52 protein-coding genes and 2 pseudogenes (1 of these 54 running past the window's edge) are annotated in these 57,671 nt (G+C 30.0%); 28 read left to right on the forward strand and 26 right to left on the reverse strand.

Translation table 11 applies throughout. The features are described 5' to 3' along the window. From AJ885_RS06680 to AJ885_RS06735, 12 genes and pseudogenes are all read left to right on the forward strand, one after another. A partial coding sequence (locus AJ885_RS06680) for a DUF2972 domain-containing protein (protein WP_070280926.1) occupies window positions 1-1,799 on the forward strand: 1,799 nt, incomplete at its 5' end. A 51-nt stretch (window positions 1,800-1,850) separates the two neighbouring features. Next, window positions 1,851-2,623: pseudogene (locus tag AJ885_RS06685) on the forward strand (class I SAM-dependent methyltransferase). A 52-nt stretch (window positions 2,624-2,675) separates the two neighbouring features. Next, window positions 2,676-3,437: a class I SAM-dependent methyltransferase gene (locus tag AJ885_RS06690; protein ID WP_070280928.1), complete on the forward strand. Its 762-nt coding sequence runs from the start codon at window positions 2,676-2,678 to the stop codon at window positions 3,435-3,437. Window positions 3,438-3,451: 14 nt separating this feature from the next. Beyond that, a complete protein-coding gene (locus tag AJ885_RS06695; RefSeq protein WP_070280930.1) occupies window positions 3,452-5,791 on the forward strand; it encodes a PEP-utilizing enzyme in 2,340 nt (779 codons plus the stop codon). Continuing rightward, window positions 5,782-6,384 (forward strand): gamma-glutamyl-CDP-amidate hydrolase, encoded by a 603-nt coding sequence (locus AJ885_RS06700; RefSeq protein ID WP_002855862.1) that lies wholly within the window; start codon window positions 5,782-5,784, stop codon window positions 6,382-6,384. The genes AJ885_RS06695 and AJ885_RS06700 overlap by 10 nt, the downstream gene beginning before the upstream one ends. A gap of 1 nt (window position 6,385) precedes the next feature. After that, entirely contained in the window at window positions 6,386-7,147 is a 762-nt protein-coding gene (locus AJ885_RS06705) for a CTP:phosphoglutamine cytidylyltransferase (protein WP_070280932.1), read from the forward strand. Beyond that, a complete protein-coding gene (locus AJ885_RS06710; protein ID WP_070280934.1) occupies window positions 7,137-7,649 on the forward strand; it encodes a cytidine diphosphoramidate kinase in 513 nt (170 codons plus the stop codon). Before AJ885_RS06705 ends, AJ885_RS06710 begins: the two co-directional genes overlap by 11 nt. Further along, complete coding sequence (locus AJ885_RS06715) at window positions 7,646-9,715, forward strand: capsular polysaccharide biosynthesis protein (RefSeq protein WP_070280936.1); 2,070 nt, start codon at window positions 7,646-7,648, stop codon at window positions 9,713-9,715. Before AJ885_RS06710 ends, AJ885_RS06715 begins: the two co-directional genes overlap by 4 nt. Next, window positions 9,712-10,896 carry a capsule polysaccharide modification protein KpsS gene (gene kpsS, locus AJ885_RS06720; RefSeq protein ID WP_070280938.1) on the forward strand — a complete coding sequence of 395 codons (1,185 nt, stop codon included), beginning with the start codon at window positions 9,712-9,714 and terminating at the stop codon, window positions 10,894-10,896. The genes AJ885_RS06715 and kpsS overlap by 4 nt, the downstream gene beginning before the upstream one ends. Before the next feature lie 73 nt (window positions 10,897-10,969). After that, the gene (locus AJ885_RS06725) at window positions 10,970-12,091 is read left to right on the forward strand and encodes a DUF829 domain-containing protein (RefSeq protein WP_070280939.1); all 1,122 of its coding nucleotides are present in this window, start codon (window positions 10,970-10,972) and stop codon (window positions 12,089-12,091) included. Beyond that, complete coding sequence (locus AJ885_RS06730; protein WP_070280941.1) at window positions 12,088-13,449, forward strand: cytochrome P450; 1,362 nt, start codon at window positions 12,088-12,090, stop codon at window positions 13,447-13,449. The genes AJ885_RS06725 and AJ885_RS06730 overlap by 4 nt, the downstream gene beginning before the upstream one ends. After that, entirely contained in the window at window positions 13,446-13,865 is a 420-nt protein-coding gene (locus tag AJ885_RS06735) for a hypothetical protein (protein ID WP_070280943.1), read from the forward strand. Before AJ885_RS06730 ends, AJ885_RS06735 begins: the two co-directional genes overlap by 4 nt. Here the strand turns inward: AJ885_RS06735 and acpS are convergent, their stop codons facing one another. Next, a complete protein-coding gene (gene acpS, locus AJ885_RS06740; RefSeq protein WP_002866684.1) occupies window positions 13,866-14,213 on the reverse strand; it encodes a holo-ACP synthase in 348 nt (115 codons plus the stop codon). Then, window positions 14,213-14,749, reverse strand: a complete 537-nt coding sequence (gene fliL / locus AJ885_RS06745; RefSeq protein ID WP_002855429.1) for a flagellar basal body-associated protein FliL — start codon at window positions 14,747-14,749, stop codon at window positions 14,213-14,215. The genes acpS and fliL overlap by 1 nt, the downstream gene beginning before the upstream one ends. Before the next feature lie 102 nt (window positions 14,750-14,851). On the opposite strand from fliL, the pseudogene pgmL reads away from it, so the two are divergent. Then, window positions 14,852-16,241, forward strand: a pseudogene (pgmL, locus tag AJ885_RS06750) (phosphoglucosamine mutase PgmL). 47 nt (window positions 16,242-16,288) lie between these two features. Next, the gene (locus tag AJ885_RS06755) at window positions 16,289-16,666 is read left to right on the forward strand and encodes a DUF1090 family protein (protein WP_070239527.1); all 378 of its coding nucleotides are present in this window, start codon (window positions 16,289-16,291) and stop codon (window positions 16,664-16,666) included. A 30-nt stretch (window positions 16,667-16,696) separates the two neighbouring features. Here the strand turns inward: AJ885_RS06755 and rsfS are convergent, their stop codons facing one another. Together rsfS and nadD are read right to left on the reverse strand one after the other, a co-directional pair. Continuing rightward, a complete protein-coding gene (gene rsfS / locus AJ885_RS10675; RefSeq protein ID WP_052804812.1) occupies window positions 16,697-17,023 on the reverse strand; it encodes a ribosome silencing factor in 327 nt (108 codons plus the stop codon). 27 nt (window positions 17,024-17,050) lie between these two features. Then, on the reverse strand, window positions 17,051-17,596 hold the full coding sequence (gene nadD / locus AJ885_RS10680) for a nicotinate (nicotinamide) nucleotide adenylyltransferase (protein WP_070209812.1): 546 nt from the start codon (window positions 17,594-17,596) through the stop codon (window positions 17,051-17,053). 59 nt (window positions 17,597-17,655) lie between these two features. On the opposite strand from nadD, the gene gap reads away from it, so the two are divergent. From gap to AJ885_RS06790, 5 genes are read left to right on the forward strand one after another with little or no spacing between them, the layout of a single operon-like run. Beyond that, window positions 17,656-18,654: a type I glyceraldehyde-3-phosphate dehydrogenase gene (gap, locus tag AJ885_RS06770; protein WP_002862070.1), complete on the forward strand. Its 999-nt coding sequence runs from the start codon at window positions 17,656-17,658 to the stop codon at window positions 18,652-18,654. A gap of 2 nt (window positions 18,655-18,656) precedes the next feature. After that, window positions 18,657-19,859, forward strand: a complete 1,203-nt coding sequence (locus tag AJ885_RS06775) for a phosphoglycerate kinase (protein WP_002866688.1) — start codon at window positions 18,657-18,659, stop codon at window positions 19,857-19,859. Then, entirely contained in the window at window positions 19,856-20,527 is a 672-nt protein-coding gene (locus tag AJ885_RS06780; protein ID WP_070280947.1) for a triose-phosphate isomerase, read from the forward strand. Before AJ885_RS06775 ends, AJ885_RS06780 begins: the two co-directional genes overlap by 4 nt. A 3-nt stretch (window positions 20,528-20,530) precedes the next feature. Then, on the forward strand, window positions 20,531-21,355 hold the full coding sequence (fabI, locus tag AJ885_RS06785; protein ID WP_070280948.1) for an enoyl-ACP reductase FabI: 825 nt from the start codon (window positions 20,531-20,533) through the stop codon (window positions 21,353-21,355). A 3-nt stretch (window positions 21,356-21,358) separates the two neighbouring features. Continuing rightward, a complete protein-coding gene (locus tag AJ885_RS06790) occupies window positions 21,359-22,852 on the forward strand; it encodes a hydrogenase small subunit (protein WP_070280950.1) in 1,494 nt (497 codons plus the stop codon). A 1-nt stretch (window position 22,853) separates the two neighbouring features. On the opposite strand, the gene feoB is transcribed toward AJ885_RS06790, so the two are convergent. The 7 genes from feoB to AJ885_RS06825 form a co-directional block, all read right to left on the reverse strand. Further along, complete coding sequence (gene feoB / locus AJ885_RS06795; RefSeq protein ID WP_070280951.1) at window positions 22,854-24,692, reverse strand: ferrous iron transport protein B; 1,839 nt, start codon at window positions 24,690-24,692, stop codon at window positions 22,854-22,856. After that, complete coding sequence (locus AJ885_RS06800; protein WP_002779147.1) at window positions 24,689-24,913, reverse strand: ferrous iron transport protein A; 225 nt, start codon at window positions 24,911-24,913, stop codon at window positions 24,689-24,691. The genes feoB and AJ885_RS06800 overlap by 4 nt, the downstream gene beginning before the upstream one ends. Before the next feature lie 81 nt (window positions 24,914-24,994). After that, on the reverse strand, window positions 24,995-26,335 hold the full coding sequence (locus AJ885_RS06805; protein ID WP_070280954.1) for an MmgE/PrpD family protein: 1,341 nt from the start codon (window positions 26,333-26,335) through the stop codon (window positions 24,995-24,997). 7 nt (window positions 26,336-26,342) lie between these two features. Then, window positions 26,343-27,710 carry an adenylosuccinate lyase gene (gene purB / locus AJ885_RS06810; protein WP_002862063.1) on the reverse strand — a complete coding sequence of 456 codons (1,368 nt, stop codon included), beginning with the start codon at window positions 27,708-27,710 and terminating at the stop codon, window positions 26,343-26,345. A gap of 9 nt (window positions 27,711-27,719) precedes the next feature. Further along, a complete protein-coding gene (locus AJ885_RS06815; protein WP_070280956.1) occupies window positions 27,720-28,883 on the reverse strand; it encodes a trans-sulfuration enzyme family protein in 1,164 nt (387 codons plus the stop codon). Between the two features lie 12 nt (window positions 28,884-28,895). Continuing rightward, on the reverse strand, window positions 28,896-30,335 hold the full coding sequence (gene dcuC / locus AJ885_RS06820) for a C4-dicarboxylate transporter DcuC (protein ID WP_070280958.1): 1,440 nt from the start codon (window positions 30,333-30,335) through the stop codon (window positions 28,896-28,898). 3 nt (window positions 30,336-30,338) lie between these two features. After that, complete coding sequence (locus tag AJ885_RS06825) at window positions 30,339-30,701, reverse strand: RidA family protein (protein WP_002870619.1); 363 nt, start codon at window positions 30,699-30,701, stop codon at window positions 30,339-30,341. 167 nt (window positions 30,702-30,868) lie between these two features. Here AJ885_RS06825 and AJ885_RS06830 point away from each other — a divergent pair, with 167 nt between their 5' ends. Further along, the gene (locus AJ885_RS06830; protein ID WP_070280960.1) at window positions 30,869-31,528 is read left to right on the forward strand and encodes a transcriptional regulator; all 660 of its coding nucleotides are present in this window, start codon (window positions 30,869-30,871) and stop codon (window positions 31,526-31,528) included. Here AJ885_RS06830 and AJ885_RS06835 read toward each other — a convergent pair. Both AJ885_RS06835 and AJ885_RS06840 read right to left on the reverse strand, forming a co-directional pair. Then, the gene (locus AJ885_RS06835) at window positions 31,525-31,995 is read right to left on the reverse strand and encodes a Cj1386 family hemin-binding protein (RefSeq protein WP_002862058.1); all 471 of its coding nucleotides are present in this window, start codon (window positions 31,993-31,995) and stop codon (window positions 31,525-31,527) included. The genes AJ885_RS06830 and AJ885_RS06835 overlap by 4 nt on opposite strands. Before the next feature lie 56 nt (window positions 31,996-32,051). Continuing rightward, window positions 32,052-33,476: a catalase gene (locus AJ885_RS06840; RefSeq protein WP_070280962.1), complete on the reverse strand. Its 1,425-nt coding sequence runs from the start codon at window positions 33,474-33,476 to the stop codon at window positions 32,052-32,054. 170 nt (window positions 33,477-33,646) lie between these two features. Here AJ885_RS06840 and AJ885_RS06845 point away from each other — a divergent pair, with 170 nt between their 5' ends. Genes AJ885_RS06845 through fldA form a run of 3 tightly spaced genes read left to right on the forward strand, consistent with a single transcriptional unit; the run spans window position 33,647 to window position 35,150 of the window. Continuing rightward, entirely contained in the window at window positions 33,647-33,961 is a 315-nt protein-coding gene (locus AJ885_RS06845; protein WP_002855637.1) for a DUF2325 domain-containing protein, read from the forward strand. Between the two features lie 2 nt (window positions 33,962-33,963). Beyond that, the gene (locus AJ885_RS06850; RefSeq protein WP_070233736.1) at window positions 33,964-34,659 is read left to right on the forward strand and encodes a hypothetical protein; all 696 of its coding nucleotides are present in this window, start codon (window positions 33,964-33,966) and stop codon (window positions 34,657-34,659) included. Then, window positions 34,659-35,150 (forward strand): flavodoxin FldA, encoded by a 492-nt coding sequence (fldA, locus tag AJ885_RS06855; RefSeq protein ID WP_070280964.1) that lies wholly within the window; start codon window positions 34,659-34,661, stop codon window positions 35,148-35,150. The genes AJ885_RS06850 and fldA overlap by 1 nt, the downstream gene beginning before the upstream one ends. A gap of 45 nt (window positions 35,151-35,195) precedes the next feature. On the opposite strand, the gene AJ885_RS06860 is transcribed toward fldA, so the two are convergent. Genes AJ885_RS06860 through selA form a run of 4 tightly spaced genes read right to left on the reverse strand, consistent with a single transcriptional unit; the run spans window position 35,196 to window position 39,615 of the window. After that, window positions 35,196-35,726, reverse strand: coding sequence for a hypothetical protein (locus tag AJ885_RS06860; RefSeq protein ID WP_002881500.1), 531 nt, complete (start codon window positions 35,724-35,726; stop codon window positions 35,196-35,198). A 5-nt stretch (window positions 35,727-35,731) separates the two neighbouring features. After that, a complete protein-coding gene (locus AJ885_RS06865; protein WP_002855861.1) occupies window positions 35,732-36,442 on the reverse strand; it encodes a thioredoxin fold domain-containing protein in 711 nt (236 codons plus the stop codon). A 48-nt stretch (window positions 36,443-36,490) separates the two neighbouring features. Next, window positions 36,491-38,296, reverse strand: a complete 1,806-nt coding sequence (selB, locus tag AJ885_RS06870; protein WP_002893949.1) for a selenocysteine-specific translation elongation factor — start codon at window positions 38,294-38,296, stop codon at window positions 36,491-36,493. Continuing rightward, a complete protein-coding gene (gene selA, locus AJ885_RS06875) occupies window positions 38,293-39,615 on the reverse strand; it encodes an L-seryl-tRNA(Sec) selenium transferase (RefSeq protein ID WP_002881498.1) in 1,323 nt (440 codons plus the stop codon). The genes selB and selA overlap by 4 nt, the downstream gene beginning before the upstream one ends. 77 nt (window positions 39,616-39,692) lie before the next feature. Here selA and AJ885_RS06880 point away from each other — a divergent pair, with 77 nt between their 5' ends. Then, window positions 39,693-41,354, forward strand: coding sequence for a 4Fe-4S dicluster domain-containing protein (locus AJ885_RS06880; RefSeq protein ID WP_070280966.1), 1,662 nt, complete (start codon window positions 39,693-39,695; stop codon window positions 41,352-41,354). Here AJ885_RS06880 and AJ885_RS06885 read toward each other — a convergent pair. Both AJ885_RS06885 and AJ885_RS06890 read right to left on the reverse strand, forming a co-directional pair. Continuing rightward, window positions 41,347-42,156, reverse strand: coding sequence for an alpha/beta hydrolase (locus AJ885_RS06885; RefSeq protein WP_070280968.1), 810 nt, complete (start codon window positions 42,154-42,156; stop codon window positions 41,347-41,349). The genes AJ885_RS06880 and AJ885_RS06885 overlap by 8 nt on opposite strands. After that, window positions 42,153-43,448, reverse strand: a complete 1,296-nt coding sequence (locus tag AJ885_RS06890; protein ID WP_002881494.1) for an MFS transporter — start codon at window positions 43,446-43,448, stop codon at window positions 42,153-42,155. The genes AJ885_RS06885 and AJ885_RS06890 overlap by 4 nt, the downstream gene beginning before the upstream one ends. 166 nt (window positions 43,449-43,614) lie before the next feature. Here AJ885_RS06890 and rdgB point away from each other — a divergent pair, with 166 nt between their 5' ends. Beyond that, window positions 43,615-44,217, forward strand: a complete 603-nt coding sequence (gene rdgB / locus AJ885_RS06895; protein WP_002881493.1) for an RdgB/HAM1 family non-canonical purine NTP pyrophosphatase — start codon at window positions 43,615-43,617, stop codon at window positions 44,215-44,217. 30 nt (window positions 44,218-44,247) lie between these two features. Here rdgB and AJ885_RS06900 read toward each other — a convergent pair whose 3' ends face one another. The 6 genes from AJ885_RS06900 to mqnE are packed head-to-tail and all read right to left on the reverse strand — an operon-like array spanning window position 44,248 to window position 50,892. Then, a complete protein-coding gene (locus tag AJ885_RS06900; RefSeq protein WP_002881492.1) occupies window positions 44,248-46,719 on the reverse strand; it encodes an efflux RND transporter permease subunit in 2,472 nt (823 codons plus the stop codon). Further along, window positions 46,719-47,288: an ABC transporter substrate-binding protein gene (locus tag AJ885_RS06905; RefSeq protein ID WP_053872485.1), complete on the reverse strand. Its 570-nt coding sequence runs from the start codon at window positions 47,286-47,288 to the stop codon at window positions 46,719-46,721. The genes AJ885_RS06900 and AJ885_RS06905 overlap by 1 nt, the downstream gene beginning before the upstream one ends. 9 nt (window positions 47,289-47,297) lie before the next feature. After that, window positions 47,298-47,996: a VacJ family lipoprotein gene (locus AJ885_RS06910; RefSeq protein ID WP_052950137.1), complete on the reverse strand. Its 699-nt coding sequence runs from the start codon at window positions 47,994-47,996 to the stop codon at window positions 47,298-47,300. A gap of 44 nt (window positions 47,997-48,040) precedes the next feature. After that, a complete protein-coding gene (locus AJ885_RS06915; RefSeq protein ID WP_002870634.1) occupies window positions 48,041-48,484 on the reverse strand; it encodes a phosphoribosyltransferase in 444 nt (147 codons plus the stop codon). Between the two features lie 14 nt (window positions 48,485-48,498). Beyond that, complete coding sequence (locus AJ885_RS06920) at window positions 48,499-49,818, reverse strand: NCS2 family permease (RefSeq protein WP_070280970.1); 1,320 nt, start codon at window positions 49,816-49,818, stop codon at window positions 48,499-48,501. A 9-nt stretch (window positions 49,819-49,827) separates the two neighbouring features. Continuing rightward, window positions 49,828-50,892, reverse strand: a complete 1,065-nt coding sequence (gene mqnE, locus AJ885_RS06925) for an aminofutalosine synthase MqnE (RefSeq protein WP_070209799.1) — start codon at window positions 50,890-50,892, stop codon at window positions 49,828-49,830. 142 nt (window positions 50,893-51,034) lie between these two features. Here mqnE and AJ885_RS06930 point away from each other — a divergent pair, with 142 nt between their 5' ends. The 3 genes from AJ885_RS06930 to fumC all read left to right on the forward strand — a co-directional run bounded on the left by AJ885_RS06930 (window position 51,035) and on the right by fumC (window position 56,708). Next, complete coding sequence (locus AJ885_RS06930; RefSeq protein ID WP_053872482.1) at window positions 51,035-53,383, forward strand: nucleotidyltransferase; 2,349 nt, start codon at window positions 51,035-51,037, stop codon at window positions 53,381-53,383. Between the two features lie 3 nt (window positions 53,384-53,386). Further along, the gene (gene glmS, locus AJ885_RS06935; protein ID WP_053872481.1) at window positions 53,387-55,183 is read left to right on the forward strand and encodes a glutamine--fructose-6-phosphate transaminase (isomerizing); all 1,797 of its coding nucleotides are present in this window, start codon (window positions 53,387-53,389) and stop codon (window positions 55,181-55,183) included. Window positions 55,184-55,316: 133 nt separating this feature from the next. After that, complete coding sequence (gene fumC, locus AJ885_RS06940; RefSeq protein ID WP_002854099.1) at window positions 55,317-56,708, forward strand: class II fumarate hydratase; 1,392 nt, start codon at window positions 55,317-55,319, stop codon at window positions 56,706-56,708. 29 nt (window positions 56,709-56,737) lie between these two features. Here fumC and AJ885_RS06945 read toward each other — a convergent pair whose 3' ends face one another. Continuing rightward, window positions 56,738-57,671 carry the 3' portion of an AI-2E family transporter gene (locus tag AJ885_RS06945; RefSeq protein ID WP_002881482.1) on the reverse strand. It continues 110 nt past the right edge of the window, so 934 of the gene's 1,044 nt are visible here — the last part of the coding sequence; its start codon lies off the right edge, out of view; it ends in the stop codon at window positions 56,738-56,740.

The following is a 57,671-nucleotide window of genomic DNA, read 5'->3' on the forward strand; positions in this document are numbered from 1 at the left end:
GGGGGGGGTATATAGCATTATTTAAAAAACTTTATCAAATAAACAAACAACACAAAAAAGAACAAAAAATTTATCAACAAACCATACAAGTTTTTCCTCAACTCAAATATCCAAATTTAGAAACATGCAGCGATTATGAGCAGGCTTTAAAATATAAATTTCATTTATCTTATATGCTTGGTGAAGTTCTAATCAAAACTTTTAAAACTTGGTATAAAGGAAGTATTTTTACATTAGCTAAAAATATAAAAAAAGCTAATAAAAAATTTAAAATATTTAAAGAAATTTTTGATAATTTTACAAAGTTAAATCCAAATATCGTTAAAACAATCTCCAAAAATAAGCAAGTCTTTTTAAAAGAATTTCCAAGAATAGAAAATATATTAAAAATTCATCAAGACTATCAACCTATTATAGAAAATATTTTCCATAATTTTAATTATTTTATACAAAATTTTGATCTTATAGAAGAATGGCTATTATCAAATAATTTTAATGAAAAATATAAAAAAGAAAACCATCCTTACCCTTCATTATTTGATCCTAAAAAACTAAATGATGAAAAAGAAAAAATAAACTATAAAAACATACCAGCTGAACTTGCTTGGGAAATGAATCTACCTTTACCTGATAATTATGAATTTGTGTTTTTAAATATTTTTGGTGCTGGAAGTGATGCAATGGATAAATTCCTAAGATATTGTGGAATTAGTATGAATGCAAGAGTTAATAATAATTATAATCGTTATTTGGATAGTTATAAACTTTTGACAAATAGTAAAAATTATAATGTTTTAGTCCTTTCTGGTCATAAAATTTCTAGCGACACAGATAAATTATTTTTTTTAATTATTAAAAAAGTTCCTTATTTATGCATTGTAAGAGATCCTATATCTTTATTAAAACCTTTGGTTAATCATCATCAATTTAATCCTAATATTATAAGAAGGATAACTTTAAATTTTGATTATGAAAATTATATAAAAAATGTAATTTTATATCATCAAACTTCTAAAAAAAATAATACAATAGAATATGGCTTTGGAAAAAAGCCAGACTTAAATAATTTATTAAGATATATAATTGGTGATGTCAATATGAATATATTAAATTGGAGAATTAAAACTTTAAAGCATTCCATTGCAAAATTATATTATATAGATATGAATGACATCACACGAGAATATGCTTTTAGTACATTTAAAAAGTTATCTCAAATTTTTAAATTTTCACAACCCGAAGATGAACTTCTTTTTAGAGCAAAAGTTTGTCGTAATGACATATTGGTTTTATTACCTTTTGTATTGGAAATTGATTTAAAAGATCATGGAAATTTAGCAAATATACAAGATAGAGATAGTGTTAAAATTTTAATATCGACACGCCAATTGGCTAAAGTAACACATAAAGAAAAGCAATGTATAGATATTACAGATATAATTTTTCAAGAAAGAGTTTATTTTGATAATATTGTTTGTTTATGCGCTCAGTGTGATTTTGATATTATAAATAAAAATGTGAAATTATTTCATGAGATACAAAAATACATTCATAATTTTATTTATCATATGTATTGTCAAGAAAAGATTGAAAAGGCCAAATTTTTTGACGAAGAAGATATTTTAGAATATTTTAAAAAAAATAAAGATTTAGCATTTAAGTTGAAAAATATTTTGGATGAAGATTATGATCATATTAAACAACATCGTCCAGATATAGTAGCATCTTGGAAATACTATCAAGAATTTGAAAAAATGTGCAAAGAGTTGGATGACGATATTCAGAAGAAAGATTTGTAAATTAATAAAAAAAAGATATAATTGTGTTTAAAATTAGAGAAAGGAATCAATATGAAACAAGGAGATTTTACAGAGGTTGCCAAGCATTATCATAATAGACCTGCTTATAGTCCATTTTTACTTGAAAAACTTGTAGCTTGTATCAATGATAAAAATAAAAATTTAAAAGATTTAAATATTGTTGAAGTAGGAGCTGGAACCGGAAAACTTACTAAGATGTTAGGAGAAATGTTTGGATGCCAAATTGGTGCTGTGGAACCAAACGATAATATGCGTGAAGAAGGGCAAAAATTTACACAAAATTTATCAAATATTTCTTGGCACAAAGGAAGTGGTGAAGAAACCTGCATGAGCAATAATCAAGCTGATTGGGTCATCATGGCTAGTTCTTTTCATTGGACAGATCCTAAAAAATCTCTCCCAGAATTTAATCGTATATTGACAGGGGGGGGTATTTCACTGCGATTTGGAATCCTCGCCACATTGTAGAGGGTTCGGTTTTTGATGAAATCGAAAAGGAGATTAAACATATTGTTCCAGAGCTTGCTCGTGTAAGCAGTGGCGCTCAAAATGTTAAAAAATGGGAAGAAATTCTTGTTTCAACAGGAGATTTCACAGACTGCTTTTTTATGGAGTGCGACTATAAAGAGTTTTGGGATAAAGAGCGTTATCTTGGAGCTTGGCATTCTGTAAATGATATACAAGCACAAGCAGGTGAAAAAAGATGGAAGAAAATTTTAGAGATGATAGAAGCTAAAATTTCTCATATGCAAAGTATAGAGATTCCTTATAAAATAAGAGCATGGACAGCTAGAAAAGCATAAAATATTTCCTTTTTTTCATCAAGCTTGTTAAAGATGAAAAAAAGGAAATAAAATGCAAAAACTAGTAGAACAAGTGTGGGATTATACCAAGCATGCTGAATTTTATAGCTATAGACCAAATTATGCTCCAAAAACTATAGATATGTTAATTAGTCTTATTGGAAAAAAAGATATCAAGGTGGCTGATATCGGTGCAGGAACTGGAAATCTAAGCATTATGCTTTTGGAAAGAGGATGTAAGGTAGTATCTGTAGAACCAAATGATGCGATGCGTGAGATTGGGATAGAAAGAACTAAAGGTGAGAAGATTGACTGGGTTAGAGCAACAGGCTTAAACTCAACACTTCAAAATAGTGAATTTGATTGGGTGACTTTTGGTAGTAGTTTTAATGTAATGGATAGAAATGAAGCCTTAGAAGAGGCGCATCGCTTATTAAAATCAGAGGGATATTTTTCTTGTATGTGGAATCATAGAGATTTAAACGATCCTGTACAAAAAATAGCTGAAGATACTATTGTAGAATTTGTACCAAATTATACAAGGGGAACAAGAAGAGAAGATCAAAGACCAATTATAGAGAGTCGAAAGGATCTTTTTGATAATATTGTTTATATTGAAGAGGATTTTTATTTTCGTCAAAGCATTGAAAATTATATTAATGCATGGAAAAGCGTTAAAAATCCTTACTGGGATTTGGAGACTGATGAAGGAAATGAACTTTTTAATAAAATTAGTGATAAAATTTCACAAAAACTTCCTAAGGAATTTAGCATAAAATATACCACTCGTTGTTGGAGTGCTAAAAAAATATAAAACTAAGGAAAAACATGGCGGAGTTAAAATTTAAAACCAAAGCACAAAATTTAAAAAATTTACAAACAAAATTAAAAAAAGCAAAGGTTCTACCTTTGGTTTTAACTTCGCTTGAAGAATTAATATCAAATGAAGATAAAGTTTTACAGGGTATTCAAACTTTAAAGGCTAATAGACTCATTATAAGAAGTTCTTCTTTAAGTGAAGATAGTATGAAAAACTCCAATGCAGGCGCTTTTCTTTCTTTGGCAAATATTAAAGCTGATTCTAAAGATGAGTTATTAAAAGCTTTATATGAAGTTGCCAATTCTATGCCATCAAAAAGCGATGAAATTCTAGTTCAACCTATGCTTGAAAACATTACTCTTTGCGGTGTTGGTTTTAGTGTTGATAAGGATAATTTTTCCCCTTATTTTTGTCTTCAATATGATGAAAATGGTTCAAATAGCTCTATTACAGATGGAAGCAGTAAGAGTGCAAAAACTTACTATCATTACAGAGATTATTTAGAATTTAAAGATATTAGACTTCAAAAAATTATAGAACTTATAAAAGAATTAGAAGTTTTATATGACTGTTGTTTTTTAGATGTTGAATTTGCATTTGCTATTCAAGATGATGAGGAAGAACTTTTTTGCTTGCAAGTGCGTCCTTTGGTTATGCATGAAAAAAATAATTTATTTCACTCTTTACCAAAAGAAGCTTTATATAGATTTTATAAACGTTTTGAGTCTTTAAAAGAATCAAGATCTAGAGTTTTGGGAGATAAAGCCATTTTTGGGGTAATGCCTGATTGGAATCCAGCTGAAATCGTAGGGTTAAGACCTAAGCGTTTAGCTTTTAGCTTATATAAAGAAATCATTACGGATAATATCTGGGCGTATCAAAGAGATAATTATGGTTATAGAGATTTAAGATCCCATCCTTTAATCCATTCTTTTTTAGGCATTCCTTATGTGGATGTAAGATTATCTTTTAATTCTTTTATACCAAAAAAGTTAGATGAAAATATTGCGCAAAAACTTGTCAATTTTTACTTAGATAAGCTTAATAAAAATCATGAATTGCACGATAAGATTGAATTTAATATTGTTTATTCTTGTTATGACTTCAATAGTTCTAAAAAATTAGAAGAACTTTTAAATCATGGTTTTAATGAAAATGAAATCAAAAGATTAGAATTTTCATTATTAGAACTTACAAATAAGATTATTAATCCTAGATCAGGGCTTTATTTAAAAGACATACAAAAAGCTTATAAGCTAAAAGAAAGATATGATGGCATTATTAATTCTAATTTTTCTTTAATTGATAAAATTTATTGGCTTATTGAAGAATGCAAGCGTTATGGAACCTTACCTTTTGCGGGGGTGGCTAGGGCTGCATTTGTAGCAATGCAACTTTTAAATTCTTTAATTGAGATTGATTTTATAATCAAAGAGGAAAAAGATGATTTTTTAAATTCACTCAATACAGTGAGTAAAAATTTAAACAAACAAACAAACCATCTTAATTTTCACAACAAAGATCAATTTTTGAAAGATTTTGGACACTTAAGAGCAGGAACTTATAATATTTTATCTCCAAGATATGATGAAGATTTTGAACTTTATTTTGATGTGGATCAAAAAGATAGTAAAGTTTATTTACAAGATAAAGCTTTTGTTTTTTCAGAAGAAAAGACAAAAGCTTTAAATGCTTTACTTAGAGAACATGGATTAGAGATTAATGCTTGTGAATTTTTTGATTTTTTAAAGCAGGCTATCGAGGGTAGAGAGCTCGTTAAATTTGAATTCACTAGATTGCTTTCTAAGGCTATAGTTTATATAGAAGAATTAGGCAAATATTATGGTATTGAAAAAGAAGATTTGGCTCATCTTGATATAAAAAGCATTTTAAATCTTTATTCTAGTCTTTATTCTATAAATCCAAAAGAGCAGTTTGTAGAAGAAATTAATCGCAATAAAAAAGAATATGAACTTACACAAGCTATAAAACTTCCTTCTTTGCTTTGCAATGCCGATGAAATTTTTTCTTTTTATAATCATAGTATTATTCCAAATTTCATTACACAAAAGAGCATCACTGCATTTACGGCGAAAGAAAATGATAAAGATTTAGAAGGAAAGATTGTTTTAATTTATGCAGCAGATCCTGGATATGATTATTTATTTACAAAAAATATAGCAGGACTTATTACATGTTATGGGGGTGCTAATTCACATATGGCCATTCGTGCTTCAGAACTTGGAATGCCTGCTGTTATAGGAGTTGGAGAAGAAAATTTTGAAAAATATTTAAAAGCTAAAAAAATAAATATAGAATGTGAAAGTGAGCAAATATTTTGTTTATAGGTATTACTCAAAGGCTTATTTGCAACGAAAGTTATCATGAAGAAAGAGAATGTTTGGCTTTGGATTGGGGAAAATTATTTAATAAAGATTTATTTAAAAATTTTACTCCTCTTCCTCTTAGCTATGAAATAGATTTTTCTCATTATAAACATCTAATAAAAGCTGTGATATTAAGCGGTGGCAATGATTTAAGTTTTTATAGTCCTAATGTTTTATCTAAAAAGAGAGATTTATACGAAAAGCAAGTTATAGAAATTTGTTTAAAAGAAAAAATACCACTTTTAGGAATTTGCAGAGGAGCTCAGATGATAGCTCGTTATTTTAACAGCCATATAAGTCCTTGTGAAAATCATATAGGCAAACATGAAGTATTTTTCTCAAAAGAAAAATTTATAAGCAATTCTTTTCATAATTTTGCTATTGAAAAATTAGGTGAAGATCTTATAGAACTTTGCTTAGCAAAAGATAATACTATAGAAGCTTTTAAACATAAGTATGAAAATATTTTTGGTATAATGTGGCATATTGAAAGAGAAAATGGGCTTAATAATATTCAAATTTTAAAAGAGTGGTTTAGTTTAATCAAGGAATAATATGAATGCAATTATCTTAGCAGCAGGTTTTGGATCAAGGCTGATGCCTTTAACAAAAGATCAACCAAAGTGTATGGTTGAGTATAAGAATAAAAAAATAATAGATTATGAAATCGAAGCTTTAAAATCAGCAGGTATAAATGAAATAGCTGTTGTAGGTGGATATTTAAACGATGTGCTAAAAAATTATCTTAATAAATATGATATTGAGCATTTTTTTATTAATTCAAAATATGATAAAACCAATATGGTTCATACTTTTTTTTGCGCTAAAGATTTTATGTTAAAATGCATCGAAGAAAAACAAGATTTGATTATTTCTTATGCGGATATTGTTTATTTTCAAGATTGTGTGCAAAAGCTTATAAATGCCAAAGAAGAACTTGCTATAGTAGTTGATAAGTCTTGGCGTAAGCTTTGGAGCAAACGCTTTGCGAATCCTTTAGAAGACGCTGAAACATTAAAGATGAAAAATGGTTATATTATAGAACTTGGAAAAAAAGCTAATGTCTATGATGAGATAGAAGCTCAATATATAGGACTTTTTAAATTTTCTTATCAATTTCTTTCCGAAGTTATTGCTTTTTATGAAATGCTTGACCGAGATATTTTATATGATAATAAAAATTTTGAAAATATGTACATGACAAGTTTTTTGCAAGCTTTAATTGAAAAATACAATAATGCAAAAGCAGTAGAAATTGATGGCAATTGGTGTGAAATTGATTTTATGAGTGATTTAGAGGTGCAAATTGAAAAATAATCCTTATATTATTTGGCTTACTGGTTTAGCTGGAAGTGGAAAAACAACTATAGGTCAAGCTTTGTATGAGAAATTAAAACTAAAATATAAAAACCTTATTTATCTCGATGGAGATGAGTTAAGAGAAATATTAGGACATTATGCATACGATAGACAAGGTCGCATAGATATGGCTTTGAAAAGAGCTAAATTTGCAAAATTTTTAAACGATCAAGGTATGATAGTTATTGTCACTACGATTTCAATGTTTAATGAGATTTATGATTACAATAGAAAACAATTAAAAAATTATTATGAAATTTATATAGAATGCGATATGCATGAATTAATACAAAGAGATCAAAAAGGGCTTTATACTAAGGCTTTAAATAAAGAAATTAATAATGTAGTTGGTGTTGATATAGAATTTGATAAACCAGAGGCTGATTTAGTGATCAATAATTCTTGTCGAAATAATTTAGAAGAAAAAGTTGAACTTATAATAAAGAAATTGGCATTGTGAAGCATTACTCAATATCAAAAAAACTTATTGCTAATGTTAGAAATTTTTACATCATTTCTTTGTATAAGAAAAATTCAAAAATAAATAAAGATGATCTTTTCCTTGGCTGGGGACGCAAAAAATCAGGTTTAAAAGCTATAAATTTAGCTAAAAAATATAAGGCTAAATTCATACTTTTAGAAGATGGATTTATCCGCTCATTAAACTTAGGGGTTGAAAATAGCCCAAGTTTTTCTATGGTTAAAGATGATATAGGCATTTATTATGATGCAACAGCACCTTCAAAGCTTGAAAATCTTTTAAATACTTATGAATTTAAAGATGAAGAAATCAAGCAAGCTAAAAAATCTATAGAGCTTATCAAAAAATATAAAATTAGCAAGTATAATAACAATCTTGATATTCCAGATGATTATTTTCAAAAAGATGAAAAAAGGGTTTTAATCATCACCCAAACGGCCAATGATGCCTCACTTGAATTTGGGCTTGCTAAAGGTTTTAAAACCGTCGATATGATAAAAGATGCCATAAAAGAAAATCCTAAATCTAAAATTTATATAAAAATCCATCCTGATGTTTTAAGCGGTAAAAAACAAAGTGATTTAGATATAAATTCCTTACCTAAAGAATGTATTTTAATTACTGAAAATTTTAATCCCGTAGCCTTGCTTGAGTTTTTTGATAAGGTTTATACCAAAACTTCTGGTATGGGTTTTGAAGCTTTGATGCAAGAATGTGAATGTATTTGTTATGGTATGCCTTTTTATGCAGGTTGGGGTCTAACAAAAGATAAATTAGAGTGTAAAAGAAGGATGCAAAAAAGAAGTTTAGAAGAAGTTTTCTATGTTACTTATATACTTTATGCTGAGTATTTTAATCCTTATTTAAATCAAAAAAGTAATATTTTTGATACTATTCAAACTTTAGCAAAATATAAAGATATAGAAAAGGCAAATTCTAATAGACTTTTTTTCTTTGGATTTTCAAAATGGAAAAGGAAATTTGTAAAACCTTTTTTTATAGCTAAAAACAATGAAATCATATTTCTAGATTTCTTAGATTGTTTAAAGAATATACAATTAAAAGAAAATGATAAATTTTTCATTTGGGGTAAAAGGATAGATTATAACGCTCTTAAAACTACTCTTATAAAAAAAGCGCAAGATGAGAATTTATCTCATTTTATTCCTAAAATTTCTTTAGTTGAAGATGGATTTATTCGCTCAATCTCTTTAGGTTCTGATCTTACGCGCCCTTTTTCTTTAATCGTTGACGATAAAGGACTTTACATAGATCCAAATAAAGCAAGTAAATTAGAAGAGCTTTTGCAAAACGAAATTTTTGATGAAAATATGCTAAATAGGGCAAAAAATATTATAAAAATCTTACTTGAGAACCGCTTTTCAAAATATAATGGCTTAAAGCATGAAGACTTAAAAATCAATGCCAAAACAGGGCAAAAAATTATTTTAATCCCTGCTCAAGTTGAAGATGATGCTTCGATGATTTTAGGGGGTTTTGGCTTATCTACTCTTGATTTGCTTAAGGAGGTGCGTTCTAAAAATCAAGATGCTTATATCATCTTTAAACCCCATCCTGATGTGTTAAGCGGCAACCGTGTAGGTTTAAAAGATGAAACACTCATCTTGGAATTTTGTGATGAGATTGTAAAAGATTGCAGTATTGATAGCGCTATAAAAATTGCTGATGAAATTCACACTATTACTTCTACAAGTGGTTTTGATGCTCTTTTAAGAGCTAAAAAAGTTTTTACTTATGGCATGCCTTTTTATGCGGGCTGGGGTTTAACAAAAGATAAACATAAATGCAAAAGAAGAACAAGAAAACTAAGCTTAGAAGAGCTTGTAGCAGGTGCTTTGATCACATATCCAAGATATATAAATCCCAAAACAAAAACTTTATGTGAAATTGAAGTTTGTTTAGATATAATGCTAAATTTACAAAAAGATTATTTTTCAAAAAAACATATAAAATTGGCAATAGATTTTAAAACTTTTATGCTTAGAAAAATAAGAAGATTTTATGAATTTTTAGCAAAGAAATGAGATTTAGCACTAAAATTAAAAAAGAATTTAGCGGTAAAAATGTTTTACTCTTGCAAGGGCCTGTGGGAAATTTTTTTCATCATCTTGCAATGAAAATGAAAAAAAACCAAACCAAAGTTTTTAAACTCAATTTTAATGGTGGAGATTTTTTTTTCTATCCTAGTGGAACAAGGTGTAAGTGTGATAAAAAAGATCTTGAAAATTTCTATAGAGATTTTTTTCAAAGTAAAAAAATCGATGCTATTTTAATGTATAATGATTGTCGTATTATCCATGCTAAGGCTATTAAAGTGGCTAAAGAATTAGAAATTGAAGTATGGATTTTTGAAGAAGGGTATTTAAGACCTTATTGTATTACTTTGGAAAAAGATGGGGTGAATGCAAATTCTTCTTTGCCGCGTGATAAAAATTTTTATCTTTCTCAAAATATTTTTACCAAAGAAAGCATAAAAGAAATTCCAGGTGGATTTAAATTTATGGCTTTTGATGCCTTTTTGTATTGGTTATTTGCTTTTATTTTGACCCCATTTTTTAACAACAAACTTCATCATCGCACTTTATATCCTTTTGAATTTTTATTTTGGTTTAGATCTTTATATAGAAAATATCTTTATAAGATTACAGAAAAAAAACTAAATGAAAAGATTTATAATTTAGAAAAAAAGTACTTTTTGGCGATTTTACAAGTTTATAGCGATACGCAAATTAAATATCATTACAAAAAAAGCATAGAGTACTTTATAGAGGAAACCATACTTTCTTTTGCAAACCATGCAAGAGCTAAATCTTATCTAGTTTTTAAACACCATCCCATGGATAGGGGTTATAAGAATTATTCTAAACTCATAAATGATTTAACTCAAAAATATCATGTCGAAGGAAGGGTTTTATATGTTCATGATACCCACTTGCCAGTTCTTTTAAGAAAGGCTTTAGGTTGTATTACTATAAATTCAACAGTGGGCCTTAGTGCTATTTTAGAAGGCTGTCCGACTAAGGTTTGTGGCAATGCTTTTTATGATTTTGAAGGCTTATCTTATCCAAAGAAACTTCAATTTTTTTGGCGTGAAGCTCATGCTTATAAACCCAATCCTATTTTGGTATGTAATTTTAAGAAATACCTTTTACAAACTAATCAATTCAATGGCAATTTTTACAAAAATTTCTTTTTAGACAAATAAGACTAAAAAGCTTTGATTAAGAGAGTTTTTAAAGCAAAGTTGTTATAATTAAAAGCAAAAAAGAAATATTGTTATGGATAGGGAAGTATTTTATATAGCAGGATATGATCCTAAAAGTTATAGATTTTATTATGATTTATTTAAAAAAAACCTAAAAGATTATTCTCATGCTTTTAACATTAAAGCTGATTTAAGTAAAATTGAAAAAAATGAGCAATTTCCTTTTTTTAAAATTTCTTGCGAAGGAGTGCAAACTAAATATCATTTTTTAACATGGAATGATATTGTTAAGAAAAATTGGTCAGAAAATTATAAAGATGCCCTAGCGGATTGTTATAGTTTTTTTAGAATTTATACTATCACAGGACTTTTTATCAAATTTGGCAAAGAGTCGATTTATCAACTTATCACAGGTTATTATCCTTTTTTTTATGTGTTATTTTCTTTGCTATTTTCTTTGGTTTTAGCTTTTGGAAGTTTTGCTTTTTTGCAAAATTATATGCATTTTTCTTTAGCTATCATCATAGGATGTTTTCTAGGATTTTTACTAAATCATTTTTTATTTAAATTAGGTAAGAAATTAGCTGTATTTTGGATAGCAAGAATTTGTGCTTTTTGTGCTACTTGGCAAGATAAAAAAACAGGCATTATGCAAGAAAGAATCAAGCTTTTTGCAAATGTTATAGTAGATAAGCTAAAACAAAACGAAAGCAAACAAGATTATGAGCTTATTTTAGTAGCGCATAGTGTTGGAACTATAGTTTGTATAGAAGTTTTGGAGTGTATTTTAAGACAAAATTTAGATTTATCTTTACTTTGTAAATTAAAAATTCTTACTTTAGGAGAATGTATACCTTTAGTGAGTTATCAAAAAAAAGCAGATGAATTTAGAAAGAAGCTTGAATTTGTTTCAAGGTTTGATTTAAAATGGTATGATTACACATCGATTATTGATGGAGCATGTTTTCCTCAAGTGGATTTTTTCCGCACGAGTGGTGTAAATGCTAAATTTACACCTCCATTTTTAAGTGCTAAATTTCACACTTTATATGAAAAACATGAGTATAAAAAAATAAAAAGAGATAAAAACAAAGCGCACTTTTTATATCTTTATAGCATTAGTGTTAAAGGTGGTTATGATTTTTTTTCTTTCATCATAATGCCTAAATTTTTAGAAGAAAAGGTAAAAATATGAGCGAATGTCCCTTTTTTCCAAAACCTTATGAAAATAAGGCTTCTACACTTTTAACTTTTTTGTTAAAGCGTAGATCTTGGCTTGATGGGCTTTATGAGCGTAGTTATAAAATGCAAACAGGCTATGTGAAGATGCCAAATTTTGATCTTTATGTTATAAATGACACTAAAGAAGTTAAAAGAATGATGGTTGATGAAGTTAGAGAATTTCCTAAAAGTGCATTTTTGCATGAGCTTTTAAGTCCGCTTTTAGGAGAGAGCATTTTTACTACAAATGGTGAAGTTTGGAAAAAGCAAAGAGAGCTTTTGCGTCCAAGTTTTGAAATGACTCGTATCAATAAAGTGTTTAATCTTATGAGTGAAGCCGTGGCAGATATGATGGATCGTTTTAGCAAGTATCCAAATCATGCTGTTATTGAAGTAGATGAAGCTATGACTTTTATTACCGCTGATGTGATTTTTCGTACCATTATGTCTTCAAAACTCGATGAGGAAAAAGGTAAAAAAATCTTAAATGCCTTTGTGACTTTTCAAGAGCAAAGTGTGCATACAGCCATGCGTCGTATGTTTCGTTTTCCAAAATGGCTTTCTTATGTTTTAGGAGATCGTAAGCGTGCTAAGGCTGGAGATGTGATTAGGCAGGTTTTAAGTGACATCATAAAGCCAAGATATGATACGGCAGATAATGCAGAATTTGAAGATATTTTAGGATCTTTGCTTTTAGTAGTGGATGCGGATACAAATAAGCGTTTTTCTTTTGAGGAAATTTTAGATCAAGTGGCTATGCTTTTTTTAGCAGGACATGAAACCACAGCAAGTTCTTTGACATGGACGCTTTATCTGCTTAGTCTTTATCCTAAGGAGCAAGAAAAAGCTTATAAGGAGATTACTCAGGTTTTACAGGGTAGAGCCATTGAAATTTCGCATCTAAGACAGTTTAAATACTTAACAAATATTTTTAAAGAATCTTTAAGACTTTATCCTCCTGTTGGATTTTTTGCAAGAGAGGCAAAAAAAGATACCCAAGTTAGAGATAAGCTTATTAAAAAAGGTTCTGGGGTAGTGATTGCTCCTTGGCTGATACACAGACATGAAGAATTTTGGACAAATCCACATGGATTTAATCCTTCTCGTTTTGAAGGAGAATACAAAAAAGATGCTTATTTGCCTTTTGGGGTAGGGGAAAGAATTTGTATAGGACAAGGTTTTGCTATGCAAGAAGCGATTTTGATTTTGGCTAATATTTTAAAAACTTACAAACTAGAACTTGAAGAAGGTTTTGTACCTGATGTAGTAGGGCGTTTAACAGTGCGTTCTGCTAATGGTATGAGGATAAAATTTAGCAAAAGAAAACTATGAAAAGAGTTAGAACTAAAATTCGTGCCAATTTTCGTCGTCGTGTAAAACGTACCTTAAAAGGAAGCTTAAAAGAAAAATTAGCAGGGACTATTCTGCTTTGTGCAATAGTACCTTTAGCAGTTTTAGGATATCTTTTTATCGTGATTATAGGAACTTTTTTTAATACCGCACGAGCAAGACAGGGTGTTAGAGCCTTAGATCATTTTGTAAATGCAAGCTTGTTTAATGGCTATGCTTGGGAGAGCGTTTCTTCTCATGCGTGGCGTGAAAGAAATCGTAAAAAATGGGCAAGGATTGTTATAAAAATCACAGATTTTTTTCAAAAAGATCATTGTAAAAGAGCAAATAAAAGAGAACAACCTGTGATAGATTTCATACTTTCAAGAAATTTAGACAAGCAAACTATAGGAAAATAATCAAACTATAGCCACTATGGCTATAGCAAAACCATTATCGTGAGAAATGCTTAGGGAAGTTTGAGTGATATTAAAATTTTTTGTAATTTTTTGAGAATATTTTAATTTAGGTGCGTTTTTTTCATCTTTTGATATTTCAATATCAAAAAAACTGCATAATTCACAAATTCCAACACCCAAAGCTTTGCTAGCGGCTTCTTTAGCAGCCCAAAGACCTGCTAGAGTTGCTGGATTTTTAATGAGTATTTGTTCTTTTGGGCTTAGAAATTTATCCAAAAAATTTTTGCCATGTCTAGAATGAATTTTTTCTATCCTAGAAATGGCGATGATATCACAGCCTACGCGCATTAAGAAACTACAAAATCCGTAAAATAAACATTTTTAATAAAGCCATCGGTTAAAATTTCATTGATTTTTCCAACTAGCTCATCTTTTAAACGTTCTTTGCCTTTTTGTGTACTTACTTCTTCAAAAGTTTTAGCTGTTAATGTACGAATAATAATATCACGAATCACTGGAACTTTTTTATCGAGTTCAGGTTTTAAAAGTTCGCTATTTTGTTCTAGTTCTATAGTGCATTTTACATATCTTGAGCCGCTATCGCTAAGTAAATTTAGGGTAAAAGGATCAAGTGGGTACATAGGGCCTATATTAGCAAAATCACTACCTCGCTGAGTAGGAGCTGAAACTTTAGGTTTATCGGCTTTTGCCTCTTCTTTTGGAGCTTCTTTGACTTCACTTTCATCACTTGAGCTGCTTGAAATAAGCCAAGCAATCACTCCCATAATACTAAGAAGTAAAACAAAAAGTAAAATAACAATAATAATTACAAGTGAACCGCCTTTTTTCTTTTTCGTTTCTTCGTTTTCTAATTCTTCATCCATAAATTTTCCTTCATTTAGTGAAATTAATGTAAAATTGTAGCAAAAATTTCTTTTCTATCCAAATTTGCTTTAGAAAAACGATAAATTTAGGTCAAAGAAGAGATGAATTTGAAGGAAAAAAATGTTAGATGTGATTTTTAGAGAATATGATATAAGAGGGCTTTATGGCAAAGAATTAAATGAAAAAAGTGTTAAGGCTATAGGTTTTTGCTTGGGACAAACAATGCTAAATAAAGGCTGTAAAAATGTAAGTGTGGGCTATGATGCAAGATATAGTGCAAATGAACTTTTTAATTATCTAGTGAGTGGACTTAACAAAGCGGGAATAAAAATCTATGATATAGGGCTTGTACCAACTCCATTGGGATATTTTAGTCTTTATGAGGGCTTGAAATTTGATGCAAATGTTATGATAACAGGCTCTCATAACCCAAAAGATTATAATGGTTTTAAAATCACTATCAATAAAGAAAGTTTTTTTGGTGTAGAATTAAAAGAGTTTTCAAAAGAAGTTTATAAGCATTTAGATGATGAGATTGAAGAAAATTTAGAAGTAGAAAAATATGATATTTTAAACCTTTATGTGAAATTTATGTGCGAGCAATTTAGCTTTTTAAAGGATTTTAATTATAAATTTGGTGTTGATTGCACAAATGGTGCGGCTGGAGTGGTGATAAAGCCTTTAATCAAGGCTTTAAATTTAAAAGCTCATGTAATGTTTGCAGAGCCTGATGGACAGTTTCCAAACCACGCTCCAGATCCTACAGAAGAAGAAAACTTAAGTGCGATTAGAGAGTTTTTAAATCAAAATCAAGATTATTCTTTAGCTTTTGCTTTTGATGGGGATGCTGATAGAATGGTTGCTTTGAGTAAAACTCATGTATTTTGCGGGGATGAGCTTTGTTATTTGTTTGCTAAAAATATTCCTAATCCACGCATTTTAGGTGAGGTAAAATGTTCTAAAAATCTTTTTGATGAAGTGGCTAAATTTGGAACTATTTTTATGGGAAAAACAGGGCATTCTAATATTAAAAAAATGATGAAAGAAAAAGATATTGATTTAGCTGCTGAAGTGAGTGGACATATTTTCTTTAAACATAGATATTTTGGTTATGATGATGGAATTTACGCATTTTTAAGAGCCTTAGAACTTGTTTATAAAGGTTTTGATTTAGAAAGTATGATCAAAGCTTTACCAAAACTTTATACTACATCTGAAATTAAAATTCCTGTAAATGAAGAAGAAAAATTTAAACTTGTGGAAGAATTTCAAAAAGAGATCGAAAAAGGAGCTTTAAAAGGTGTTAAAAGTCTTTGTGAAATTGATGGAGCTAGGATAGATTTTGGCGATGGATGGGCTTTGCTTCGTGCATCTAATACCAGCCCTTATCTTATCACACGTTTTGAAGCAACTTCTTTAGAAAGAGCAAAAGAGCTTGAAAGTATGGTATTCAGTTTGTTTAATGAGATAAAAGCTAGGCTTAAGAATTGATGAGATAATATTTCGCGATTTAAATTTATTTTAAAAAGGAATTAAAAATGAAAAAAATACTTATTCTACTTACGCTATGTGCCTTTGCTTTTGGTGTAAGTGAATGCGATAAAAAAATTGATCGTATTAATAAAGAAATCAGTTTTTCTAAAGCGCATAATGATACAGCTAGAACTTTAAGCTTGGAGCTTGCTTTAAAACAAGTACAAAATGATTGTGCTAAAGATCCTATGTTTTATGATAAAAAGTTAGAAGCTAAAAAACTTAAAGAACAAGAAGTGGAAAAAATCGAAAAAGAACTTGATGCTTTAAAAGAACAAAAAGATTATATGAGTAAGGCTGAGTATAAAGCTAAAAAAGAAGCTTTAAAAGAACAAAAAGAGAAAATCAAAAAAGAAATTAAAGAATATATTGATAATCTCTAAAAATTAAAAGGCTAATTAAATTTAGCCTTTTTAAACCCTACCTTTTTTAAGATTTTCTAATAATTCTTCTATATTATAAATTCCTCTGTGTTCTGGTGTTAAAAGATGGATTAAAATATCACCAAGATCAATCACGCTCCATTCTTCACTACTATCTATGTTTAAAAATTCCTCACCTTTGGTTTTAAGTTGTGTTTTAAGCTCATCGATCAAAGATAGAGCGTGTCTTTCTCCTAAAGTAGCTGCGATAATGACATATTTTACAAAGTATTCTTGCTCACTCATGTCAATGGTTTTGATATCTTCAGCTTTTTTTTCATCTAAAATTTTAACGATTAAATCTATTCTTTCTTGCATTCTTTTCCTTTAATTTTTGAAATTGTATCAATTTTTTTGTAATTTTTCATAATATTTTTTTACTTCATCTTTAATTTCTTCACAAACTTCATTTGTATTTAAAGTATTGCGTATGAAAGAAGAAGCGATTTTTTTATCGGTTTTTAAATCTTTGAAATTCTTAGGAATTTCTATATCATTGCGATTAGCAATAACAAATTCTACCAAAGAATTAAGTTTTTCAAAATCATGCCAAAGATGAAGTTTTTCTAAATGATCAGCACCAATTAAAAGATAAAATTTACTAGGATTATAAAGCTTATAAAGATACTTAACACTTTCTATGCTAGGAACAGGGCGTTTTTGCTTGGTTTCAAAATCACAAATTTCAACTTTTGGAAAATGCCCCCAAAGTTTTTTAACCCATAAGAATCTTTGCTTTTCATCAGCACTAAAGTTTTGTTTAAAAGGATTGATATAAGTAGGCATAATAATAAGCTTATCAATATCTAATTTTTCCAAAGCCTCTAAAACAACGCTATTATGACCATTATGCGGCGGATCAAAACTGCCACCAAAAAGTGCTATCTTCATTAAAATTTTAACCTTTTTTTTGTAGAATATTAACATTATATTTTGCAAAAGGAAATTAAATGGCTGTAAAAGTTGCTATAAATGGTTTTGGACGCATAGGCAGATGTGTTGCAAGAATCATCTTAGAAAGAAATGATATTGAGCTTGTGGCGATAAATGATACTACGGATATTGAACTTACAAAATACCTTTTTAAATACGATACAGTACATGGTGAATTTAAAGGCAGTGTTAATAGTGAAGGCGATGATTTAGTGGTAAATGGTAAAAAAATCAAAGTATTTAAAAGTCGCAATGTAAAAGATCTTGACTTTGCAAAATACGGGGCACAAATTGTTTTAGAATGCACAGGGGCGCATTTAACTATGGCAAAATGTCAAGAATTTATAGATATGGGAGTACAAAAAGTGATCATGAGTGCTCCTGCAAAAGATGATACTCCTACTTATGTTTTAGGAGTAAATTCAGAACTTTACAAGGGTGAAAGCATTATTTCTAATGCAAGTTGTACAACAAATTGCTTAGGTCCTGTTTGTCGTGTTTTACAAGATAATTTTGGTATCGAAAAAGGACTTATGACAACAATACATGCTTATACAAATGGACAAAGTATTATTGATGCTAAAGCTAAAGATAAACGCCGTTCTCGTGCTGCAGCACAAAATATCATTCCAACCTCTACAGGTGCAGCAAAAGCTATGAAACTTGTTATGCCTGAACTTAATGGCAAACTTCATGGACAAAGTATGCGTGTGCCAGTGATTGATGTATCAAGCGTGGATTTAACTGCACAACTAAGCCGTAAAGTTAGCAAAGATGAAATCAATGAAGCTTTTAGAAAAGCTGCAACTACAAATTTAAAAGGCATTTTAATGGTAGATGATGATGAAAGAGTTTCAAGTGATTTTATCACTTGTTCTTATGGAGCAATTGTGGCAAGTGATTTAACTCAAGTGATTGCGGATGATTTTATCAAGGTGATTGCTTGGTATGATAATGAATGGGGTTATTCAAGTCGTCTAGTAGATATGGCAGTATATATTGCAAATAAGGCTTAATCATGAGTGATATTATTTCTATAAAAGATATTGATTTAGCTAAGAAAAAAGTTTTTATAAGATGTGATTTTAATGTTCCTCAAGATGATTTTTTAAATATCACCGATGATAGACGCATAAGATCAGCTATTCCTACGATAAGATATTGTTTGGATAATGGTTGTAGTGTGATTTTAGCCTCTCATTTAGGGCGTCCAAAAGAAATTAGCTCTAAATATTCTTTAGAACCTGTTGCTAAGCGTCTTGCTAGACTTTTAGATAAAGAAATTATTATGGCAAAAGATGTTATCGGCGAAGATGCAAAAACCAAAGCTATGAATTTAAAAGCGGGTGAAATTTTACTTCTTGAAAATTTGCGTTTTGAAAAAGGCGAAACTAAAAATGATGAAAATTTAGCCAAAGAACTTGCTTCTATGGTTCAAGTTTATATCAATGATGCTTTTGGAGTATGCCATAGAGCACATTCTAGCGTGGAGGCTATTACTAAATTTTTTGATGAAAAACACAAAGGTGCAGGATTTTTACTCCAAAAAGAAATTGATTTTGCAAGCAATCTTATCAAACATCCAGCACGTCCTTTTGTCGCTGTTGTTGGAGGTTCAAAGGTAAGTGGAAAACTTCAAGCATTGACAAATTTATTACCAAAGGTAGATAAATTAATCATAGGCGGAGGTATGGCATTTACTTTTTTAAAAGCTTTAGGTTATGATATAGGAAATTCACTTTTAGAAGAAGAGCTTTTAGAAGAAGCTAATAAAATTCTTACCAAGGGTAAAAATTTAGGAGTGAAAATTTATCTTCCAGTAGATGTTGTAGCCGCTCCTGCGTGCTCACAAGATGCGCCGATGAAATTTGTTCCAGTACAAGAAATTCCAAATGGTTGGATGGGTTTAGATATAGGACCTGCAAGTGTGAGACTTTTTAAAGAGGTGATTTCTGATGCGCAAACGATTTGGTGGAATGGACCTATGGGTGTTTTTGAAATTGATAAATTTTCAAAAGGTAGCATTAAAATGAGTCATTATATCAGCGAAGGACATGCAACTTCTGTTGTTGGAGGCGGTGATACGGCTGATGTGGTTGCGCGCGCAGGTGATGCAGATGAGATGACTTTTATTTCCACTGGAGGTGGCGCTTCTCTTGAACTTATAGAAGGTAAAGAACTTCCAGGTGTAAAAGCTTTAAGATCTAAGGAAAATGAATGATCTTTGCTGCAAATTTAAAATGCAATCACACAAGAGCAAGCTTTAAAATTTATGCTGAAATTTTAAATAAAACTATGGGAGCAAAATGTGATGATATTATCGTTTTCCCACCTAGTGTAGCATTTTTAGAAAATGAAAATAACTTCATACAAGGAGCCCAAAATTTTTATCCTTGTGTTAATGGTGCTTTTACAGGTGAGCTTGGAAAAGAGCATTTGGACGAATTTGGGATCAAATGTGTTTTAATCGGGCATTCCGAAAGAAGAGCTTTAGGAGATGAAGAATTTATTAAGGCTAAATTTGATTTTGCTAAAGAGCATGGTTATAAAATTGTTTTTTGTATAGGTGAAAATTTAGATACAAAAAATTCAGGCAAGACTTTAGAGTTTTTAAAAAAACAACTTGAAATGATTGATTTAAATTATGAAAAACTCATTATTGCTTATGAACCTATTTATTCTATAGGAACGGGAGTGAGTGCACAAAGTACAGATATCGCTAAAGTGCTTGAATTTTTAGCGAGTTTAACCAAGGTACCTTTGCTTTATGGTGGAAGTGTGAATGAAAATAATATCAAAGAAATTTTAAGTGTAAATCATTGTAGCGGAGTTTTGATAGGCTCTGCAGCTTTAAAAGTAGAAAATTTTATAAAATTAATCAAAGGATAAAAGATGATTATGAAGGGTAAAAAAGGCCTTATTGTAGGGGTTGCAAATAATAAATCTATTGCTTATGGCATAGCAAAAGCATGTTTTGATCAAGGAGCCCAGCTTGCTTTTACTTTTTTAAATGATGCTTTAAAAAAACGCGTAGAACCTATAGCACAAGAGTTTAATTCTAATTTTGTTTATGAGCTTGATGTAAATAATAACGAGCATTTAGATTCTATTGCTGAAAAAATCAAAAAAGATTTAGATGAGATTGATTTTGTGGTGCATGCGGTTGCTTTTGCTCCAAAAGAAGCTTTAGAAAATTCTTTTTTAGAAACTTCAAAAGAAGCTTTTGATATAGCTATGCAAACTTCTGTGTATTCTTTACTTTCTTTAACACGTGCGCTTTTACCTATTTTAAAAGATAAGGGTTCGATTTTGACTTTAAGTTATCTTGGTGGGGTTAAATATGTACCTCATTATAATGTTATGGGTGTAGCAAAAGCTGCACTTGAAAGTTCTGTGCGTTATTTAGCAAGAGATTTAGGGGTAAAAGGAATTCGTGTTAATGCTATTTCAGCAGGTCCTATTAAAACTTTAGCAGCAAGTGGAATAGGGGATTTTAGAATGATTTTAAAATATAATGAAATCAATTCTCCTTTAAAACGCAATGTTAGTATAGAAGATGTAGGAAATTCGGCTATGTATTTACTTAGCGATTTGGCAAATGGTGTTACAGGTGAAATACATTATGTTGATGCAGGATATAACATCATGGGTATGGGTGATGTTGAAAAAAATGAAGAAGGGCAAACTGTTCTTTGTTGGGATAATCAAAAAGGATAAAAAATGGCAAAGCTTAGCAATGAAGAATTAAAAAATATACTTGAAGATCGCATTAAAAAACTTGAGAATTCTACTTTAAAAGAGGATAAGGTTATCAATGAAGAAAGTGTAAAAATTCTTGCTAGGCATTTATCTTTAGGCAATGAAATTCCAGCTCTTGCTCAAAGATTTTTTCAAATCGCACCTAAAACAAAGTTAGTATGGCTTCATCTTTGTGAATGTACAGGGTGTAGTGAGAGTTTGTTGCGTTCTGAGTTGCCAAGTTTTGATGAGCTTATTTTTGATTTTTTTTCTTTAGAATATCATGAAACTTTAATGGCAGCAAATGGCACTAAAGCCGAAGAGCTTTTAGAGCATGTTTTAGAAGAAGATTTTATTTTAGCGGTTGAAGGTGGTGTTGCAGCGATTGATACCTTTTTTCTTACTATAGGAGCACAAGGAGAGAGTGGCTATGAAATTTTAGAAAAACTAGCCGCTAAAGCCAAGGCTATTTTTGCAGTGGGTACTTGTTCAAGTTATGGTGGTATTCAAGCTGCCTATCCAAATCCTAGTAAAACCTGTGGTATTAGTGAAGTCTTAAGTCAAAAAGTAGTAAATATCCCAGGTTGTCCTCCAAGTGATGTAAATATCATTACGACTTTAAGTTTTTTTGCTTTATTTGGAGTTTTGCCTGAACTTGATGAGCAAAATCGTCCTGTGTGGGCTTATGGTAAATGTTTGCATGATATGTGTGAAAGAAAGGCGAAATTTGAAAGTGGGATTTTTGCTGAATATTTTGATGATGAAGCTGCAAAGAATGGAGCTTGTTTATTTAAGATAGGTTGTAAAGGACCTTATACTTACAATAACTGCCCTAAAGTGAAATTCAATGCTAAAACTTCTTGGCCAGTGGCTGCAGGACATGGTTGCATAGCCTGTAGTGAGAAAAATTTTTGGGATGAGTTTGGAAATTATGAAAAGCCTATGGCAAATATTTTTTCTTACGCTAAACTTTGCAATGAAGAGTTAAAACAAGAGTTTTTTATAGAAGAGCAAATTAAAATTTTAAAACAAATAGATTTTGAATTTGAAAGCAATATAAAACTTATTTTACAAAATATAGCTAAAAATAAATTAGGCGCTTTGCTTGTAGAAAATTATAAAAAATCCTTTGAAAAAAACTATGCTTTTATAGAACAAAATTTTGATGAAAATCCTATGTCTTCAAAAGATTTTTGGAAATATCTTGAGATAAGTTTTATTTTGGTTAAAGGCGCATTTTTAAAAGATAAGAATGATTTTTTAATTGCGGCAAAAAATTACGCTTTTAAACATGCAAGTCCTTATGATTTTAAGTTAAATATGAACGCTGAAAAACCAAAGCTTGATGTGAATAAATCTTTTCGTATGACTTTAATCTATCTTTGCGGCGGACTTGATTTTGAAGGTATTGCTTATAGCATTTTAAAAGCTTTTGAAGATAATATTACTAAAATTTCATCATTAAAAGCAAGTTAATTTAATAAAATTTTTTAGCGATATGAAGTCCTATAAAAGCTACTATATAAGCACTTGTGCAGGTAAAAAGAAAGAGAAAGAGAGTGTATTTTAGCTTTCCACTTTCTTTTGAAAAAACTATAGTTGCTGCAAAGCAGGGATTATAAATCATTACAAATAAAATAAAAGCCACTGCACTTGGCATAGGTATGTTTTTAGCGATAATTCCTTTTAAATCATTATTTGTTTCATCTACATCTTTTCCTAGTGAATAAAGCACGCCCATAGTTGAGATCATCACTTCTTTAGCAGCCAAACCACTGATTAAAGATACGCTTAATTTCCAATCTAACTCAAGGGGTTTAAAAATAGGTTCTATGCCTTTGCCAAATTGTCCTAAATAACTTTGTTCTATAGCTCTTTCTTGAGCATTAAAATCATTTAAATTTTCTTCACTTTTTGGAAAATTGCTAGCAAACCATATGAGCAAAGAGGCCAAAAGTATGAAAGTTCCTGCTTTTTTAAGATACATTTTGGCTTTATTATAAACCATAAACCAAACTAAATGCCAATTTGGCATACGATATTTTGGCATTTCCATAACAAAAGGTTCATCAAGTCCACGAAATGCTGTCATTCTTAAAAATTTTGCAGCACAAAGTCCTAAAATCGCACCTAAAATATAAATTCCAAAAAGATAATTTCCTGCTTTTTCACTTGGAAAAAAAGCACCGATAAAAAGCACATATACAGGAAGTCTTGCCCCACAACTCATAAAATTGATCACAAAAAGAGTTAAAAGCCTATCTCTTTTGTTCTTAAGAGTGCGTGTAGCCATAAAAGCAGGTACCGAACAACCAAAACCAGTGATTAGCGGAATAAAACTTTTACCATGCAAACCAAATTTATGTAAAATCCCATCAAGTAAAAAAGCTACTCTTGACATATAGCCTGTGGTTTCTAAAAGAGCTATGCCTAAAAATAAAATCATTATATTAGGCAAAAAAAGTATCACAGCACCAACACCTGCGATAATCCCATCAGCCAAAGCTGAAGCGATAAAGGTATTAGAAATATTGTTTTTAATAAATTCACCTAAGGCATTAAAGCCTGATTCTATATAATCCATAGGAATTTGTCCTAAGCTAAAGGTGAGTTGAAATAAAAGCCACATTAAAAATAAAAATATAGGTAAGCCAAAGAATTTATGGATAAGTAAGGCATCGATTTTTTTGGTTAAATTTCTTTCTTCTTTTTTTTGTGTGATAATTTTTTTTGAAAGTTCATTAATAAAATATAATAAATCTTCTTTTTCTGGACTTTTTTCGCAAAGTGGAGTGTAAAATTGGGATCTTGGAATAAATTTACTTTCAAATAAAATAATAATTTTTTGCAGTAAAAGTTCTAAATTTTCTTTTGTTTTTGCTGAAATTTCAACAACTTGACTTTGAAATTCTTGGCTTAAAACAGAAGTGTCAAGCTCTATACCTTCTTTTTTGGCTTCATCGCACATATTTAAAGCTAAAAGCATTTTTTTATTAAGACTTAAAAGTTCTGCGCTAAGGATAAGATTGCGTTCTAAATTGGTAGCATCTAAAACATTAACAACAACATCATAGTCATTTTGATTTAAAAAATGGCGTGTGATTTTTTCTTCTTCGCTATATCCATCTAAAGAATAAGTTCCTGGCAAATCAATGACTTCAAATTCATAGTTTTTGTAAAAAGTTTTTGCACTTGCTTTTTCTATAGTAACTCCGCTAAAATTTCCTACTTTCATATTAGCTTTGCAAAGCGCATTAATAAGAAGACTTTTGCCTACATTAGGCTGACCTACAAGGGCTATTTTGATTTTTTTCATATAAGATTCACTTCTATGGTTTTAGCTTCATCAGATCTTAGGATAACACAACTTGTATCAAGTTCTACCATTATGGTGGCATTTTTTAAAGAGGAGTGAATTTTTTTCAAGTTTTTATTTTTAATAAATCCAAAGCTTAAAAGTCTATTTTTGAGTTCTTTGTGAGCGTTTAAATTGACAATAATAGCCTTTTGTCCATCTTTTAACTCGTTTAAAGTCATTGTAATTCCTAAATTAATAATAAATATTATAATAAAAAAGTGTAATGAAATTATCCTTCTTGCAAAAAGAAGGATAAATATTTAAAAAGAAAAGTGGTTTAAATTTTCTAGATTGATGATTTGATCTAGAATTTTGTTAGCTTTAGCATTATCAAGGTAAATTTGTGCATTGGCTAAAAATTTAGCTTTTAATTCTTCAAAACTGAGCGGATTATCAAAATTACCTTTATTGATAAAAACATCTTTTTGGATTATGTGTCCATCTTGCAAACTGGCTTCTAAATGCCCTGGAAAATATTTTGGAAAGCCTTGAGATTTCCTTTTTTCGTAACTGATTTTTTTAGCAAATTCTAGTACTTCTTCACGCTTTAAATTTTCATAAGATTCAAGAGTGATTTTACCATCAAAGAATCCTAGAGCCATTAAAAAAGGCATGGAAAATTTAGCTTCATAAGCACTATTTGGAGTGTATTTTGCTTCCAAAGGATCACAGATAAAAGAAATAGGAACTTCATCTACAAAACAATGAATACTTTTAATTTCATCAGCTTTTAAACCATCATTTTTTAAAGCAATAGCACAATCAATAAGCCCATGAGCAAAATGACAACTTGGATAAGGCTTGATTGAAACTTGCATGGTTTGCCAAATTTCACCTAAGGATTTGCTAAGTTCTGTTTTATCGCATTCTTCTTCTATACCAAAACATTTAAAGATATTGTCTCTACCTTCAAAAATACTCAAAGGTCCACTCATATTGTTTTTGGCAAAATGAGCTACCATAATACCGTTTTTAATAGCATTGGCAATATGTAAAACTTTTGAATTAGATCCATTGGATAAAAACTCATTAACCCCACTTGCAAAACTTCCTGCAAGTCCTAAAGCATTGATGATTTGTTCTTTGTTAAGATCCAGTAAGATTGCACTTGCACTCACACTTCCAAAAATTCCTGCAATAGCAGTGGTATGAAAACCACGCTTATGAAAAGTGCCTTTACCCGCAATGCCTACTCTAGCTGCAATTTCCCAGCCTATTATAAAAGCTTTGATGATTTTTTTTGCATCTTTACTAACATGAAATCCATAACTTAAACAAAGTGGAGTTAAAATCGCACTTGCATGCAAAATCGCTTCTGTATGCGTATCGTCAAAATCTAACGCATGAGAAGCAATGCCATCTAGCATGGCTGCGTATATAGGATCTAATTTTTGATCATTTACCCAAATAGGAGTATTTTTTTCTGTGCTTAAATTTTCAAAAGCTTTAAAAGCATTTAAAACACATTCTTCTTTGCTTGCTGCTATAGCTGTTCCAAGGCTATCAAGCATAAGCTCTTTAGCTCTTTGAACAACTACATTAGGGATATTTTCATATTTAAGATTGAAAATAAAATCCACTAAAATTTCACTATAGAACATGATTTTCCTATTTTAAGATAGCGCTATTTTTGATTTTTGCCAAAAATTCATCTACAAGTTTTGGTGCATATCCTACATAGGTTGTTGCATCAAGCAAAGCATCAATTTCTTTTTCCTTCAATACCTTAGATACTCTTTTATCTGCAAGTAAAACTTCTTTAAAAGTTTTTTGTTTTTCTATACCTAGCATAGCATTTTCATAAATAATTTCATGGGCATGTTGTTTTCCATAATGATCGCTTAATGCAAACATAACACGCTCGGCTAAAACAAAACCATTAAGAGTATTTAAATTTTTAAGCATTTTATCTTTTTTTACTTCTAAATCGCTAAGAGCGAATTTCATGTTTGCTAAAACCACAGAAAGCATTAAAAACATTTCAGGTAAAAGCTTCCATTCCATTTTCCAAACTTGACCATCTCTTTCATGTTCATGTCTTTCAATATCACTTAAAATGGCTAAATTTGCTTTAAAAGCATTGCTTACTGTAACTGCATTTTCGCTTACTGCAGGATTTCTTTTGTGTGGCATAGTGCTTGATCCTACTTGTCCTTTGCCAAAAGGTTCAGCAACTTCATCAATTTCATTATGCGAAAGGATTAAAATTTCATGAGCGATTTTGTTAAAGGTTGCGTTGATATTACCTAGTACAAAACCAAGTTCTATAAAGCGATCACGTGCGCTCTGCCAAGAAATATTAGGCACATCAAGTCCTAAATTTTCTAAAGTGAGTTTTTCTACCTCATTGCACTCATCACTTAAACTTGCTTTAGTTCCTACAGCGCCTACTATACTGCCTACATAAAGTCTTTTTTCAAGCTCAAGTATTCTTTCAAAATGACGCTCAAGTTCGCTTAACCAAATAGCCACTTTATGTCCGAAAGTAATAGGCAAAGCCTGAAGTGCTAAAGTTCTTCCCATCATAGCAGTATTTTTATGGGTTTTAGCTAGTTTTGCTAGGGCTTTTGCGATAGCTTTTAATTCGCTTTTTATAAGAGTCATTGCTTCTTTAAATTGTAAAACCAGTCCTGTATCGATGATATCTTGAGTGGTTACTCCAAAATGTACATATTCTCCTAAATTATTATCGCAAGCTTTTTCTAATCCTCTTACAGTAGGAACTAAAGGGTGTTTAGTCTTTTTAAATTCAGCAAAGATAAAGTCCATATCCATAAATTTATAATGAGCTTTTTTTGCGATCTCATCAGCTGCTTTTTTCGGGATAATTTTAAGTTTTGCTTGTGCTTTTGCTAAAGCTGCTTCAACATCGAGCCATTTTTGTATGCGGTTTTGTTCGCAAAAAATAGCACGCATTTCCTGCGTGCTCCATGAGTCTGCTAGTAATCTATGATCAAATACGCTAATTCCTGTCATCTTATCTCCTTATTTTTTAATACTATCAAAAGCTTGTGTTAAATCAGCAATTAAATCTTTAGTATCTTCAAGACCTATATGAAATCTTACAAATGGCCCTCTTGCATTCCAATTTGTTGCAGTTCTAGGTGGAGTAGTTACGGTGGCTAAGCTTTCATATCCACCCCAGCTAGCACCAATTGAAAAGTATTCTAGTTTATCTACAAATTTAATAGCATCCTCTTTGCTATAACCTTCTGCAAATTCTATGGTAATCATACCATTTGTACCTTTATGATCACGCATGAAAATTTCATGATTTAGGTGGGATTTAAGTTTTGGATAGAAAATTGTTTTAATTTCTTTTCTGTTTTGTAAAAACTCTACAATTTCATCAGCACTTTTTTCATGAGCTTTCATTCTCACATCTAGTGTTCTCATACCACGAAGTACTAAGTAAGCATCATCAGGACTTGTTGTAAAGCCTAAAGCTTCTGGAAGTTTGTCAAAATTTTTCCATTCTTTTTCGTTGATTACTACTATACCCATGGTTACATCAGAGTGTCCGCTAAGATATTTTGTAGCGGCGATAACTGAAATATCCACTCCAAGTTCTAAAGGATTTAGAAAATATCCACTAGAATAAGTATTATCAATGGCTACAGGGATATTATGCGCATGGGCAATTTTGCAAAGTTTTGGTAAATCTATGATTTCATAAAGTATAGAACCTGGACTTTCACATAAGATAAGCTTGGTATTAGGTTTGATTTTTTCTTCTACATCACTTGCATCAGCTTTTAAAAAATCAATTTCAACACCTATTTTTTTTAAAAATAATTCGCAAATCGTTCTTACAGGCCCATAAATTGCATCAGTAATTAAAAAATGTGCATCTTTGCTTGCATAGTTTAAAAGCACCATAGCTAATGCTGCAAGTCCTGTTGGGAAAAGTTGTGCTCTATAGCCACCCTCTAGAGTGCAAATAAGTTTTTCAAGTTCAAAATTAGTTGTTGTTCCTCTAGCTCCATAACTTAAAACACGATCTGTTTTTCTTAATTCTCTGTATTTTTGCCAAGTTGCGTGATGTTTAAAAAGTATGGTTGATGCACGCATAAGTGTAGGATTGACTGATCTTACTTCAGCGCCTTGATCGCCTCTGCCACAATGAATAAGTTTAGTTTTTGAGTTCATTTTTTATCCTTTTTAAAGATAGATATAAGTCATAATAACATTTACAATAGCTGCTACAAGCATAGGAATAGCTGTTCTTTTAACCACGGCAAAAGGACTTACTCTTGCAATAGCTGAGATAGCTAAGATCGCTGGTGCAATAGGACTAACACATCTTCCAAAGCCCGTCATGATTTGAATTGGTGCTATCATGGTGATAGTTTCAACTCCAAAGTGTTTTGCTATATTTGGGATAAGTGGAGCAAAACTAAAAAATGCTGCATTTCCTGAACCCATTAAGAAAGCACAAACTGCAAGCAAGATTGAAACGACGATAATAATAGCCAAAACTCCAAATCCTGCATTTTTGCAAAATTCTATTAAAGTATCTACAAAACCTACAGATAAAAGACCACTTGCAAATACTTGACCACAAACGATGAGTGAAACTGTGATAACAAATAAATGTCCCATTCCTTTAAAGAAAATCATAATAGAATTAAGAGTTTCTACTATACTTTTATAGCGTATCATTTCAAAAATAATAGCCACAAAAGTTGAAATCACCATTGCTACTGGAACATTCATTTTAATTGCGGTACTAGCAGCTGCTTTAACTTCTTCAGCGCTACTTATTCCCATTAAAACCAAGATGCTATCAAGCACGGAGCTAAATCCTAGGATTAAAACCAAAGGAATTATAGGTAAAATCGCATAAATTCTAGGAGGCTTTTTAAGTTCTTTTTCTTTGCCTTCATTTTCATTTAGTTCTTTTTCAATTTCTTGTGCATTGAAGACAAAATTATCTTTTTTGTCAAAAAATTTATTGCAAAGATATATTGCAATACCTACAGCTATAATGATAGGCAAGGTTGTAGGGAGTTGATAATGAACAAAATAAATTGCAGGATCAACTTCAGCTTTTTCTGAGGCCATGATCACATTTCCACTTCCAGGTCCATGATCGATATATTGACAAATAGCAATCACACTTAAGGCAGAAAGTTTTGAAACACCAGAGCGTACAAGTATAGGATACATAGTAACCATAAGTAAAAGTGCCAAGCCTGCGTGAGAAGGGATGAAAAGAACTAAAAATTGCACGATAAAATAAGCAACTATGAGTAAAACATAAGGAGATTTTACGGCTTTTAAAGGTTTTTCAAAAACTTTAAAAAGTGCATAAGAAGCCCCTACATGATCCATATAAGCAGAAAAACCTGCTATAGTCATAAGTGTAAGTCCAAGCCCTGCTAATGTACTTGACATGGTTTGATTAAAAACTTGAAAAATATCAAAAAAACCTAAATTTAAAGAACCTTTAGCGACAATGTGTGGAGAAAGTCCAAAAATAGCAGCTAAGGAAAGTAAAAGTAAACCACTTAAAAGCAATGCCATGTGAGCATTGATTTTTTTATAAAGCATAAAAACAAGTAAAAAAATGCTAAATAGAGATAAAACAATACCTAGCATATTTTAGCCTTTTTGAGCAATAATCTCTATCTCTACTTTAGCTTTTTTTGGCAGATCTTTTACCGCAAAAGCACTTCTTGCTGGATAAGGATCTTTAAAAAATTCAGCATAAATTTCATTAAATGCTATAAAATCATTAATATCAGCTAAAAAGCAAGTGGTTTTAATCACTTTATCATAACTGATACCATTTTCTTCTAAAATAGCACCGATATTTTTCAAAGATTGTTTGGTTTGTTCTTTGATATCAGAGCTTTCTATTTCTCCTGAAGCAGGGTTGATAGGAAGTTGTCCTGATATAAATAAAAGTCCATTTGCTTCTCTGTAAGCTGAGTATGGACCAATAGCTTTTGGATAGTTTGACATGAATTCTCCTTTGTTAAATATAGATTAAGCAGAGTGAATTTTATCACTACAATAATAACTTGTCAATAGTTTATTATTATAATAATAAAATTTTATTTTTTAAGAAATGTTTTAAAGTATAAAGAGTAGAATTTAATATTATATTAATTTTTATTGAAGGCGGTTTTATGGATGAGGGACAAAAACAACAATTTATAAAGTTGACATATTTTTTAGGAGAAGTCCTAGGTGAGCAATATGAGATAGTATTTCATGTAATTACTGAAGATGGAGCTTATATTGCGGCAATTGCTAATAATCACATTAGTGGGAGAAGTTTAGATTCCCCCCTGACTGCTTTTGCAAGTGAGCTTATGCAAAATAAAAAATATTTAGAAAAAGATTTTTTATGTGATTATAAGGCTCTTGTTGGAAAATCAAAATTAATTAGAGGATCTACTTTTTTTATTAAAAATCATGATAAATTAGTAGGTATTTTGTGTATCAATCATGATACTAGCATTATGAGAGATTTAATATGCAAGATGATTGATTTAGAAAAAATTGGAGATATGGGTGATATTTTAGGAAATATTAGTTTTTCTCAAAATGATTCAAGCATAGAAACATTAAGTCACTCGATAGAGGATATTTTAGTTCAAAGTGTAGATTCTAGTTATTTAAATTCTGATTATCAATTAAGTATTACTCAAAAAGAAGAAATTGCTGAAAAGCTATATGAAAAAGGTATTTTTAATATAAAAGGAGCGGTTCCTATCGTAGCAAAATTTTTAAAAATTTCAGAACCTAGTGTTTATAGGTATCTGAAGAAATTTAAAAAATACTAAAATTTTTTGATAAATTTTAGTATTTTTAGGCTCATTTTCTTTAAAAAATTATTTTTAGATTTTTTGAGTAAAAATTCTGCCACATCTTTGCGTCCAAACATAATAGCAAAAGTATAAGGTGTCATTCCTAAACCATTGTTTTCATCAATATTTGCTCCATACTTAACTAAAAGTTCACACATAGGTAAGTATCCTTTAAAACAAACTCCTGCTAATGGGGTTTGTCCACGATCGTTTTTTTCATCTACTTTTGCACCTTTTTCTAAAAGCATTTTAGCACTTTCATAAGAATTATTATAAGCTGCAAGCATAAGCAAGCTATCTCCTTTATGAGTTTTTAAATTTACATTTAAACCTGCTTCTATCATGATTTTAAGATTTTCGCATTCATTATTTCTTGCAAAATTAAAAGCCATTTTGCAAAGCTCTTCAAATCTTTTTTCTTCTTCTAAGCTAAGAGTTGTCATTGTTTTTCCTTAATTATTATAATCTTTAGTTTGCCACCAAAAGTGGCAAGTAAAAATTATTTTTCTAAAGCTTTTTTAATTCCTATTGCATAATCAGGTGAAATTTTTTCAAAATGTTCTAAAGCTCTAGTGATAATTTTTTCATCAACTCCCTCCATAGAAGCGACGATATTATGAAAAAGTTGAGTTTTTTGATCATCATTCATAAGATTAAATAAAGCTCTTGGTTGAGTATAAAAGTCATTATCTAGTGGAGCATATCTTTGTGCTACGCCTTCTAAGACTAAATCAGGTTCAAGATAGCTTTTGTCTTCTTTTGGGCTATTATCATAGCTGTTTGGTTCATAATAAGCTGCATCATTTTTATAACTATCAAAATTCATAGCACCAGCGACATTGTAAGTATTCACTTCGCTTTTTGCACGATTTACGGGCAAAAGATGATAATTAGTTCCTATTCTATATCTTTGTGCATCAGGATATGAAAAAATTCTAGCTTGCAACATTTTATCAGGGCTAAAGCCAATTCCAGGAACGATATTGCTTGGACTAAAGGCAGCTTGTTCAACTTCATTGAAATAATTTTGAGGATTTTTGTTTAGAATCATTTCGCCTATATCCATCAAAGGTACAAGACTATGAGGCCAAATTTTTGTTAAATCAAAAGGATTAAATCCAAGTTTTTCTATATCTTTTTCAGCAAGAATTTGAACTTGAACTTTCCATTTTGGAAAATCTTTATTTTCTATAGCATTATAGAGATCTCTTTGATGGCTTTCTCTGTCTTTTGCTATAAGCTCAGCAGCTTCTTGGTTGGTAAGATTTTTAATCCCTTGTTGGGTTTTAAAATGGAATTTCACCCAAAATCTTTCATTTTTATCATTAATAAAACTATAAGTATGGCTTCCAAATCCATGCATATGACGATAACTTGCAGGAATTCCTCTATCACTCATAAGAATGGTTACTTGATGTAAGCTTTCAGGACATAAACTCCAAAAATCCCAAGCAGCATTATTGCTTCTTAAATGTGTTCTTGGATCTCTTTTTTGAGTATGGATAAAATCAGGGAATTTATAAGCATCACGGATGAAGAATGTCGGAGTGTTATTTCCTACCAAGTCCCAGTTTCCTTCTTTGGTGTAAAATTTAATAGCAAAACCTCTCACATCGCGTTCAGCATCTGCTGCACCTGCTTCACCTGCTACTGTTGAAAAGCGTAAAAATAATGGAGTAACTTCGCCTTTTTGAAAAATTTTAGCTTTGGTATAAGCACTTAAGTCTGCTGTAATTTTTATTTCGCCATAAGCTCCACTTCCCTTAGCATGAACAGTTCTTTCTGGAATTCTTTCTCTATTTTGATGAGCAAGTTTTTCAAGTAAAAGATAATCTTGCATAAGTAAAGGTCCTTTTGCGCCTGCGCTTAATGAATTTTGGTTATCGGCTATAATGTTTCCAAAATCGTTAGTCAATTTTTTCATTGTTTTCTCCTAAATAATAAAATTTATTAATTAGTAAATTATATCTATTAAAAATTAAAATTAACTGAATAATTGCATTTTATTGATAATAAATTTCAAAATAAATTTAGTTTTTTTATATTATAATAATAATTATCAAAATATATTTTAAAAATCACAAAGGAGAATTTATGTCAGTTTTGGTTATTGGTGCAGATGAAATCACTCCTATTAGAGCTGTTTTACATGATTTAGGTGCTAAAAAAATAGAACACTGGGATGCGCGTAATGAAAATAGAGTTAATCGCAAGCCGATTCCTTGTGATACAGAATGTATAGTAATGTTAACAAGCTTTTTAAATCATAATACTATGAAAAAAATCAAAAATGAAGCTAAAAAGCGCAAAATTCCATTAGTTTGTGCAAAAAGAAGTGTAAGTTGTGTGTATTGTGAATATTGTAAAATTTTTAATCTTAATAAAGAATTTTCTTGCTATAAAGGTTAAAGATGTTATTTGGATTTGATGATAAGCGAGAATTTATACCGCAAATTTATCGCTATTTAAACAATCAAGAACTTATGTTGACTTTTTTAACTCAATATAATGCGAGTGTTGATAGCGCTCTAAAAATTCCTCTTTTATATGCAAAAAATACCAAGAGTTTAAAAATGATATTTGGAAATTTTTTACATGATATAATGCATGTTTCATTTGGTAAGATTCAAAATATAAATATCAAGCTTAATACATACGCTTTCTATTTTCAAAGAAGAAAAAGCTTGATTTTTAATACTAAAATATCTAAGAATATCGATCTTTTAAGACTTTTAAGAATTTATCTTTATGGTATTTGTTTTGATGCACAAATTTTATTTAGCTCTTATGTTTATGATAAGGTTTTTTTTCAAAATAATGGAAAAAATATAGATCAAGATGGTAATCTTATTATAATAGATAAGAAATTTGCAATTTTACCACTTTGCAAAGAGATTAATACACATAATTTAAAAATTGAAAATGAAATTCATGGATTATTGAATTTAATAAAAGAAAACAATTTTGAAAAATTTTATATTGTTTGTCCACGTAACAAAAATTTCACACATTTTATTGAAATAAAACATTTTTTGTGTGATTTAAACAAAACTATGTTAAAATTAGTTCCGTATAAAATATCAAATCAAATTATAAGGAGAAAATAATGTCAGTAGCAGTAATCTATGGTAGTGCTATGGGAAATACAGAAGGAGCGGCTAATACAATTGCTTCAAAACTTGGAATTAGCGATGTTTTTAATATCTCAGATATTGATGCGGCTAAAATGAATTCTTACGATAAATTAATTTGTGGAACTTCAACTTGGGGAAGTGGTGATTTACAAGATGATTGGGATGGTTTTGATTTTTCAAGGCTTAGTCTTGGTGGAAAAACTGTAGCTGTATTTGGTATGGGTGATAGTGAAAGTTATTCTGACACTTTTTGTGGTGGCATGGGTAAATTAGCTCAAAATTTAAAAGATGCAGGTGCAAATTTGGTAGGAGAAGTTTCAACTGATGGTTATACATTTGAAGCAAGCGATGCGGTTGTAGATGGTAAATTTGTTGGACTTGCTCTTGACAATGATAATCAAGAAGATCAAACTGAATCAAGAATTGATGCTTGGGTAGAACAAATCAAACCTTATTTTGCTTAATAATTCTTAAAATCAAGAGTTTTTATACTCTTGATTGTTCTTTTCTTAAAAATAAAAAAAACTCACTATTTGATTTATAATTTTATTTTCTAAAGATAATTGACAGTGTTCTTTATTTCCAAGATAAGCTGTTCTTGCAAGAAGACTTGTTTTTTGAGAATTGTAATTTTTAGAGTTGATTTGTAAATTAACTTGCATAGTATAGTAGTTTTCTACCATCCATTCTCCATCACTTTCAAAAGGATCAAAATCATAAAAAAATCTTGCTGAAGTTGTGATTTTTTGAGCATAAGAACGCTTTTTCATATCTACAAGATTGATTAAAATTTCATAATCTGCATTCTCTTTTACTTCTTTTAAGCCTAAATTTTTAAGTTTTAAAGCCAAATCTCTATCCAAAGTAGTTCGAAGTTGGCTAGGATTTTGAAAAGAAATTTTAAAACTTTGTTGTTTTTGCGATCTGATAAAAATGCCTTCATTGCTTGTTTGAATAAAGCTTTGTATGAAAGTTGCATTGGTGCAAGCACTCATAAAGAGTGCTATAAAAAAGCTTAAAATTAAAGCAAATTTAGACATTAGGTTTATTTAATAATAGTTGGAGTAGCGCTAAGACCTAATGAGCGATATTTTTCATATAAGGAAAAAACTTCTTTTAATTCTGCATCACTTACTTTTGGATAATTTTTGATATTTGCATCATAGTATTTGTTTAAAATTGCGATTTTTTCTTTATCATTTTTTGCTTTTTTTGCTTCTTTGTAGATTAGAGCGGATTTTTCAAAAGCAGATTTTCCATGTACTGGAGTTAAAATATAATTAACTTGATAGTTTTTAAGTTCATCATCAATTTGAGCTAAATGTTCTCTACAATAAGGGCATTCAGGATCTGAAAAAACATAAATTGCAGGTTTATTTTTATCTCCCAAAGCTATTACCATGGTTTCTTTTTGTGCTACAGCTTTAGCATTTTTTGTAAAATTTTCTCTTGCTTCTTGAAATTTTTTCATTTCATATTCTTGAGCATAAGAAATTCCCGTTTTCAAGTCGATAAGATCAGGGGTAATAAGACTATCTTTTGTAAAAAGAATGTTTTCTTGTTTTTGTCCATTTAATTCAACGCTTACAATAACACTTTCAAAACCCGTATTACCAACCTTTTGACGATTTGATACACTAACGGTAGCATTTGGAAATTGTGCTTTAATGCTTTTTGAATAAAAATCACTAATTTCTGAATTACTTGCAGCAAACAAAGATGCTGAACAGGCAAGAATTAAACTTAATTTTTTCATAGTTTATAAATCCTTTAAATAAATTATGTTTAATTCTATAATGATTTTCTAAATGTTTGTTAAAAATCTTTTTTCAGCTTCTTTACTTACTTGAGGAAATTTGTCTAAGTATTCTAAATAAGCAATAGCATATTTTCTTGAAAGATTAAAATATTCTTTCATACTTTGCACATCAAGACTTTGATTTTTTAATAAATTTAAACATTCTTGCATAAGTTTTTCAAGAGCTTGTTTTTCTATAAAAAGATTGTGTGAAAGTCTTACAACCAAGCCTTTTTGGGTAAGTTTTTTGAGTATATTATCTCCGCTTTTTCTATCAAGTTCTAAAAAATCATAAAGATTATAAGGAGCTTCGGGTTTAATACCTTGTTTTTTTAAAATTTCATATAATTGATTATTATTTTTTTCTTGAAGTTTTTCAAAATCTATGCCTTTTTTAAAATAAATTCCATTTTGAAAATCCAATAAATTTGACATTTCTTTAAGTCCGAGTTCGCAAAAATTTTCACTTGCCCAAGTAATCCTTAAAGCTAAAGAATGTGCTGAAAGCATGGCATAAGGATTTTTTTCAAGTATGAATTTGATGAAATTTTTAATTTCTTCTAGACTTTGTAAATGATATACATTAAGATTTTTTTCATCAACAAATACTTGATTTAATTCTTTTGCTAATTTCAATGCTTTTTGATGAGAGAGTTTAAATCTTTGATAGCTTGAAAGCAAACCAAAGCCGTATTTATGTGCGTCTTTTAAGAAAGAAAAAGCTGCTTTAAAATCTTTATTTTTCAAAAACATTAAAAATTTATTTTTTTGTTCTTTTTTTAAAGGTTCGCTTAAAGGATTTAAAACCTTACCACCACCTATAACACGATTGTTTTGTAATAAAATAAAAGCCTCATCAAAACTTAAAAATACATTTTTATCAAAACTAAAATGCACAAAAAATTCATCATTTTCTAGTTTTTTTAATATATTTATTTTGCATTCTATTTGTCTTGAACCCACGCAAAAAATCATTTTGCTATTTTGTAAATTTTTTGCTTTAACTAAAGCATCGCATTCTTTAAAGGCTTTAAAATAACCTTTTTTACTTAGTAAATAACCTTTTTTTAACTCTTTATAATCACAATTTAAACTTAAAGCCACACGGTTACAAGCTTTGATTTGCTCTAAATTAGTATCGTGGTTTTGTATATTTTTAACAATGAGTTCTTTTTGAGTGTCTAAACAGATGATTTTTTCATTTAAAGTGATGCTTCCTTCATTAAGACTGCCTGTAACGACAGTTCCTATGCCTTTTAGAGAAAAAACTCTATCGATATAATAATGAAAAATCAGTTCTTCATCGTTTTCTTTGTTTTCTATGGTATAAAGATAATTTTTTAATTCTTCTATGCCTTGATTATTTTTTATACTGGTGTGAAATACTTTTAAAATGGGATAATCTAAATTTTTTAACTCTTCTAAAATTTCTACACTTTTTTGCTCTATATTTTCACAAAGATCGCATTTGCTAAGTACTAAAATAATATTTTTAATATCAAGAATTTTTAAAATTTCTAAATGTTCTAAACTTTGTTCTTTTAAACCCTCGTTAATATCTACAACAAACAAACAAACACTAAAGCCAAAAGCTCCACTTACCATAGTTTTAACCAAATCTTTATGTCCTGGAACATCGATAAAAGAAATGTTTTTATCTTTTAATTTAAGATTTGAAAAACTTAAATTAATGGTGATTTGTCTTTCTTGTTCTTCTTTTAAACTATCGCCTTCAAAACCATTTAAAGCTTTAATGAGTGAAGTTTTTCCATGATCAATATGTCCTGCAGTTCCTATAATAACAGATTTCATAAGTTTTCCATTTGATTGATTGTAAGAATAAGTTTTTGAAGTTCACTTTCTTGTATAGTTCTAAAATCAAGAACAAATTCATCATTTTCAATGCGTCCTATGATATTTTCTTTTCTAAATCGAGTTTGTAGTTTTAAAGCATCTCCTTGAAAAGTTAGTATATAAGTATCTAAACTTTTATCAGGCATAGAACCTCCACCTACTAAACTTTTGCTTTTTTTAAGCTGGGTTTGAAAATTTAATTCTTTTTGTACTCTTAAAGCTTTTTTTTCTATAAAGGATAAGTCATCATTTAAAAGTTTTAAGGTAATAATTTTTTCATAATCTTTTTGCAAATAAGCTTTTAAGCTTTCGTTTAAAAAAGATAGAGTTAATTTATCCACTCTTAGCATTCTTAAAAGTTGATTTTGTTTAAGCTTTTCTATGAGTTCTTTTTTTCCAAGTATAATGCCCGCTTGCACACTACCAAAAAGTTTATCTCCACTAAAACTTAAAATATCACATTCTTGCACGAGTTTTTTGATTTTAGGTTCATTTTTAATCAGTTTTTCATTTAAATTTTCACACCAGCCAGAACCTAGATCATAATAACTCAAAAGTCCTTTTTCTTTTGCTAGTTCATGTAGATCTTTTATATTTACTTCACTGTGAAAACCCATAAGAGCGAAATTAGATTTGTGGGTTTTTAAAATTAGAGCGGTATTTTCGCTGATAGCTTGTTCATAGTCTTTTAAGTGTGTTTTGTTGCTAGTTCCAACTTCGCAAAGCTTTACACCTGCAGCTTTTATCACTTCAGGCACACGAAAACTTCCGCCAATTTCTACAAGTTCTCCTCTTGAGCTTATGATTTCTTTATCATAACAAAGAGAATTAAGTACTAAAAAAACTGCCGCAGCGTTGTTATTGACCACTAAAGCATCTTCACATTCAAAAAGCATTTTAAGTTTTTCTAGTACCAAAGCATAGCGAGAGCCTCTTTTTCCATTTTCTAAATCAAACTCTACATTAGAATAATTACAAATGATATCTTTACACGCTTCATAAAGTTCTTCATGGATTACACTTCTGCCAAGGTTTGTGTGTATAACGACTCCGCTTGCATTGATCACACTTTGTAAGTCTTTGCGGTAAAAAGTTTTGATTTCTTTTTTGATTTCTAAAAGTAGTTTATTTTTAGAAATTTCATCTTGGGAAAAATTTTCTTTTAGTTTTGCGACAACTTTTTTACAAAAAAATGCTTTGATATAAAAAGGATAGGATTTTAAGCTCTCATCTTCAATAAGAGTGTTAATCTGTGGAAAAGTTCTCAATTTGTTCATCTTAAGCCTTAAGAAAATATTTGGTTATTTTAACATAGAATTTATAAAATGATGTTTTAAAGAGATTAAGGAAGACAATGCAAGATTTTGTTTATATAAAAAATGATGTTTTAATCCCTTTGCCTGATGCTATTGAAATTTTAGATCAGGCAAATGATAAAGAAGCATTAGTTTGCAATGATAAAAATCAAAAAGCACAAATTTATGCCCCTGAGATTAATTTTTATCTTAAAAATTCTCAAGATGAAATTTTAGAGCAAAGTAAAAATGTTTTAACGCTTTATGAAGCAAGAGCTAGCGTTTATGACTTAGGGCTTGATTTGGAACAAAGCAAAGAAGTGAAAAATCGTTTGATTTTAGTAGATAGCGATACTCAAACCGTAGAGTTTTTAAAAGAACATGGATTTAAGGTTATTGCTTTAAGCAGTGCAGAAATTTTAGCTGTTTTTGGAAGTGTAGGGGAACTTTGTGCTGTGGTTAAAAATCAAGGCGAAGAAGTGGAAATAGATTTTGATTTTTTGCTTTTTAAAGCTACGGATTTAAGCGTTGTGCGTAAAGATTTTACAAGACAAAGTGGATGTTATAATCTTTTAAATTTTGAAAATCTTGAAGTATTGTTAGAGTTTTTGCAAAGCAAAAGTCCAAAATATCATTATAAAACTTATATTAGCTATAATGCTAGCGTGTGTCAATACCACGAAAGACGCAGTGAGCATTGTGCAAAATGTGCTGAAATTTGTCCTACTGTGGCGATTTTAAAAGATAATGAAAAAAAGCATTTAGAATTTTCTCAAGTGGATTGTTTGGGTTGTGGAGGATGTATTAGTGTATGTCCTAGTGGATCACTTGATTATGCTCCCATGCCAAGAGAAAGTTTTTTTACCCTTTGTGAGTTTTATAAAGATAAAAAAATTTTAATCATTCCTAAAAAAATGTCTTTAGAAAATTTAAATCTTGCTTTACCAAAAGATGTTTTACCCTTTATGATAGAGGGTGAAAAGTGGCTTTCTTCCATGCATTTTTTAACACTTTTGCAAAATAGTGGAGCAAATTTGGTTTTTTATACGGACTTTGTATCTCGTGGTAGCAATGAGGCTATTGTACTTTTAAATACTTTTTTTGAAAGAAAATTTCAAAAAAAAGCTATTTTTGTTGCTAAAAATGAAAAAGAATTGCAAAATGTTTTAAAAGAGCAAGAATTCATACAAGATTTAAAATATGATTTTCATAACAACACCTTAACTACAAGAGAAAATTTTGCCAAAAGAATGCAAGAAATGATAAAAAATGAAGATTTTGGCAGTATAGAAAGTGGCGAATGGTTGCGTTATGGCAAGGTAGAAATCAATCCTAACACCTGTACGCTTTGTCTTTCTTGTGTGGGTGCCTGTAATGTAGGAGCTTTAATCGCTGATAAACAAGAAAATGCTTTGAAATTTAATGCTTCTCTTTGTACGACTTGTGGGTATTGTGAGTTAAGTTGTGCCGAAAAAGATACTTTAAAATTATTTCGTAGTGGAATGGAGTTTAGAGCTTCTTATTTTGAATATCAAACCATGGCAAAAGATGAGCTTTTTGCCTGTATAGAATGCGGTAAAGAATTTGCCACCAAAAAAGCTGTAGAAAAAATAGCCAATTTAATGAAACCTAAATTTGGTAATGATGAGAATAAAATCAAAACACTTTATTGTTGTGCAGATTGCAAGGCAAAAGTGATGATAAAAGCAATGATTAATTAAGATCAAGAAGCTTTTTCATCCACAGCATAGCTTTAGATATGATACTTCCATGAGTTTCATTTTTAAAAAGTTTAAAATGAGTTTTACAATTAGTTTCTTTGGATATTTTTTCGCTAAGTTTTTGAGCATTGAGCTTAGCTACACCTTTGATAATACTTGAATTTGTTTCCAATGAACCTAATCCGATGTAAATTTTAGGGCAAGTTTGTAATTTTATGATGTTAGGTAAAAACTCACTATTATCCCACCATAAAGAAGGAGAAATAATAAAATAATGACTAAAAATCTTACTATCATAAAGAAGTGTATCAATGGCAAAAAGTCCTCCAAAAGAATGTCCAAAGAGAATTTGATGGCTAAAATCAATAGGATACATTTTGTTGATATAAGGGATGAGTTGGGTTATTAAAAAATTTCTAAATTCTTTACTACCTCCACCTTGTTTATTTAAATTTGTTGCAGGCGTATAATCTTTAGTGCGTTTTTGTGTGTCAAAAGCTAAATTATTATCATAACCTATTCCAATAATTAAAAGATTTTCTTTGACAGGAGTGTTGAAAAGATTTAAAAAAAGAGGAAAAAAAGCATTTCCATCGAGTAAATAAATGATTTTATATTTATAATTTGAGTTTTCATTCTTGTTTTTAGCTATAAAAATTTTATATATTGTGTCATTATAATTAAATTTGACATTTTCTAAAATAAAGTTTTGTTTTGCTTGTTTTGAGAGCTTGGGTATCTCTAGACTTGGTTTTGCAAAAGCTAGAAAAAAAGAACAGAATAAAAATAATATTTTTTTCATAATTTTTCTTCTAATTCTTTTTTATTTGTAAGTTTGCTATCAAATTTAACAACAAGATTTTTAGAGTTTTTATAAATATCTACAACCCCTAAATTTTCACTAAAACTACTAAAATTTAAAGGTGTGTCTAAAGGTAGATAAAGGTTTTTAAAATCAGCTGGATTTTTTAAGAAAAATAATGCCACAAGCCAAATTAGGGCTAAAATTACTAAAATAATAGCCAAAAGATTTAAGGCATCTAGATGTAAAAATATCCCTCCGATAATACCACCTATAAAACTTCCACCATATCCAAAAGCATTAAACAACCCTAATGCCGCACCTTTTTCATGAACTTTACAAAATTTTGATGCACAACTTTGCATAATAGGTTCGTGTAAATTAAAACCTATAAAAAAAATCACAACTGCTATGATAAAAAAATCCATAGAATTACTAAAAGCAAAAAAAAGATAAGAAAGTATGAAAAAAACAATTCCTAAGAGTAAAATTTGTTTAGCTAAACCTCTTTTTTCACCTAAACTTCCAGCAAAGCCCATAGCGATAAAACCTGCTACCATAGAAGCGCTATAAACAATCCAAAGTTTATCAGAAGCAAAGCCTAAATGTTTTACTAGAATAATAGGAATACTTAAAAATGCTATACTCATAAGCATTTTTTGCATGAAATTAGTAAGATTCATAAGGGCTAAATTTTTTTGTTTAATAAGATGGAAAAAAGGAGTTTTTTCATTTTCATGAGTGATTTTATTTTCTTTAGGTATAACGGTATAAAGTAAAATTATACATAAAAGAGACAAAGCTGCACTAAGATCAAAAAGGCTAGATAAACCCCATTTTGCACTCATTAAAGGAGAGATCACCATAGAAGCTGCAAAACTAAGTCCTATAAAAGAACCCATTACCGCCATGGCTTTACCACGATTTTCTTCTGTGATAAAATCACTTATCATTGCTGTAGCTACTGCTCCAATAGCTCCTGCACCTTGGAGCATTCTTCCTAAAAGCATGATGTAGATATTTTCCGCAAAAGAACAGATTAAAGAGCCTATTATAAAAATAATCAGTCCAATGAACATGGTTTTTTTACGACCAATTTTATCACTTAAAATTCCAAAAGGCATTTGTAAAATCATTTGGGTTAAGGCGTAAACACCAACTAAAAGTCCCACTAAAAATTCATTAGCACCTTCAAGTTTTAAAGCATAAAGACTTAGAACTGGCAAAACTATAAACAGCCCAAAAAATCTTGTTCCAACTATGAAAGATAAGGGTAAGACATTATTTAGCATTATCAATTTCCTATTAAATTTGAAATTTAAATTAGGATAATTTTACTATGAAATGTATTAAGCGTTGATTAACATCGTTTTATCATTTGATATTTAAAAGCTACGCACAAGGATAAATTTTATAAAATCATATTTTTGTTTTTGATATTATTTTGGAGCTTTTGTTATGAAGATTATCCTAGCTACGAGCAATAAGCATAAAGTTTTAGAACTTAAAGAAATTTTAAAAGATTTTGAAATTTATGCTTTTGATGAAGTTTTAATGCCTTTTGAGATTGAAGAAAATGGAAAAACTTTTAAAGAAAACGCCTTGATTAAAGCAAGAGCGGTTTTTAATGCTTTAGATGAAAAACAAAAAAAAGATTTTATCGCTTTAAGTGATGATAGTGGCATTTGTGTAGATGTTTTAGAAGGAAATCCAGGAATTTATTCTGCTCGATTTAGTGGTAAAAGCGATGATAAAAATAACCGTGATAAACTTGTCAATGAAATGGTAAAAAAAGGTTTTAAACAAAGTAAGGCGCATTATGTTGCTGCTATTGCTATGGTGGGTTTGATGGGGGAGTTTAGCACGCATGGAAGCATGCATGGAAAAGTAATAGATACAGAAAAAGGTGAAAATGGTTTTGGTTATGATAGTCTTTTTATTCCAAAGGGTTTTGATAAAACCTTAGCCCAACTTAGCGTGGATGAGAAGAATAATATCTCTCATCGTTTTAAAGCCTTAGAGCTTGCAAAAATCATTTTAAAGATTTTAAATAAAGGATAAAAATGAAAAATTTTTTAAAATATATAGCTATTATTGTTTTAATATATGCTCTTTATGTTGGTTTGGAAACTTGGTTTTCTTAGAATAAATAGTAATTAAAAAGCTTGGTAACAAGAACAAACTTCCACTTAAAAGCAAAATCATTACAAAAACGGTTAAAATTCCAAAATAAATTGTTGGAATGAAATTGCTACTCATCATCACGCTAAAACCTAAAACTATGCTAATTGTGGTATAATAAAGTGCCGAACCTATACTAAGGTGAGAAATCATAATGGCTTCTTCTAGGCTTTTGTTTTTAATTTCTTCCCTAAAACGATAAATATAGTGCAGGGCATCATCAACGCCTATGCCTATAGCAATAGCAGCTATAGTAATACTCATCATATCCAAAGGAATGCCTAAAAGTCCCATAAGAGCAAAAACCACGCTTAAAGGAATAACATTTACTAATATAGCCGCAACTGAAAATTTTAAATCTCTAAAAACAATGATAAAAAGTATAAAAATAGTTAAAATTACAAATATAAGAGTATCAAATTGCGATGAAAAAAGACTTTGAAGCATATTATTATAAAGCACCATTATACCTGTGATTTGTACTTCTACTCCATCGTTTTTTACAAGCTCGTTGAGCTGTTTTTTAAGATCTATTAAAAACTCATTACGTCTTAAATTCGGATCAGAGTCAACAATACGCATACTAAATCTTAACTCGTTATTTTCTATACTTACAAAAGGCGAAAGCAAGTCTTGTTTAAATTTAGCAGGTAAATTCTCATTTAAAAATGCAAGGGCAAAATCATTTAACTCTTTTCCATCGTTGATATTTTTCCCTAGGGTTAAAAGACTATTAAGACTTAAAACCGAACCTACAAATTCTTTGTTTTCTAAAAATTCATGAACTTTTTTTGCAATGCGTGTTTTTTTAGAGTCAAACCAATAAGTTTCTTGTGTGGCTAAATTTTCAAATTCACTTTCAAAACTATCAAGAGTATCGCTTGTATTTTGATCGTTTTTATTATTTTGAAAACGAATGATTACTTCTAAAGGCAAGGTTCCACCTAGATTTTTATCAATAACCAAAAGTCCTTTTTTGATTTCACTACCATCTTTGAAATAATTGACAAAAGAATTTTCAACTCTGAGTTTTGAAATGCCTATTAAAGCTAAGATTATAGCAAGAACTGAAATTCCATAAATCATGCGACGCTTTTTAGGATCAAGAGCGGTTTTAGCACAAAAGGCTAAAAGATTAAATTTAAACTCTTTTTTATGATAATTTTTTGGTTTTAAAAGAACTAAGATACTTGCTAAAAACAAATAACTAAAGATAAGAGCTAAACCTATACCTATACTCATCATAATGCCAAGTTTTATGATAGGTTCGATATTTGATAGGATTAAAGAAAAAAATCCTATCATCGTTGTAACAATGGCATAAAGGCTAGGATTTGCTTTGGCTAGTAAGGTTTGAAGCACTATGCGCTCAACTTTAGCTTTGGGATGATTTTGGGTGCTTTCGATAAAATGCGTGATCAAATGAACAACTACACTTAAGGTGATAATTAAAACCAAAGCAACATAATTTGATGAAATAACCGTGATTTGAAAATTTAAAAGTGCAAAAACTCCACTAGCCGCACTTAGGCTTATAAAACAAATAAAAAGAGGTAAAAAAACAAAGCGCCATGAACGGAAAAAATAATAAAGTGCAAGTCCTAGTAAAAATACAAGAGAAACACCATAAAGCACAAGATCAGATTTTATATAAGCTATCATATCATCAGCGATCATGCTTACGCCACCAAGGTAGAGCGTATCTTTGTTTTTTTCATAAGTGCGAGCTATGCTTTTAATAGTATCTAGACTTTGTTTCGTGATAACTTTTTGCTTGTCTTGATGTTCTTTTATGGCAAGACGAATTTGATCTTTTTCTTTTTCATCGGTAGCAAGATCGCGTTTTTCTATAAGATTATTATAAACTGTATCAGGCTTTAAGTAAATAATAAGCCCTGTTACTTTTCCATCTTTTGAGATGATATTATTTTTATAAAAGGGACTATTTAAAATTTCATTTTGGGCTTTTGTGCGGTTTATATCTTGGCTTTCTATATTTGGGATATTTTTTAAAAGTTCTTTTAAATCCGTATTTTGCGAACTTTGAAGCAAAGGGGCATTGATGATACTAAAAACGCGTTCTACTAAAGGGGCTTTTTCTAATTCTTCATGAAGTTTTTTTAATTTGGCTAAATTTTCATTTGAAAAAGGTTTTTCATCATAGGGTTTGAAGGCTAAAAGTAAAAAATTATCACTTTTATAATGTTTTGAAATTTCTCTAAAAGTTTTTAAATCCGCATCATCTTCTAAAAGCAAACTTTCAGCACTTGCATCTACGCTAAGCTTAAAAGCAAAAAAGCTTAAAAACAGGCATATAAATAAGGTTCCAAAAAAAGTACTTTTTGGACGAGAAATAAAAAACTTTAAAAGCTTTGCAAACATTATTCTATGACAATGCTTTCAAGTTTTTGAAGTAGGGCATCAAAGCCTTGGTTGGCTAAAATATCTCCAAATTGTGATCTATAAGTTTGTATTATACTCACACCTAAAACATCTACATCATAAATAAGCCAGTTGTTATTATCATTGTAAAATTTGAAAATGATATTTTTTTCTTCCCCATCTACTACCATAGAAGTGGTTAAAAAATAGCGTTTTTCATTTTTTAACTCACCATTTTTGACCTTTAAAACCTGATCTTTATAAAGACTGAGTTTATCGGTAAAACTTTTTTTAAGACTTGCTTCAAAGGCTGTGGTAAATTTTTCTTGTTCTTTTGGGGTTAATTTAGAATAATTTTTTGAAAGACTGAGTTTTGCCATGAGTTTATAATCTATTATACTATCAAAAAGTTTAAAAATTCCATCAGCAGCTTGTTTTTTATCTTCTTTGCTATCTTGTAAAAGTTTTAAGCTTGCATCAATGTTTTTTTGCATAGTACTAGAAATTTCATCTAGCTGTAAGGCAAAAGCATTAAAAAATAAAGCCAAGATTAGAAATATTTTTTTCATTATTTTCCTTTATTTGCTAAGTTCATTGCGTCTTTGCTCGTAAGCATCACGCAAGAATGGATATAAATTAGGCGTGTTGTGATAAATTTCATCAATTTCATCAAGTCTAAAACTAAGTTCATTGCCAAATCCATAAGCGCTTATAGCTATACTTGCCCAAGTAGGATCAATGTAAGCGGTAAAACTTGCATACCAAGTTGCAGGTAAAGCAAGAGTGTCTCTAAGATTACTAGGGCCAAGTATAGGTAAGACAATATGAAAACCGCTTCCTACGCCCCAGTGAGCCAAAACGGTTCCTAAGTCCGCGGGATGTTTTTTAAGACCCATTTTTGATGCCACATCCATAAGTCCACCAAAGCCCATAATGGTATTGGCGGTAAATCTTTTAAATTCTTCTCCCGCTTCTTTAAATTTAAACTGCAAAACATTGCTTATAAAACGCAAAGGAGCAAGTAAATTATCAAAGAAATTTCTTACTCCTAATCTTATAAATTCAGGGGTGATGGCGTTATAGCCCTTAAGAACGGGACGCAAACCATAATCATATAAAGCCACATTAAAGCTTGTCATAGCTTTGTTATATCCTGAAAGCGGATCGTTTACTTGATAGTTTTGGTATTCTTGTTCAAAATCATCTAAATTTTGTTCTTTAGCAAAAGCAAAAATAGTAAAAAAAATTAAAATAAAAGATATAAATTTTATTCTCAAACAAAAACTCCTAAAAATTTTAAAAGTAAGATTATAGCAAATTTTTAATCAAGATTTATATCCCAGTAAAAATCCACCCATTCAGTAGCTTCTTTTACTTTAAAATCAGGCTCCAAAAGAGCGGTTTTTTTGTAAAAAATGGTTGCAATTTTAAGTTCTATATGAGGAAATTTTTCAAGCAAAACTTTTTTTATTTCTACTAAACTTTCTCCGCTATCTACTATATCATCAATGAGTAGAATTTTTTTGTGCTTGCTTAAATCAGGAATATTAAAAATTTCAATAGTATCAAGTTTTTTTGTATCATCGTAATGAATTGAGTTTAAAGCAAAAAGCTGACGTGTTTTTAAAGCTACTGCTAAAGAGTGTCCTAAACTCATTCCTCCTCTTGCTATAGCTAAAAGTGCATCAGGGTTAAAATCTTTTTTAATTTCTTTAGCAAGAATTTTTACATCTTCTTTAAATTCTTCATAGGAGTAAAATATCATTATATATCCTTAATTTATTGTAGTGCCATAAGTAAAAAATTACCCAAAGATAATAAACTTAAAACTATAATGCCAAGATTGATTTTATTCCATTCGCGTTTAAAAATTCTTACAAGTAAATAAGAAAGAAAACCAAAAGCAAAACCTGTGGTAATGGAGTAAGTAAAAGGCATCATGATAATAGTAAAAAAGCTTGCTACAGCTATAGCATTATCTTTAAAATCTATATTTTTAACTTCCATAAACATTAAAATTCCAACCATTATAAGTACGGGGTATATTGCATTTGCAGGAATGGCTTTAAAAAGTGGCAGTAAAAAAAGTGTAAAAGCAAAACAAATAGCTACAACTAAAGCTGTAAGCCCCGTTCTTCCTCCACTTTCAACACCTGTAGTGCTTTCTACAAAAGCAGTAACTGTAGAAGTGCCTGTCATAGCTCCTAAGGCTGATCCTGTTGCATCTGCCATTAAGGTTTTGCTTAGTTTTTTTTCTCCATTTTTTGGATCATCAAAAATCTTTCCTCTTTCACCCACACCTGTGATAGTTCCTATACTATCAAAAAGTTGAGTGATGAAAAAAGTAAGAATTATAGGTATCATAGTAATATTTAAGGCGCTTTTGATATCAAGTTGTAAAAAGATGGCTCCTAAACCATTTTCCATGCTAAAATTTGGCAAAGAAAAGATTTGCACAGGAAAACTTGCATTATCTAAATGAAAAATCCAAGCGATAATAGAGCTTACTAATACCCCCAAAATAAAAGCTCCGCGAAGTTTTATAGCCCAAAAAAAGATGATTAAAGCTAGGGTAAAAATTCCAAAAAGCACATGAGGGCTTTTGAAATTTCCTATGCTGACTAAAGTATCTTTATTATGCATTATCACACCCATTTGACTTAAGCCTAAAAATGCAATAAAACAACCTATGCCCGCACAAATTGCAAGGCGTAAATCTTTTGGGATATTGCGGATTACCCAAAGGCGAAAATGTGTAAAAGAAAGTATGAGAAAAATAATACTTGAAATAAAAACAGCTCCTAAGGCACTTTGCCAAGCTATGTTTTGACCTAAACAAACCGCAAAGGTAAAATAAGCATTTAAACCCATTCCCACACTCATAGCTACAGGAGTATTGGCGAAAAAAGCATTAAAAGCACTTGCAACTATGGTGATTAAAGCTGTTGCGGTGATTAAAGCTTCTATAGGCATTCCTGTATTTCCTACTATGCTAGAATTTACAGGGATAATATAAACCATAGCCAAAAAAGTAGTAAGCCCTGCTATAACTTCAGTTTTAAAACTCGTATTGTTTTCTTTGAGTTTAAAAAAGTCCATTTTTTCTCCTTAGTAGGTTTTTAGCTCGTTATATAAACTATCGCGTTCTACAGGAATAAGATTTGAAGTTTTTATCATATCGATAAAAGTTTTTAAACTTGTGCCTTTGGCAGATTTTGCACCACCTGCGCTTTGTATGCTTTCTTTTTCTATAGTGCCATCTAAATCATTAGCCCCAAATTCTTGTGCTACCATGGCTAAATTTAAAGTCATTGTTGCCCAGTAAGCTTTGATATTTTTAATATTATCAAGCACTAAACGAGCAATGGCAATGGTTTTTAAAATTTCTTCACTATCCATGATTTTATCAATTTGTATAAAGCTATTATTCCTTTGCCAAACTAGAGGGATAAAAGCATTAAAACCACCAGTTTGATCCTGAAGATCACGCAGTCTTAACATATGATCGATCCTGTGACGTCTTTCTTCTATATGCCCAAAAAGCATGGTAGCATTACTTTGCTTGCCTTTTTCATGCCAAAGTTTATGAATTTTAAGCCAATTTTCACTGCTAACTTTTCCATGGCAAATTTTCTTACGCACTTCTTCATCAAAAATTTCAGCTCCACCGCCTGGCATGGAATCAACGCCGTATTCAAGCATTTTTTCTATCACTTCTTCATAGCTCATTTTAAAACGACGATGTAAAAAATCAATCTCAGCAGCAGTCATAGCTTTCACATGAAGATTGGGATATTTTTCTTTTATCATTTTAAAAATTCCTAAGTACCATTGCCAAGTTGTATCTTTGTTGTGAGCTGAAACGATATGCACTTCTTTGGTTTCTCGTTTTACGGTTTCATCAACAATTTTCATGATTTCTTCATGAGTCATCAAATAAGGATTAGGATTTTTTCGGTGTGCTGAAAAGGCGCAAAATTTACAGGTATCTGCACAGATATTGGTTGGATTGATATGGCGATTAATATTAAAATAAACTTTTTTTCCATGAAGTTTGGTGCGTTTTTTGTGAGCGTATTTGCCTAGGGTAAAAAGATCTAAATCCCAAAGTGCATTGGCTTCTTCTTGGTTTAATCTTTCTTCATTTTCTAGTTTGGTAATTAAATTTTTCATTTTAATTTTACTCTTTTGCTGTTTTTAAATAAAGCATTATAATTTTTGCTTACTGAAAAAGAGTTTATAGAAAAAGCCAAAATAAAAGATATTTTTGTTAAGATTATTATTAAAATATTAAAATTTAAAGAGAGTGGAAATTTTGTTAAATAAAGAATTAGAAATTTTTAAAAAAAATCTTAGTTCCTATACCCAAAGTTGTAGAAAATTTTTTCTTAAGCAAGGGGCGTTTAGCTTATATCATTCTAAAAATATGGATAATTTCATAAAAAAAGCTTATGATATAGTTCTTAAAGATTATTTTGATGATTTTTCACCTCCAAGTGATAATATCCCTTTTTGTGTTTTAGCAAGCAAAGCATATGCAAACAATAGTCTTTGTTTTAATGAAAGTATTTCTTTGATTTTTGTTTATAAAGATATTAAGGCTTTTCATTTAAAACCTATGATTAAGGCTTTTATCGAAATTTTAAATGATGCGCATTTGCAAATTGACTCTGTTATCTTAGAATTTAATGGACTTTATAATGCTAGCAATGAGCTTAAGACTTCTATAATACAAACTCGTTTTATATGTGGTTCTAGGATTTTATTTAAAGGGATTAAGACGAAATTTGAGAGTATTTTAGAAGAAAATAAAAATGATTTTGCCAAGCTTTTGTTAGAAAATTTTAAAGAATTTGATATTCCATTTATAAAGCAAGAATTTAATATCTTAAAAGATTTTGGCGGATTAAATCATTTAAGATCCTTAGAGGGTTTGCTTGTTCTTTTTAAGACTTCTCCAAAAAATTATGCTTTAAATTTTATAGATGAAAAAAATTTAAGCGAGTTACGTTTAGCTGGAGACTTTTTACTTTCTTTAAAATCAGCGATGAATTTATTAAGTGCTAAAGATGAGGATGAGTTTTTACTTATTAATGTTCATGACTTGAGTGAATTAATGTATAAAAAAGCTAAAAAACATTTTGGAGCAAATGAGTTGTTGGTTCAAAAGGCTTTGCAAAGTATGCATACTATAGGTTTTTATACACACTTTTTAGCAAAGCAAATTCAAGATGGATTAAATCATACTCTTAAACAAGAATATAAATTTAAAACTCTTGTGGAAGTTTTAGAATACTTATTAAAACTTGAAGATAAACAGGTTATTTTCGATCTTAACTTGGTTTTTGCCCTAAGAAGATTGAAATACGGTAAAAAAGATATAGAAAAAGCTTTAATGCTTTTTGAGAAAATTTTTTATAAAAGGCATAGTTTTTGTGTTTTAAAGCTTTTGCTTGATAGTGGAATTTTAAAAGATTTATGCAAGCCTTTTTGGACAGTTCGTTTTTTAAGTGATGAAGAAGGAAATTATAGTTTTGATGAGCAAGTTTTTCTTATGTTAAGTGAATTTGAAAAATACGAAGATGAGCTTGAGATACTCCAAAAACTTAAAACCGATGAAAAAATGATTTTAAAGCTTGTGATACTTTTAAGCGCTATAGAAAGTGAAAATGAAATTTCTTTAGCAGGCATATATAGAGCGTATTGCTCCAAATTTGATTTAAAGAATGAAATTTTAGAATGGGGTCTTAAAATATTTAAAAACAATAATGCCTTAAAAGATCTTGTAGAAAAAGAAGATATATATAATCCTATTGTTGTAAGTAGCTTGGTTTCTAAACTAGAAAATTTAAAAAATTTAGAGCTTTTATACACTTTAACTTGGCTAAAGGCTAAGGCTTTAAATTACAATGCTTTTTATTTTAGGGTTCTTGATAAACTTTTAGAAAATGCAAAACAAGGTTTTGAAGATGAAAATCTACTTGAAGAAAGTGCAAGAAGAGTAAAAAAAGAATTAACACTTAAAAGAAGTAAGATTTTTTTAGAGCAAGATGAAATTTTGCAAGATAAAATCATACATATCAAATCAAATCTTTTTATTATAAAAAATACTTTTGAAGATATTGTTATGATTTCTAAATTAGCCAAAGAAAATGATTTTAAATTTTGGTTTAGTAATGAAACAAATCTTAGTTTGCAAATTGTTGCACCACTTCATTTTAATATCGCTATTATTTTAAGTTCTTTAACAAATTTAAATCTTATTTTCATGAATTTTTTTGAACTTTTTGATGATAAAATTTATTTAAGGTTTGAATATGATAATATTATCAGTGATGAGCAAAAACTAAAACTTTGCGAGCTTTTAAATTCAAATCTTTCTGGTTTTAATTTGAAAAAAATTAAAAAGCCAGTCATTAAAAAAGATGAGTTAAAATTAGACTTAAATTATTCTAAAATGTATGCCAAATTAGGTCTTAATACTAAAGATCAGCAGGGTTTAATGGCGTATTTGATGAATGTTTTTAATGAACTTGAACTTGTTTTATGCGCAGCAAAAATTCAAACCATAAGACAAAGGACGCGCAATATTTTTATTTTTCAAAAGAATGAAAAATTAGAACATAGCGAGCAAAAGCTAGTTAATTTATTAATAAGTGAGTAAAAAATGTGTGGAATCGTAGGCTATATAGGAAATAATGAAAAAAAACAAATTATACTAAATGGACTTAAAGAATTAGAATATCGTGGCTATGATAGTGCGGGTATGGCAGTGATGCAAGAAGGCGAACTTAGTTTTTTTAAAGCTGTAGGAAAACTTGAAAATTTGGCGAATAAATGCATGGATTTTGAAAGTCAAGGTTATGGTTTTGCTATAGGTCATACAAGATGGGCAACTCATGGTAAGCCTACTGAAATCAACGCACACCCTCATTTAGGACAGTACTCTTGCGTAATTCACAATGGCATCATAGAAAATTATAAAGAAATCAAAGATAAACTTGAAAAAGAAGGCGTGAGTTTTTTAAGCCAAACAGATACTGAAGTTATTGTCCAGCTTTTTGAATTTTATGCAAGAAATTTGGGAGTTTTTGAAGCTTGGCAAAAAACCATCAAAGAACTTCGCGGTGCTTTTGCTACTTTGTTAGTAACAAAAAAAGATCCCCATCATGTGTATTTTGCAAAAAATGCTGCTCCTTTGATTATCGGTAAAAATGCAAATAAAGAATGGTATTTTTCTTCGGGTGATGCACCTTTGATAGGAAGTTGTGATGAAGTAATGTATCTTGAAGATTTAAGTTTAGGCTATGCGAGTAAAGATGAGCTCGTTGTTTATGAAAATGACGTTTTAAAATCACTTTGTTTTTCTAAGCTTTCAGGTGATAAGGCTTATGCAAAAAAAGATGGCTTCCGCTTTTTTATGGAAAAAGAAATTTATGAACAAAGTCGCGTTATGAGTGAAGTTTTAATGGGACGTATTCAAGGCGATGAAGTCGTTTTTGATGAGCTAAACAATGAAGATTTAAGTCAAGTAGATGAAATCACGCTTTGTGCTTGTGGAACAAGCTATCATGCTGCAATGGCAAGTGCTTATTTGTTTGAAAGAATTGCTAAAGTTAAAGCTAAGGTAGAAATTGCAAGTGAATTTCGATACCGTGAAGCAATTATAAAAAAAGATTCTTTATTTATCGTTATTTCTCAAAGTGGAGAAACAGCAGACACTTTAGAGGCTTTAAAGATTGCAAAAGAGCAGGGTGCTAAGACTTTTGCAATTTGTAATGTGGATAATTCTAATATAGTGCGTTTAGCACATCTAAGTCTTTTAACTCGTGCGGGTATAGAAAAAGGAGTTGCTTCAACTAAAGCTTTTGCCACTCAGGTTTTAACACTTTGGATGCTTGCTATTTTTATGGCGCAAAAAAGAAATTTAAATGTTTCTGCTGAAATTAAAGCGCTTTTGCATACTCCAAATTGTGTGAGTGTAAAACAAACTTTACATGAAAAAATTCATCGTTTATCCAAGCGTTATTTAGATGGACATGGCTTTTTCTTTATAGGTAGAGATGTGTTTTATCCTTTGGCCTTAGAAGGAGCTTTAAAACTTAAAGAATTATCTTATCTTCATGCTGAGGGTTATCCCGCAGGAGAGATGAAACATGGCCCTATTGCTCTGGCTGATTCTAAACTTTATACTATAGCTTTAATGCCAAAGCATATGCTTTATGAAAAAACAAAATCAAATGTTGAAGAGCTTATAGCTAGGGATTCTACAGTGCTTAGCATTTCGCCTTTAGAATTTGATTTGAGTGATGATTTTATAAAAACCAATGAGCAAGATCACTATATGTGTGAATTTTTTGAAATGATGGTAATTACTCAACTTTTAGCAATGGAAATTTCTATAAGACTTGGCAATGATGTGGATATGCCAAGAAATTTGGCTAAAAGCGTAACAGTCGAATAATCCGTGCAGTTTAAAGAAACTGCACATAACTTTCAAATACTTCAAAAATTATAAATAAATTTTAAATTATAAGCTAATTTTATGCTTATTTTTGCTTAAATAATTCTAACAATATTTCTAGAAAGGAAACACTATGGAATACAGAGTTGAACATGATACCATGGGTGAAGTTAAGGTCCCAAATGACAAATATTGGGGAGCGCAAACTGAAAGAAGTTTTGAAAATTTCAAAATCGGTTGTGAGAAAATGCCAAAGGTTTTAATCTATGCTTTTGCAAATCTTAAAAAATCTTTAGCTTTAGTCAATAACAAACTTGGCAAACTTGATGATGCTAAAAAAAATGCTATAGTTCAAGCTTGTGATGAGATTATCGCAGGTAAATTTGATGATAATTTTCCACTTGCGATTTGGCAAACAGGTTCAGGTACGCAAAGCAATATGAATATGAATGAAGTTATTGCAAATCGTGCCACTGAAATCATGGGCGGAGATTTTCGAAAAGAAAAGCTTGTACATCCAAATGATCATGTTAATATGAGTCAAAGTTCAAATGATACTTTTCCAACTGCTATGAGTATCGTTGCGGTTGAGCAAGTAGAGAAAAAGCTCATCCCTGCGCTTGATGAGCTTATTGCAACTTTTGAAAAAAAAGTAAAAGAATTTGATGGTATTATCAAGATAGGACGCACGCATTTACAAGATGCTACGCCACTTACTCTAGCACAAGAATTTAGTGGATATCTTTCTATGCTTTTGCATTCAAAAGAGCAAATCATCGCTTCTTTACCAACTTTAAGAGAACTTGCTATAGGAGGAACCGCAGTAGGAACAGGGCTTAATGCGCATCCAGAATTAAGCCAAAAAGTAAGTGAAGAACTAACTCAACTTATAGGTACGAAATTTGTTTCAAGTCCAAATAAATTTCATGCTTTAACAAGTCATGATGCGATCAATTTCACTCATGGAGCTATGAAAGGTTTGGCTGCAAATTTAATGAAAATTGCAAATGATATAAGATGGTTAGCTTCAGGTCCAAGATGCGGTCTTGGTGAGCTTATCATCCCTGAAAATGAGCCAGGAAGTTCGATTATGCCAGGTAAGGTAAATCCTACTCAGTGTGAAGCTGTTACTATGGTTGCTGTACAAGTGATGGGAAATGATGCAGCTATCGGATTTGCAGCAAGTCAAGGAAATTTTGAACTTAATGTGTTTAAGCCTGTGATTATTTATAATTTCTTGCAAAGTCTTGATTTGTTGGCTGATTCTATGCATTCATTCAATATCCATTGTGCTGTAGGTATAGAACCAAATCGTGCAAAAATCGATCATAATCTTCATAATTCTTTAATGCTAGTTACCGCTCTAAATCCACACATAGGTTATGAAAATGCTGCTAAAGTAGCCAAAAATGCCCATAAAAAAGGTATTTCTTTAAAAGAAAGTGCAATGGAGCTTGGTTTGGTTAGCGAAGAAGATTTCAATAAATTTGTTGATCCTACTAAAATGATAGGCCCAAAAGCTTAGAACATAAAACTTGCCTTTTTTAAGGCAAGTTAAATTAAATTCTTATCTTTTAAAATCACATACATTCTTAAAGTTGATACAAAAAAGGTTAAAATCGCAGGACCTAGTATAATACCCCAAAAACCAAAGGTAGAAATTCCTGCTATCATAGCCAAGAAAATTAAAAGTTCGTTGATTTTGGTTGGGGTTTTTACAAGTTTTTTGTTGATCCATTTGATGATTAAAGGTTTGATTAAAGTATCTGCTATAAAAGAAATTACAATTACAGAATAAATAAAAATAACAAGAGCTGAGTTAAGATTGTTTGAGGCAAATTCATAAAGACTTACAGGCACATAAATTAAAGCTCCTCCTATAGCAGGTATGAGAGAACTTACAGCAAAAATTACTCCCATTAAAATTCCATCATAACCATAAAACATTGTGATTAAACCAAAAAGTGCACCTTGAAATATCGCTACAATCACCATAGAGTAAAGCACAACAGCCATAACATTACCCACTTCACTTAAAACATCATCGAGTTCTTTTTTATCAATAGGAATGATGGATTTAAGATAGATAACAAGTTCTGTTCCATATAAATTTGCAAAGAAGTAAAACACACAAATTAAAACCATATCTATAAGAAATTTAGCTCCTGATTTTGTAAAACTTGAAGCATAACTTAGAATTTGTTTAGAAATGCTATTTAAATCTATAGAAGCTAAAAATTCTTTGATTTTAGGTTCTAAAAAATTAAAGCTTTCAGGCAAGGTAAATTGATAGTTTTTGACATAATCAAGTGTTTGTGTGACTAAATTGATATCAAAATTCTTTAAAGCTTTGGCAAGTTCTATCATGGCATAAACAAAAGGTGCAAAGAAAAGCAAAACCATGCAAGCTGTTGTAAAAATGGAAGCTAAAAATTTATGTCCTTTAGTAAGATTTAAAAATTTTGCATTGATGTTTGAGGTAGCTACC

It is taken from the genome of Campylobacter sp. BCW_6464, assembly GCF_001762775.1.
Taxonomy (GTDB): Bacteria; Campylobacterota; Campylobacteria; order Campylobacterales; family Campylobacteraceae; genus Campylobacter_D; species Campylobacter_D jejuni.

What these genes read in the sequence shown, in the direction of transcription:
- AJ885_RS06690 (WP_070280928.1), top strand. Translation starts at nt 2,676, where the DNA reads ATGCAAAAACTAGTAGAACAAGTGTGGGATTATACCAAGCATGCTGAA.
- AJ885_RS06695 (WP_070280930.1), top strand. Translation starts at nt 3,452, where the DNA reads ATGGCGGAGTTAAAATTTAAAACCAAAGCACAAAATTTAAAAAATTTA.
- AJ885_RS06705 (WP_070280932.1), top strand. Translation starts at nt 6,386, where the DNA reads ATGAATGCAATTATCTTAGCAGCAGGTTTTGGATCAAGGCTGATGCCT.
- kpsS (WP_070280938.1), top strand. Translation starts at nt 9,712, where the DNA reads ATGAGATTTAGCACTAAAATTAAAAAAGAATTTAGCGGTAAAAATGTT.
- AJ885_RS06725 (WP_070280939.1), top strand. Translation starts at nt 10,970, where the DNA reads ATGGATAGGGAAGTATTTTATATAGCAGGATATGATCCTAAAAGTTAT.
- AJ885_RS06730 (WP_070280941.1), top strand. Translation starts at nt 12,088, where the DNA reads ATGAGCGAATGTCCCTTTTTTCCAAAACCTTATGAAAATAAGGCTTCT.
- AJ885_RS06735 (WP_070280943.1), top strand. Translation starts at nt 13,446, where the DNA reads ATGAAAAGAGTTAGAACTAAAATTCGTGCCAATTTTCGTCGTCGTGTA.
- acpS (WP_002866684.1), bottom strand. Translation starts at nt 14,213, where the DNA reads ATGCGCGTAGGCTGTGATATCATCGCCATTTCTAGGATAGAAAAAATT.
- fliL (WP_002855429.1), bottom strand. Translation starts at nt 14,749, where the DNA reads ATGGATGAAGAATTAGAAAACGAAGAAACGAAAAAGAAAAAAGGCGGT.
- AJ885_RS06755 (WP_070239527.1), top strand. Translation starts at nt 16,289, where the DNA reads ATGAAAAAAATACTTATTCTACTTACGCTATGTGCCTTTGCTTTTGGT.
- rsfS (WP_052804812.1), bottom strand. Translation starts at nt 17,023, where the DNA reads ATGCAAGAAAGAATAGATTTAATCGTTAAAATTTTAGATGAAAAAAAA.
- nadD (WP_070209812.1), bottom strand. Translation starts at nt 17,596, where the DNA reads ATGAAGATAGCACTTTTTGGTGGCAGTTTTGATCCGCCGCATAATGGT.
- gap (WP_002862070.1), top strand. Translation starts at nt 17,656, where the DNA reads ATGGCTGTAAAAGTTGCTATAAATGGTTTTGGACGCATAGGCAGATGT.
- AJ885_RS06775 (WP_002866688.1), top strand. Translation starts at nt 18,657, where the DNA reads ATGAGTGATATTATTTCTATAAAAGATATTGATTTAGCTAAGAAAAAA.
- AJ885_RS06780 (WP_070280947.1), top strand. Translation starts at nt 19,856, where the DNA reads ATGATCTTTGCTGCAAATTTAAAATGCAATCACACAAGAGCAAGCTTT.
- fabI (WP_070280948.1), top strand. Translation starts at nt 20,531, where the DNA reads ATGATTATGAAGGGTAAAAAAGGCCTTATTGTAGGGGTTGCAAATAAT.
- AJ885_RS06790 (WP_070280950.1), top strand. Translation starts at nt 21,359, where the DNA reads ATGGCAAAGCTTAGCAATGAAGAATTAAAAAATATACTTGAAGATCGC.
- feoB (WP_070280951.1), bottom strand. Translation starts at nt 24,692, where the DNA reads ATGAAAAAAATCAAAATAGCCCTTGTAGGTCAGCCTAATGTAGGCAAA.
- AJ885_RS06800 (WP_002779147.1), bottom strand. Translation starts at nt 24,913, where the DNA reads ATGACTTTAAACGAGTTAAAAGATGGACAAAAGGCTATTATTGTCAAT.
- AJ885_RS06805 (WP_070280954.1), bottom strand. Translation starts at nt 26,335, where the DNA reads ATGTTCTATAGTGAAATTTTAGTGGATTTTATTTTCAATCTTAAATAT.
- purB (WP_002862063.1), bottom strand. Translation starts at nt 27,710, where the DNA reads ATGACAGGAATTAGCGTATTTGATCATAGATTACTAGCAGACTCATGG.
- AJ885_RS06815 (WP_070280956.1), bottom strand. Translation starts at nt 28,883, where the DNA reads ATGAACTCAAAAACTAAACTTATTCATTGTGGCAGAGGCGATCAAGGC.
- dcuC (WP_070280958.1), bottom strand. Translation starts at nt 30,335, where the DNA reads ATGCTAGGTATTGTTTTATCTCTATTTAGCATTTTTTTACTTGTTTTT.
- AJ885_RS06825 (WP_002870619.1), bottom strand. Translation starts at nt 30,701, where the DNA reads ATGTCAAACTATCCAAAAGCTATTGGTCCATACTCAGCTTACAGAGAA.
- AJ885_RS06830 (WP_070280960.1), top strand. Translation starts at nt 30,869, where the DNA reads ATGGATGAGGGACAAAAACAACAATTTATAAAGTTGACATATTTTTTA.
- AJ885_RS06835 (WP_002862058.1), bottom strand. Translation starts at nt 31,995, where the DNA reads ATGACAACTCTTAGCTTAGAAGAAGAAAAAAGATTTGAAGAGCTTTGC.
- AJ885_RS06840 (WP_070280962.1), bottom strand. Translation starts at nt 33,476, where the DNA reads ATGAAAAAATTGACTAACGATTTTGGAAACATTATAGCCGATAACCAA.
- AJ885_RS06845 (WP_002855637.1), top strand. Translation starts at nt 33,647, where the DNA reads ATGTCAGTTTTGGTTATTGGTGCAGATGAAATCACTCCTATTAGAGCT.
- AJ885_RS06850 (WP_070233736.1), top strand. Translation starts at nt 33,964, where the DNA reads ATGTTATTTGGATTTGATGATAAGCGAGAATTTATACCGCAAATTTAT.
- fldA (WP_070280964.1), top strand. Translation starts at nt 34,659, where the DNA reads ATGTCAGTAGCAGTAATCTATGGTAGTGCTATGGGAAATACAGAAGGA.
- AJ885_RS06860 (WP_002881500.1), bottom strand. Translation starts at nt 35,726, where the DNA reads ATGTCTAAATTTGCTTTAATTTTAAGCTTTTTTATAGCACTCTTTATG.
- AJ885_RS06865 (WP_002855861.1), bottom strand. Translation starts at nt 36,442, where the DNA reads ATGAAAAAATTAAGTTTAATTCTTGCCTGTTCAGCATCTTTGTTTGCT.
- selB (WP_002893949.1), bottom strand. Translation starts at nt 38,296, where the DNA reads ATGAAATCTGTTATTATAGGAACTGCAGGACATATTGATCATGGAAAA.
- selA (WP_002881498.1), bottom strand. Translation starts at nt 39,615, where the DNA reads ATGAACAAATTGAGAACTTTTCCACAGATTAACACTCTTATTGAAGAT.
- AJ885_RS06880 (WP_070280966.1), top strand. Translation starts at nt 39,693, where the DNA reads ATGCAAGATTTTGTTTATATAAAAAATGATGTTTTAATCCCTTTGCCT.
- AJ885_RS06885 (WP_070280968.1), bottom strand. Translation starts at nt 42,156, where the DNA reads ATGAAAAAAATATTATTTTTATTCTGTTCTTTTTTTCTAGCTTTTGCA.
- AJ885_RS06890 (WP_002881494.1), bottom strand. Translation starts at nt 43,448, where the DNA reads ATGCTAAATAATGTCTTACCCTTATCTTTCATAGTTGGAACAAGATTT.
- rdgB (WP_002881493.1), top strand. Translation starts at nt 43,615, where the DNA reads ATGAAGATTATCCTAGCTACGAGCAATAAGCATAAAGTTTTAGAACTT.
- AJ885_RS06900 (WP_002881492.1), bottom strand. Translation starts at nt 46,719, where the DNA reads ATGTTTGCAAAGCTTTTAAAGTTTTTTATTTCTCGTCCAAAAAGTACT.
- AJ885_RS06905 (WP_053872485.1), bottom strand. Translation starts at nt 47,288, where the DNA reads ATGAAAAAAATATTTCTAATCTTGGCTTTATTTTTTAATGCTTTTGCC.
- AJ885_RS06915 (WP_002870634.1), bottom strand. Translation starts at nt 48,484, where the DNA reads ATGATATTTTACTCCTATGAAGAATTTAAAGAAGATGTAAAAATTCTT.
- AJ885_RS06920 (WP_070280970.1), bottom strand. Translation starts at nt 49,818, where the DNA reads ATGGACTTTTTTAAACTCAAAGAAAACAATACGAGTTTTAAAACTGAA.
- mqnE (WP_070209799.1), bottom strand. Translation starts at nt 50,892, where the DNA reads ATGAAAAATTTAATTACCAAACTAGAAAATGAAGAAAGATTAAACCAA.
- glmS (WP_053872481.1), top strand. Translation starts at nt 53,387, where the DNA reads ATGTGTGGAATCGTAGGCTATATAGGAAATAATGAAAAAAAACAAATT.
- fumC (WP_002854099.1), top strand. Translation starts at nt 55,317, where the DNA reads ATGGAATACAGAGTTGAACATGATACCATGGGTGAAGTTAAGGTCCCA.